Raw genomic sequence first — 56430 nt, forward strand, 5'->3', positions numbered from 1 at the left:
ATGTTACAAAGCCCGCGCGCGACAACTGAACGACAATCTGTTCCAGATATTTAGCCGATATTTCCTGCCTTTTGGAAATATCCCGCAACGGGATGTAGCCGGCAGCATCATGCTGTGCCAGATCGATCATCAGACGAAGCGCATATCTTCCCTTTGTCGAAATCTTCATATGCAATACCCCTTTGCAACATTATTCCTCAAAAAGCCGCCACTTTTCACATACGCCACATATTATCCCTGCTGCAAACGCGCAATCACGTCCGCAATGTGCTGGCTGGCCTGCTCCACTTCCCATTTCAGCTCCGTGGCGGAGATGCGCTCGGCACCGTGTCCCAGAATAATCATCTGCTCCATGCCATCCGATGTGGCAACGCGCACACGGTGCTTGCGGGAGAGGTCGTAAGATGCTTGTTCAATATACATGTCCGCCGTTTCCGCCTCCTTGGTGTAAACGATATGCAGACCATGCCGCTTTTCAACCGATCCTACTCCCCCTTTGACCTTATATGCGTCAAACACCACAATCAAATGGCATTTACGCACGCTCTGATAATTGCTCAAGGCATTTATCAACGCTTCGCGCGCTGCATTGATATCCGCAGCCGCCATGCTGCGCAATTCGTCCCATGCGAAAATAATATTGTACCCGTCAACCAACAGATAGTCATCCGCACGGATACGGGTAACATACAACTGTTCAATCGTCTCCGCCTTTCTGCGACTCTGCCGAAAGGCCTCAAAGCCACGGTCACGAACCGGGCCATAGGTACGCTCAAACAGAGCGCGCAGCTCTTTATCCTCCTCCAGACCGGATGAGGCAGCCGCGCGGCGCACCGGCTGAAACGTCGGCTCTTCTTCCTCGGGCTGCAAACAGATGCCCGCGTCCATATGCGCATGTGCTTGCACCTCATCCCACTTGACGACATAGCCCGCGCCATGCGAACAAAACACGGAATCCGGGGAATTTTCGGTATCGTGTTCCGGCTGATAGCCGCTCTGCTCAATCACGTGTGCGGCATTGTGGCAGGGGGCATAGCCATTCGGCGTGCACACCAGCCGTCCGCGTCCCTTGGTATAGGCCGCCACCTCGGTCCAGTAATTGCGCATTGCGGAAACCGGCGCCGTGCCGGTCAGCAGCGCGCCGTCCTGCTGCGGCTCGGGCGGTTCAAACGTGCCTTCCATACGCTGAATATCGTTCATCGCTCGGCCCACACATTCCTCGGGCAGCGTCAGCTCAAATGCGTAGTACGGTTCAAGCAGCACACTTTCCGCCTGCATCAGACCGTTGCGCACGGCGCGGTAGGTCGCTTCGCGGAAATCGCCGCCTTCTGTATGTTTGACATGCGCGCGTCCGGTCAGCAGCGTGATTTTGATGTCCGTAACGGGTGCGCCCGTGAGCACTCCCACATGCGTTTTCTCTGCCAGATGCGTCAATATCAGACGCTGCCAGTTGATATCCAGCGTATCAGTCGAACAGGCCGTGGCAAACTGCAAGCCGCTGCCGCGCTCGCCCGGTTCCAGCAGCAAATGCACCTCCGCATAATGGCGCAGCGGCTCAAAGTGACCGATGCCGACCGCTGGCGTGGTGATTGTTTCCTTATACACTATGCTTCCTTCGTCAAACGTGACCGGAACGCCAAAACGTTCCGCAATCACGCGGCTCAGGATTTCCAGCTGCACCTCACCCATGAGCTGCAAATGAATCTCGCTCAGGCGCTCATTCCAGACTACCCGCAGTTGCGGGTCCTCTTCCTCCAGCTGGCGCAAATTTTTCAGCATGGTATGTGCATCAAATTTATCCGGAAACTGTACCCGGTATCCCAATACCGGCTCGAGTACCGGCGGCAGCGCGCCCGCCGCACTGCCCAGTCCCATGCCGGGCTTGGTATGGGTCAGTCCGGTTACAGCACAGACCATACCGCTTTCCGCCCGCTCGACCGATTGAAATTTTTCGCCGGAATACACCCGAATCTGGTTTACCTTTTCCTGCCAGCCGCCGTCCTCTTCGCCGGAAAGCAGCGCACGCACGGCAAGTGTACCGCCGGTGAGTTTGAGATGAGACAGGCGGTTCCCCTGTCCGTCGCGTGTGATTTTGAATACCTGTGCACCAAACACGCTGTCATACTGCGGCTGCTGTGTGTAGCGCTCCAGTCCGTCTATCAGCGCCTCTACGCCTTCCAGCCGCAGCGCAGAGCCAAAATAACACGGAAACACCTTACGCGCACGAATCAGCGAGGTGATTTCCTCGGATTCTACGCAGCCCGTCTCCAGATACCGTTCGAGCAGCGCCTCATCGCACACGGCAATTTCCTCCGCCATGGTCTCTGACGCGTCAAAGGCAATACAGCCATCCCCCAGACGTTTTTTCAATTCCGCCATACGCGCGGCACGCGCGTCCGGATGGATGTCCATTTTATTGATAAAAAGAAAGGTCGGCACATGGTGCCGCTCGAGCAGCCGCCACAGCGTCTGCGTATGTGCCTGCACGCCGTCCGTTCCGCTGACCACCAGAATTGCATAGTCCAGCACCTGTAGCGTGCGCTCCATTTCCGCGGAGAAATCTACGTGTCCCGGCGTGTCCAACAGCGTCACCGCGGCCGTCGGCAGCGACAGCTCAGCCTGTTTGGAAAAAACCGTGATGCCTCGTTCCCGTTCAATTGCAAACGTATCCAAAAAGGCGTCTTGATGGTCTACCCGTCCCAGCTTTTTCACCGCGCCCGTCAGATACAGCAGCGCCTCAGACAGCGTTGTTTTCCCCGCATCTACATGCGCCAGAACACCGATGACAAATCGTTTCATAGCTTCCTTCTCTTTAATTGATTTATTAATATTATATCAAAAAAGTAGTTAAAGCACAAGACGTTCCAGCCCCTGCACGCATATAACAATTTTTCCTCTTTAACCGGCATTATTGAAATTTTTGCACATAATTTGCACAGCATTTTCCTTGAAGAACAGCAATTTCATCTCATATTGCGGTTTTTTGCGCACAAAATACTATCAGCAAAACCCCAAAAACAAAATCAAACAAAAGGAGAGAAAAAACATGACTAACACGAAGAATGGTTCTAATCAGGGTATGGTTCCGGAAGCACGCGCCGCAATGGATCGCTTTAAGATGGAGGCGGCAGCCGAGCTTGCTGTCTCTCTTCCATCTTAATTCCAAATCGCACTACATACCGGCTCACAACTCCGAAATGACCGCCTCTTACCCATATGGAGGCGGCCGTTTTCTATTCCACGCCTTTTTATGGGGGTAAGACGTTTTCTCTTCCGCACACACGCGGACAGTGTGGCTTTCACCCTTCTCAGCGAACGGCCTTGAGTGGACAGGCGCTGCAAGTGCGGCCCAGTCTTACCCAACATGCGCTCCCATTCGCACTGTTTCCATATTGTTGCAGAATTTGTTTTGCGAAATAGGGAGAAATTTGGTATAATACTGCACATCAGAATTCCTATTACCGCCTTGGCAAGGAAAGGACGGAAGCTGTTATGGCTAAATCATTATACTCTGTGATTGTCGCAGACGATGAGGACGAATTGAGGGAAGCGGTGTGTACTATGATTCCCTGGGAGGACTATGGTTTCCGTCTGGTAGGAAGTGCCAGCAACGGTTTGGACGCCCTGCAAATGGTGGAGGAGTGTGAGCCTGATCTGCTGCTCACCGATATCCGCATGCCCTTCATATCGGGCATTGAGCTTGCCCGACAGGTGCGCGAAATCCGTCCCGCCACCAACATCGCTTTTCTCAGCGGCTACGACGATTTTGAATACGCCAAACAGGCGATTCAATATAATATCATCAGCTATATGCTCAAGCCCCTGACCATGGAGGGATTGAGCAAGGAGCTGCAAAATATCCGCCAGAAGATTGACACCCAGTTTGCCATGTTCCGGCAGGCACCCTCCAGTCCCGGCGGGCTGGACTTGCAGACCGCGATGCTGATGCCTCTGGTGCTGGACGATTACGCCGAGCCGGACGGCGAGCAACGGGCAAAGGCCTATGCACGGCAATGCGGCCTGCTGCATGACATAGAGGACTGTCCTTATTACATTGTGATGGTATCCACCCTGCTGGAAGCGGACGAAGCAAACTGCACGCCCCCCTCCTTTGTTGCGTCCGTCAACCGGCTGTCGACAAAATATCTACGCGGCGCGCATTTCTTTGCTTCCGGCAAAGTGATTTCCGTGCTGCTGGGCAATCCGTCCGACTTCGATAAATACCTCCACATCCTGGCGGATGAAATCCCCCAAATGGCAGACCGCGTGCTGGGGAAACGCTGCCGCATCGGCATTAGCCGCGCGACACGGAATTTAACCGCTCTGCACGATGCCTATCGGGAAGCGATGGAAGCCCTTCGTCAGGGGGACCGCATGGAGAGCGGCGCGCAGTTTATCAGCGACCTGTCCCCTACTGTCAAAGGCGGGGAACTGCTCTGCAAGCGAGCCATGGAGGCCCTCAACCAGCACTATATGGATGCTGACCTCTCTTTGGTTTCGCTCAGCGGAATGTTGACCGTCAGCCCCAACCACCTTTCCTCCTGTATCAAAAAGTACACCGGCGAGACTTTCATCAATATTCTCATCCGCAAGCGGATGGAAGCTGCCCGCGAACTGTTGATATCCTCCCCGCTCAAAATTCAGGAGATCGCCCAACGGTGCGGCTATACCGATCAGCACTATTTCAGCTACTGCTTTAAGAAATACTGCGGCGAATCCCCCAGCACCATGCGCCGCAGGCTGGATCGGGAAAAGGCAGGTGAATGATTTTGAAAGACCGTGTCTCCCGCACAGGGCTGCGGATTACTACCATTCAGGTCTCCATGGTGCTGGGCGTGGTGGCAGTCATTCTGTGCTGTAGTATTCTTCTCTTTCTCAATCGCTACCGCAGCGCCATGGTACAGAGCGCCCTTACCAGCAGTGACCAAGCAGTCTCTCAAGTCTCCAACACGGTCGGCAACTATCTGCAAAGCATGGAGCAGGCCATGTCTCTGGTGGAATGGTCCCTGCTGGAAAGCGCCGACAACCGAAACCAGCTCTTGGAAGCCTTTCTGACCTTCCGCCCGGATGTGGTGGCGGTGACAAGCTACTCTCCTTCCGGTAAAATGCTGGACTGCTGGTGCCTTGACCGGGAGCCACGTGAGGTCATTTATCAGAATCTTTCCTTCAATCTGGATAGAGCCCGTGCCTCGGGCGACGCCTATATGACCGCTCCCCACGTAGAGAGTATCTTTGAGGGATATTACCCTTGGGTGGTGACCATGACCGTGCCGCTGGAATCCGGCAATCAGACGGCCTGGGTCTCGCTCGACCTGAGTTTTTCCAGCATCTCAACCTATATCAATAATGTCAGCATCGGCCAGCGCGGCTATTGCTTTCTCATGGACAAACAGGGCGACATCGTCTATCATCCCCAGCAGCAACTGCTGTACGCAGGTCTGAAATCCGAGGACACATCCTCTCTGGCTTCGTTGGCCGACGGTGCCTATGTCAATGACACAGTGATATATTCCGTTACCAGCGTCGCGGGCAGCGACTGGCGTATCGTCGGCGTCAGCTATGTCGATGAAGTGGTCAATCGCAACTTCCGGGAAATGATTCGTCTTTCCCTCATAGTGGGAGCGGTTCTGCTCGCGGTAGCGGTGCTGACGAGTTTTCTTCTCTCCCGACTGCTGTCCCGTCCGCTGCGCGGTTTGGCCGATGCCATGGAACGCTTTGAAACCGATGCCGACCACTTCACCTATCTGCCTGTGGGCGGCACCCGAGAGGTTCAGGAGTTGTCCGGCTCCTTCGAGCATATGGTACTGCGCATCCAGCGTCTCATGACCACGGTGCGAGAGGAGGAAATCAACCTTCGCAAAACCGAGCTGAAAGCCCTTCAGGCGCAAATCAATCCGCACTTTCTATATAACACGCTGGATTCCATCGCCTGGATGTGTGAGCAAGGCCGCACGGACGATGCGGTAAAAATGATTCACGCGCTGGCCAGACTGTTCCGCATCAGCATCAGCAAGGGACATGAGCTCATCCCCATCGCCAAGGAAATCGAGCATGCGGAAAGCTATTTGCAAATCCAGAAATACCGTTATAAAAATCAGTTTACCTATGCGTTTGATGTCGACCCTGCGTGTCTGAACTATTACTGCAACAAGATAACCCTGCAGCCCATTATCGAGAACGCCATCAACCACGGCCTTGATCTGCTGGTGGACGAGGGCCGTATTACCGTACAGGTACGGCAGGACGGAGAGGACATTGTATTCGACGTTCGCGACAACGGCGTAGGCATGAGCGATGAACTGATTCAGTCCATTTTACAGCGCGGGCCGGATGACCGCACCGGTATCGGTATCCGAAATGTCAACGACCGACTGCAAATCTACTTCGGCAAGCAGTACGGCCTGCACATCAGCAGCGAGCCGGATGTGGGGACCTGCGTGGAAATTCGCATGCCTAAGATACAGGAGGGGGACTATGAGACGAAATAGATGGGGCGCCGTATGGGCGGCTGTGCTTTGCATACTCTTGTGCAGCTGTTCCACCAGCACCGGCTACTCCCGACAGCACACGGTCGCTCTGGTAGCCAAATCCACAAAGACCGAGTTCTGGCTGTCAGTCTTTGCCGGGGCGGAGGCTGCCGCCACAGAATACAATCTCAAGCTCACCATCATCGGCCCAAATACAGAAGAGGACTACGAAGCACAGAATCAAATGGTGACCGACGCGGTAAACGAAGGGGCGGAAGCCATTGTGTTTTCCGCCATCGACTATGAGAATAACGCCGCTGCGATTGATGCCGCCGCCCAAAACGGCGTTAAAATCGTGGCCATCGACAGCAACGTGGACTCCGAGGCGGTAAGCACCTACATCGGCACCGATAACTACGCCGCCGGACAAATGGCAGCACAGGCGGCCCTCGAACGAGTAAAAACACCGCTGAAAGTCGGCATTGTCAATTATGATATCAGCAGCGCCAACGGTCAGGAGCGGGAGCAGGGGGCGGTGGATGCTTTTACTGCCAGCAACCGGGCCGAGGTTGTCAGCGTCATCAACACATTGGCGGAGGCTCGCCACGCTAAAATGGATACCATCTCCCTGCTGACAACCCACCCGGAAATCAATGTGCTGCTGGCCTTTAACGAGCCTACCAGCGTGGGTGCAGCACAGGCGATAGAGCAAATGGGGCTGTCCGAAACAGTCTTTCTATTGGGCTTTGACTCCAATGTTGACACGGTAGACGGCCTGCAAGAGGGCTCGGTCGACGCCCTTATTGTGCAAAACCCGTATGCCATGGGCTATCTGGGCGTGGAAAGCGCTTATAAACTGCTCATCGGACAGTCCAGCGGAATGGAGCGCATCGTAGACACTTCCACTCAGATCGTGGACCGGAATAATCTTTTTGATGTGGACAGCCAAAAGGCATTATTCGCATTCGACTCTCGTTAAATTGTGAAATATGCACAATTTAAAGATTTAAAAATTTCATGTTATAATAAATTTCAATGAAATTTACCCCTTTTGCGGTGATTTTTCACCTTGTTTTTCCGTATTTTTTCCTATACAATAGGAACAAGCAGGAAGGATCTTCTAAAGAATATCCCTCCAAACCAAAAGGAGAAAAGGAGAATCATTATGAAGAAAAAGGTACTTGCGCTGACTCTGGCTGCTGCAATGATGGCCAGCATGGCGGCCTGCTCCTCGGGCGGTAACGATACGGGCACTGCGCAGAACGACGGTGGCACGCAGGCGGCAGAGGTTGCCAACAAGGATAAGCCCTTAGTGTGGTTTAACCGTCAGCCCTCCAACAGCTCTACCGGCGAGTTGGACATGAACGCTCTGAGCTTCAACGACAACACTTACTACGTAGGCTTTGACGCCAACCAGGGCGCTGAGCTTCAGGGCACCATGATTCTGGACTACGTAAAGGCCAACATTGATACCATCGACCGCAACGGCGACGGCATCATCGGTTATGTACTGGCCATCGGCGATATCGGTCACAACGACTCCATCGCCCGTACCCGCGGCGTCCGCGCGGCTCTCGGCACTGCTGTTGAAGCAAACGGCGCTATCAACAGTGACCCTGTAGGCAGCAACGCTGACGGCTCGGCTACCGCTGTTAAGGACGGCTCTCTGGAAGTCAACGGCAAGACCTACATTGTCCGTGAGCTGGCTTCTCAGGAAATGAAGAACTCCGCCGGCGCAACTTGGGATGCTGCTACCGCTGGTAACGCGATTGGCACCTGGGCTTCCTCTTTTGGCGACCAGATCGATGTCATCGCTTCTAACAACGACGGCATGGGCATGTCCATGTTCAACGCTTGGTCCAAGGCCAACAACGTTCCGACCTTCGGCTATGACGCTAACGCTGACGCGGTTGCTGCTATCGCAGAAGGCTACGGCGGCACCATCAGCCAGCACGCTGACGTTCAGGCTTACCTGACCCTCCGCGTACTGCGTAACGCACTCGACGGCGTGGATATCGACACCGGTATCGGCACCGCGGATGACGCCGGCAACGTACTGAGCGACGACGTTTACTACTACGATGAGGCCGCTCGTTCCTACTACGCTCTGAACGTAGCAGTTACTGCCGACAACTACACCGAGTTCACCGACTCCACCAAGGTTTACGCACCGGTCAGCAATCAGCTGGATGCTTCCGCTCATCCGGAAAAGAGCGTATGGCTGAACATCTACAACGCTGCTGATAACTTCCTGAGCGCTACTTACCAGCCGCTGCTGCAGAACTACGATGATCTGCTCAACCTGAAGGTAGAGTACATCGGCGGCGATGGCCAGACTGAGGCCAACATCACCAACCGTCTGAGCAACCCGAGCGCGTACGACGCTTTCGCCATCAACATGGTTAAGACCGACAACGCAGCTTCCTACACTGCTCTGCTGAATCAGTAATACGGATTTGGACTCTTTTAAGTCAAACAATAGGTAACACGCCAATGTGATTGGGGAGAAGGAATTCTCCGTCTTAGGAGAAGCAATTCTCCATACGGAAGAAGACCTTCTCCCCAATCCTGTTTTTCCAAGGAAATCGGGACGGATCACTTGGGTCCGCCCAATCTGGCAAATTGCATAAACGGGAGTAACGAGAATGGCAGATGCAAAAAACGATATTGTCCTGTCAATCCGCGGCATGAGCAAATCCTTTGGCCGTAACCGAGTGCTCGATCACATCAATCTGGAGGTCAAGCGCGGCACGGTCATGGGACTGATGGGTGAAAACGGCGCCGGTAAGTCCACGATGATGAAGTGCCTATTCGGCACTTATCAGAAGGACGAAGGAAAGATCTTTTTGAATGGTAAAGAGATTAACTTCTCCGGCCCTAAGGATGCTCTGGAGAACGGAATCGCCATGGTGCATCAGGAACTTAATCAGTGTCTGGAACGCAACGTGATCGACAATCTGTTCTTAGGCAGATACCCCACCAATTCCGTGGGCATGGTAGACGAAGGCAGGATGAAAAAGAAGGCTTCGGAACTGTTCCGCAAGCTGGGTATGACGGTCAACCTGACCCAACCCATGCGGAATATGTCCGTTTCCCAACGACAGATGTGCGAAATCGCCAAAGCAATTTCCTACAATTCTCAGGTAATTGTTCTGGATGAACCCACCTCCTCCCTCACTGTCCAGGAGGTAGATAAACTCTTTGAAATGATGCGGATGCTGAAAGAGCAGGGTATTGCTCTTATCTATATCTCGCATAAAATGGATGAAATCTTTGAGATTTGTGACGAGATTTCCGTACTTCGCGACGGCAATCTGGTCATGACCAAGCCCTCGCAGGAGACAAACATGAACGAGCTGATCACCGCCATGGTAGGTCGCTCTCTGGAGAGCCGCTTCCCCCCGGTAAACAATACACCGGGAGACACGATTTTGTCAGTGCAGCATCTCTCCACCAAATACGCCCCCTATCTTCAGGATGTATCCTTTGATGTAAAGGAAGGCGAAATTTTCGGTTTGTACGGTCTGGTGGGCGCCGGTCGTACCGAGCTGCTGGAAACAATTTTCGGCGTGCGGACGCGTGCAGCAGGCCGCGTCTACTTTAAGAATCGCCTGATGAACTTCAACAGCGCCAGAGAGGCCATCGAACACGGCTTCGCCATGATCACAGAGGAACGCAAGGCCAACGGTCTGTTCCTCAAATGCGACCTCACCTTCAACACGACCATTGCGAATCTGAATCAGTACAAGAGCGGCTTTGCCTTGTCTGATGCCCAGATGATAAAGGCCACCAACAAGGAAATCAAAATCATGCACACCAAGTGCATGGGTCCCGACGATATGATTTCCAGCTTGTCAGGCGGCAACCAGCAGAAGGTCATCTTCGGCAAGTGGCTGGAACGGGAACCTCAAGTCTTTATGATGGACGAACCCACGCGTGGCATCGACGTAGGCGCAAAATACGAGATTTACGAACTGATCATCAATATGGCCAAGCGCGGCAAGACCATTATCGTCGTCTCTTCCGAAATGCCCGAGATCCTCGGCATCACCAACCGTATTGGTGTTATGTCCAACGGACATCTCTCCGGCATCGTCAACACCAAAGAGACCGATCAGGAAGAGCTTTTGCGGCTTAGCGCAAAATACCTGTAGTAGGAGAAATCGCTTATGGCATCAACAAGTACAAAAATTCTTACGGCTGAGCAGGAAGCAAAGCTCCGCCAGCCTATCGACGAATACGTCGGCAAAATTCAGGATCAGATCAATGACCTGCGCGAGGATGGCACCGACAAGGTGATCGAAATTCAAAGCGCGATCGACAGCCTGAAGCGGGATAAAATCTACACCGCTCAGGAGAAAGAAACCCGTATTCGGGAACTTCAGTCGGAGTTAGAGAAGGCCAAGGCGGTCGAGAACCGAAATAAAGATGCGATCGCCAAGCTGATTAGCGACGCAGAAAACTACTTAAAGGCCCATTTCAATACGGACTATTATCAGGCGGTCATCGCAAGCTGCAAGGACGAAAAGGTGCTTGCAGAGGAGAAATACCGCACAACGGTCGCCCAACTCAATCAGGAGCATCAGAGTACGATGTCCAAGCTCACCGATGCTCATGAAATCAAGGATGAAAAGTACGTACACAAAAACCGGCTCTTTGACGCCAAAATGCAGCGCGCAAAGAATCTGCAGCAGGTAAAAGACCGGCAGCACGCCGCTTTTGAACACAAGTTCCATCTTATCGACCTGTTGCGCATGTCCAAATTCTCGTTTGGTGAGTCCATGTCGCAGCGGTGGGAGAACTACAAGTACACGTTTAACCGTCGTGACTTCCTGCTGAAAAACGGTCTGTACATCGCTATCATCATCATCTTCATCGCCCTGTGTATCATCACCCCGCTGGTGAAAAACGTACAGCTGCTGACAGTGAACAACGTGCTGAACATTCTCCAGCAGGCTTCGCCCAGAATGTTCTTGGCGCTCGGCGTAGCAGGCCTGATTCTGTTGGCCGGCACCGACCTGTCCATCGGCCGTATGGTTGGTATGGGCATGACGGCAGCTACCATCGTTATGCACCAGGGCATCAACACCGGCTCTGTGTTCGGTCATATCTTTGACTTCACCAGCCTGCCGGCTATCGCCCGTGTTCTTCTGGCACTGATTGTGTGCATCGTGCTTTGCACCGTGTTCACCACAATTGCCGGCTTCTTCACGGCAAAATTCAAAATGCATCCTTTCATTTCCACCATGGCTAACATGTTGGTTATCTTCGGTCTGGTCACCTACTCCACCAAGGGCGTGTCCTTCGGTGCAATCGACCCGAATATCCCCAGCATGATCATCCCCCGCATCAACAACTTCCCCACCATCATTCTGTGGGCGGTTGCCGCGGTAGTCATCGTGTGGTTCATCTGGAACAAGACCACTTTCGGCAAGAACCTTTACGCTGTCGGCGGCAACCCTGAATCCGCCGCTGTATCCGGTATCTCCGTATTCTGGGTCACTGTAGGCGCGTTCGTTATGGCCGGTATCCTGTATGGCTTCGGCGCTTGGCTGGAATGTATCCGCATGGTGGGTTCCGGCTCTGCGGCTTACGGCCAAGGCTGGGAAATGGACGCCATCGCGGCCTGCGTAGTAGGCGGTATCTCGTTCACCGGCGGTATCGGCAAGATCTCCGGTGTTGTCGTGGGCGTATTCATCTTCACCGCCCTGACCTACTCGCTTACCACGCTGGGTATTGACACCAACCTGCAATTCGTATTCTCCGGCATCATCATTCTGGTAGCCGTTATGCTGGACTGCCTGAAGTATGTGCAGAAGAAATAAGCAATCCATCTGTTAAAAGCGAAAAGCCGCTGCAAGGCAACTATAAAGGTCCCGCCTGCTTGCAGCGGCTTTCTGTTACGCTAACCCCCAAAAACGTATACTGTGTTTAAAAACATCGTTCCGGTCTACCGAGACGAGAAGGAGTGGATATACCATGCAAAAATTAAGCGATGTACGCCGCGCACTGGACGCCGGAGAGCTGAACGCTCCTCTGTCTGAGTTGCTCTATGATGATCTGACTGCCGCTCGGCAGCGCATAGCGAAATTACTCGATGCCTTTCAACAATGCTTTAGTGCCCAAGATGATACCCCTGTCGCTCTGTGCTCCGCCCCCGGCCGCACGGAGATTGGCGGCAACCATACCGACCATCAACACGGCCGCGTTCTGGCCGGCGCGGTCGATTTGGACTTTTTGGCCTGTGCCAGCCCAAATGGCACCAATACCATCCGTTTCCAGTCCGAGGGCTGGCCGATGGTAGAAGTGAATCTGGATACGCTGGATCCCAAGGAGGAGGAAAAGGAAAGCACTGCCGCTTTGGTTCGCGGTATGGCAGCTCAGGCGGCACAGAAAGGCTACCCTGTAGCCGGCTTTGATGTGTATGCTACATCCAGCGTACTGCCCGGCTCCGGCCTGTCCTCTTCTGCGGCATGCGAAGTACTTCTTGGTGTCATTGAGAACCATCTGTTCTGCCGGGATGAGCTCGACCCGGTAACGATTGCACAAATGGGTCAGAAAGCGGAAAACGTGTATTTCGGCAAGCCCTGTGGCCTGATGGACCAGACTGCATCCTCAGTTGGAGGCGCTGTCACCATCGACTTTAACGATCCCTCTGCTCCGATTGTCCGGGCACTGAAGGTAGATCTGGACAGCCTTGGCTATGCTCTGTGCATCATCGACTGCGGTGCAGACCATGCCGACCTGACGGACGAATACGCCGCGGTTCCCAGAGAGATGAAAACAGTGGCCGCTTTCTTCGGCAAAGAGGTGCTGCGTGAGGTGGATGAAGCCGATGTACTCGGCAATCTGCCCGCACTTCGTAAAGCGGTAGGCGATCGCGCCGTACTTCGCGCACTGCATTTCCTGGCCGATAACCAGCGAGTAGCGGAGCAGGCCGACGCGCTGGCCAACGGCGATATGGATACCTTCCTCGCACTGGTGAACCAATCCGGCCACTCCTCTTGGGAACTGCTGCAAAATATCACTCCTGCCGGTGCCGTGCAGGAACAGTCCATGGCGGTTGCGCTGACGGTCGCGCAGCGCGCGCTGAACGGCCGCGGTGCCTGCCGCGTACACGGCGGTGGCTTTGCCGGAACCATTCAGGCTTTTGTCCCGCTCGACCTGCTGGCAGCATTCCGCAGTGAGATAGAGGGCGCACTGGGTGCCGGATGCTGCCATGTGTTGCGGATTCGCCCTGTGGGCGGCACAGTCCTCTGGTCCTGAACAATACAACTGCTTTGATGTGAAAGGAGCGCACTTGTAACATGGCAATTTTAGTGCTGGGCGGGGCCGGCTATATCGGCTCCCATACCGTATATGAGTTGATTGACGCAGGCCGCGAGGTCGTGGTAGCCGACAATCTGCAAACCGGTTTCCGTGCCGCAGTTCATCCGAAGGCAAAGTTCTATGAGCTGGATATTCGAGACCAAAAAGCGCTGGACACCCTGTTTGAGACCGAGCAAATTGACGGCGTTATCCATTTCGCTGCCTCCTCTCAGGTCGGGGAATCCATGTCCAATCCGCTCAAGTATTATGACAACAACCTCCACGGCACTATGGTGCTTCTCCAGTCCATGGTGGCGCACGGCATCGATAAAATCGTTTTCTCCTCTACCGCCGCAACCTACGGTGAGCCGGAGCGCGTGCCGATTCTGGAGGACGACAACACCTGCCCCACCAACTGCTATGGTCAGACCAAACTGGATATGGAGCATATGATGGGCTGGGTATCCCGGGCGCATGGCCTGAAATATGTAGCGCTGCGGTATTTCAATGCCTGCGGTGCGCACGTCTCGGGCCAGATTGGCGAAGCCCATAATCCGGAAACCCACTTGATTCCGCTTATCCTTCAAGTGCCCTTGGGTCAGCGAGAGATGATCAACGTGTTTGGTGACGATTACCCCACCAAGGACGGCACCTGCATCCGCGACTACATTCACGTTACCGATTTGGCGCAGGCGCACATTCTGGCGCTGGATTACCTGATGAACGGCGGTGAAAACAACGTATTTAATTTGGGTAATGGCGTAGGCTTCACCGTCAAGGAGGTCATCGACGTGGCCCGTGAAGTCACCGGCCATCCGATTCCCGCTAAAATGGCTCCCCGCCGCGCCGGCGACCCGGCACAGCTCATCGCCTCTTCGGAGAAAGCGGTTCAGGTGCTGGGTTGGAAGCCCGAATACAATAACCTGTCCACCATCGTGGCCTCCGCATGGACCTGGCACAAGGGCCATCCCCACGGCTATACGGAGGGTTGAGCATGGAACGTGACACAGCCATTGCCATGCTGGTGACCTATGCGCTGCGCAAAGGTCTTATCCAGCCCTGTGAGGAGATCTGGGCGACAAACGCTTTACTGGGCGTGCTCAAGCTGGACAGCTATACTCCTCCGGAGACGGAACTGCCGGAAGATATTGATTTGACCTCTGTTTTGGACGCCCTCATGGATGACGCCCATGCACGAGGCGTCTTGGAGGAAAACTCCATTGTCTACCGCGATCTGTTTGATACCGCGCTGATGGGCGCGCTCACCCCCCGCCCCGCGCAGGTCATCGACACCTTCCAATCCCTGCGGCAGGAAAGCCCTGAGAAAGCCACCGATTGGTATTACCGCTTCAGTCAGGATACCAACTATATCCGCCGCGACCGCATCGCAAAGGATGTACAGTGGAAGGCGCCCACCGAATACGGTGAGCTGGACATCACCATCAACCTGTCTAAGCCGGAGAAAGACCCCAAGGCCATCGCTGCGGCTCGCAACATGCCGGCTTCTGCCTATCCCCGCTGCCTGCTGTGCGCGGAAAACGAAGGATACGCTGGTCGGGTCAATCATCCTGCCAGACAGAACCACCGCATCGTTCCCATCACCATCAACGACTCGCCGTGGTTCCTCCAGTACTCCCCCTATGTGTACTATAACGAGCACTGCATCTGCTTTAACGCGGTCCACACCCCGATGAAGATCGACCGGGCGTGCTTTGCCAAGCTGCTGGACTTCGTGGGACAGTTCCCGCATTACTTCGTCGGTTCCAATGCCGACCTGCCTATTGTTGGCGGCTCTATTCTGGCGCATGATCATTTCCAGGGTGGACGGTATACATTCGCTATGGAGAAAGCGCCGATAGAGACTCCCTTCTCCTTCCCCGGTTATGAGGATGTGCAGGCAGGTATCGTTAAATGGCCCATGTCGGTCATTCGTATCACCGCCGCAGATCCCCAGCGTCTGATTGAGTTGGCCGACCGTATCCTGACGCTGTGGCGCGGCTATACGGACGAGACCGCGGTCATCTATGCGGAAACAGATGGCGAGCCGCATAACACCATCACCCCCATTGCCCGCCGTCGCGGCAGCGACTACGAATTGGATCTGGTGTTGCGCAACAATCTCACCACCCCGGAGCATCCCTTGGGACTGTATCATCCGCACGCAGAACTCCACCACATCAAGAAGGAGAACATTGGCCTCATCGAAGTAATGGGGCTGGCTGTCCTCCCTGCCCGTCTCAAGACTGAGCTGGCTGCTGTGGCGCAAAAGCTGGTCTCCGGTGATGACTTAGAGGCTGATCCCCTCACCGCTTCCCATGCAAGCTGGGCTATGGGCTTCCGCGATAAGTATGATCTGACCGCAGACAATGCGCTGGACGCGGTATATAAAGAGACTGGTTTGGTCTTTGCCAAGGTACTGGAGCATGCTGGTGTGTATGCCCGTACGACTGAAGGCAAGGAAGCCTTCCTCCGTTTCTTAAGGCAGGTGTAAAATATGACAGAATTCATGCGGCAACCCTTTGGTGTAACTGCTGACGGCCAAGCGGTAGATCAATGGACCATGCGCGCAGGCCAGTATGTGGCTCAGGTGCTTACCTACGGCGGCGTTCTGCGCTCCTTTACTGTCCCCGCCCCCGGCGGCGACCGGGATATTGTGCTGGGATATGACAGTCTGGCAGAATATGAGGCGCAGGACAAATATTTGGGCGCATTGGTCGGACGTGTAGCGAACCGCATCGGCGGCGCAGCCTTCGACCTCAACGGCGTCCACTATCCCTTGGCTGTCAACAACGGCCCCAACTGTCTCCATGGCGGCTTGCGCGGCTTTGACCGGGCAGTGTGGGAAGCGAAGCTCGATAATGATACTTTGGTTCTCACTCATGTCAGCCCGGCCGGTGAAGAAGGCTTCCCGGGCACACTGGAAGTAACGGTAACCTACGCTCTCACCGTTGATGGTGTACTCTCGCTGGATTATCAGGCAAAAAGTGATGCCGATACTCTGTGCAATCTGACCAATCACAGCTATTTCAACCTGCTGGGACACGCCTATGGCTCTCTGGAGGGCCAGCAGGTTGAAATCCGGGCGGATGCCATTACCGAAACCGATGCCGACAGCACGCCCACCGGCGTTCTGCTGCCGGTAGAAGGCACCCCTTTCGATTTACGTTCTCCACGGGACTTTTTGCAAGGGTTGGCGATGGAACATCCTCAGCTGACGCTGGGCAACGGATACGACCACAATTTTGTACTGCGTACCGCACCCGTCTCCCCTCTGGAACCGGTTGCACGAGTTACCGGCGGCGGCCTATGTCTGGAGTGTTGTACCACCCAGCCCGGTCTGCAGCTCTACACGGCAAACTATCTGGACGGCAGCCCCGGCAAGGAAGGCGCCAGCTATGGCCCGCGGTCGGCATTCTGTCTGGAAACGCAGGCTTGGCCAGACGCCATTCACCATACGAATTTCCCCTCTGTTGTACTTCCGGCAGGAGAAACCTATCACCATACCACCACCTACCGTGTAACGATGACCTGATTCCACAAGGAACCATCATACAAGAACAGCAAACCGGGACACTGCAACACGCTTTGCAGTGTCCCGGTTTTTTTGTGCCGCTTTAGAACTCCTACTGAAAAGCGAATAAAAACACACTTTATGGCACAAATTACCTCAAAAAGGAGGTACTTCTATGAACACAATGACACATGCAGCCCATGAGACGCTCTCACCAACAGCGCAGGGAACGCAGACCTGCATCGGTGCTGGCACATTTATCGTCAGACGACAGTATGTTGGCAACGCTCCCGCCCTCGACCTGCTCCGACAGCGCGTACAGCGGGCTGCGCACACAACATCATCCATTGACGAGCGAGTCGGCCCTGCGGTATAATCGACTGGTGAGCCGGTTCTGAAAGGAGCATATCACATGAGAACCGGTAATCTGAAACTTGTTTTTGCCTATCTTCGCCTCTCCAATGAGGAAGCGCGGAGCGGCGAATCCTCCAGTATTGCAAACCAACGGCAGATGATTCAGGACTATTGCCATCGCCACAGTATCACACTTGTGCAAGAGTTTGTAGATGACGGCTATTCCGGCGGCAATTTTGACCGTCCTGCGTTTCAGGCTATGCTGCGTCAGCTGCATGACGGCAAGGCCAATATGGTCATCACTAAGGACTTATCCCGCCTCGGGCGCGACATGCGCGAATCCAGCTACTATGCCGAGCAGTTTTTTCCGGAGCATGGCATCCGCTATCTGACCATCGCAGACAACTTCGACACCGCCCATGAAAACGTCATGGCACCGTTTCAATTTGCCATGAATGAAGTCTATCTGCGGGATGGCTCACGCAAGGTTAAGGATGTCTTGCGAAGCAAACGGGAAAACGGGCAGTACTGTGCTTGCCCGCCCTACGGCTACCGCAAAGACCCTGCGGATAAAAACCGTCTTGCCCCCGACGAACAGACTGCCCCCGTCGTGCGGCGCATTTTCGAGCGAGCGGCTGCCGGAGATTCCTCGCGTAAAATCGCGCTCGACCTGAATACAGATGGCATTATCCCGCCGCTCAAATACCGTGTACTGTTCCGTGATGATTTCAGCCCGGAAGGCGCCGCGCGCGCCTCTGACCTGTGGAACTACACTACGGTCAAGCGTATTCTGAAAAATCCGGTCTATCTTGGGCACACCATGCTTGGCAAAAGCCGCAAGGTCAGTGTCAAATCAAAAAAGAAGGTCGCAGTGCCACAAAGCGAGTGGTCGGTCACACATGACACACACCTTCCCTTAATTGATTCATTGCTCTACGAGAAGGCGCAACGCAATTTAGGTCATGGACGGCGCAGTACTTTGTCCCATGATGCCATCCGTAAAAGCATTTTTTCCGGCATTGTTCGCTGTGCGCGATGCGGTCATTCCCTGTGTTCCTGCGGTACGGTGTACAAGGGGGAGCGGGAGAAATATTGGTATCTGTCCTGCACCCATCAGCGCGGCGATATCGCCAAGCGCTGCGACGGCGTGCGCATCAAGTATGCCGACCTCATGGAAGTTGTGCGGCAGGATTTGAATACCTTGCTCGCGCTGACCGATGCGCAAGCCGAGGCTCTTGCCCGTATTGCAGTGGAAAAAGAGCAGGGGGCCAGCGGACACGCAGCACGCAAAGCTCGCTTACACCAAGCGCAGACACGCCTGTTAACGATAGACAAGATCATTGCCAAGCTGTATACGGACAACGCCGAAGGTCGGCTGGATGACGACCGACTGGCCCGCATGGTCGAAGCGCTTGAACAGGAATCCGCCTCCCATCAGGCCGTCCTCACAGAGCTATCGCAAACACTTCCGAATCGTGAGGACACCGAAGCACGATTTCACCGTTTCTTTATGCTGGCCAAGCAGTGCAGTCACATCGACGTACTCGACCGCGAAACACTGCTTACCTTTATCGATCGCATCGAAGTAGGACCAAAGCAATTTGAAGGTGGACTGCGCAAAGCGACCCATCGCAATACCCCTTATCGCCAGGATATCCGCATCTTCTATCGTTTTATTGGTGAAATTCATGCCGAAAACGAACCGTTGTTGAAACAGTCCTGCGACCTATGACACGTTTCGTTTATACAAACCCTTTAAGATGACACAGGTACACCAAGGGAGGTTGGCGTCAACCTGAAGCAGGGCTATAACGGCGATCTGACTTCCCGTCAGGCCGGCTCGATCGGTGGTCAGATGGTCAAGAAGATGATCGAATCCTACGAGCAGAACCTGGCAAACCAGGGCTGATCTGAGGCAATAGAGAGCGCGCGGCTTCCGTAATAGCGGAAACCGCGCGCTTCTCTTTTTACTGACATGGTTTTATCCGATGACACATGTTGCCTGATGCAAAAAGCCCGTTCACCATACGGTGAGCGAGCTTTTTTTGCTTTATGCTACAATACAGCGCATCACGCTTTACCAGTTTTACAACCTAACTTGTCTTAGCCGCGCCACTGCGCAAAAATCTGCTCCGCATCGGTTGCGCTTGGCGCTGCCACCAGCTTATCCGCCAACTCCTTGCACTCTGCATAAGAATATGCCGCCAGATCGGCCTTCGCCGCCAGCATTGCGGAAGCGGACATGGACAGATTGGTTACACCCAGACCGCAGAGCACCGGTGCCATGCCCGGCGTACCGGCCATTTCGCCGCATACACCGACCTCGATACCATTCTCATTGGCTGCCTTGGCCGTCATTGCAATCAGGCGCAACACGCCCGGATGCAGCGGACGATACAGATAGGAAATCTTCTCATTGATGCGGTCAACCGCACAGGAGTACTGAATCAGGTCATTCGTACCAATCGAGAAGAAGTCAACCTCCTTGGCCAGCATATCCGCGCAGACAGCCGCCACGGGAATCTCCACCATGATGCCGACCTTGACATCCGGATTATGCTCCACACCCTCAGCTGCCAGCAAGTCCTTCGCCTGACGGAGAATCTGCTTGGCATTGCGGATTTCCTCAATCGAGGAGATCATCGGGAACATGATGCGTAAATCGCCATACTTTGCCGCACGAAGCAACGCGCGCAGCTGTGTCAGGAACAGATCGGTTTTGTTCAGGCAGATACGGATTGCACGATAACCAAGGAAAGGATTCTGCTCCTTCTCCAGCTCGAGCGCGGGCACTTCCTTATCGCCGCCGATATCCAGCGTACGGATAATGACCGGCTTGCCCGCCATGGTTTCACACGCCTTCTTGTAGGCCTCGAACTGCTCTTCCTCGCTCGGAAGATCGTCGCGATCCATAAATAGAAATTCGGAACGGAACAGACCGACGCCTTCACCGCCGAGCTCCGCCACGCGGACTGCATCGTCCGGCGTACCGATGTTGCCCTCAATCACAATACGACGGCCGTCGCTTGTAGCGCCCTGACAATCCTTAAACTTGGCCAGCATCGCGCGGCGCTCGTCCTCCGCCTTTTTCTTCTCCGCAAACTGCGCCAGTGTTTCCGCATCCGGGTCAACCACGACTTCGCCTGCCACGCCGTCAAGCAGCAGATCCGCTCCATCCTCAATACCGTCCACCTTTTCGCCTGCGCCTGCGATAGCCGGAATACCCATCGAGCGCGCCATGATCGCGGAATGGCTGGTACGGCCACCGATACGGGTGATAAAGCCAACAACCGGCTTTGAGCCGATCTTCGCCGTGTCAGACGGCGTCAGGTCGTTGGCAATGATAATGCACGGTTCGGTAATCGAATCAATCGCATTATCCGCAATGCCCTTGAGGTTTTTAAGCACGCGCTTGGAAATATCCCCGATATCCGCTGCGCGCGCCTGCATGTACTCATCATCCATCGCACGGAACATTGCCTGAAAATTTTCGCAGTTGACAAAGCAGGCATACTCCGCGCACACCTTATCCTCTTCCACCAGATTGGTCATACCCTCGATAAAATCCGGGTCATCCAGCATGAGCAGGTGCGCGTCAAAGATTTCCGCTTCCGCCGCACCGATATTTTTTTCCGCTTCATCGCGCAATGCCTCAATCTGTTTTTTCGCATTGGCCACAGCGTCAGTCACGCGTTTCTGCTCGGCCGCAACATCCGTGATGCTGTCTTTGACGACCGTCAAATCCTCCTCCTTGATGACCAAGGCCCTGGCATGTGCAAGCCCCTCCGAAACGCCAATCGCTTTAAACTTGACCATAGCCGTATCCTCCTGTTTTCTTGTATTTCTTATACAAAAACCATATGTTTCTCTTAAATTACATTGTATAATATTTACGCTCTTTCGTCAAGTACACAGAACATTTTTCCGAAAACTTGCAAGAATTAAAAATTTTTTGTACCCAATAGCCTATTTTCTGCTATACTTATACCATTGCACATACCAACTACTACAGGAGGAATGACAACCATGGCAAACCGCTGCACCCATATTCCCGAAATTATGCTGCCCCGTGCGGGTACGGATCTTTCCAAATGGGCAGTCATCGCTTGCGACCAATATACTTCCCAGCCAGAATACTGGGCCGAGACCGACCGCACGGTTGGCGATGCGCCTTCCACGCTGCGTCTGACGCTGCCCGAAGTCTATCTGGAGCAGGATGATGTTGCCGAGCGCACCGAGAAAATCCATCACACGATGCGTCGTTATATCGAGGACGGCACGCTGCGTACGCTGCCCGCAGGCGTCATCCTGACAGAGCGTTGGTCTGGCGGCAGTTGCCCGCGCCGCGGCATTGTGCTGGCGGTCGATCTGGAGGCCTATGAATACACGCCCGGTTCCGCTTCGCTCATCCGTCCGACCGAAAAAACCGTGGTCGAGCGCATCCCGCCGCGTCTCAAGGTCCGTCAGGGCGCGTGCATGGAACTTCCGCATATCATGATTCTGATTGATGACCCGGAGCGCAAAATCATCGAGCCGCTATTCGACCAGACCGAGCAACTGGAAAAGGTGTACGACACCGACCTGATGCAGAACGGCGGCCACATCACCGGCTGGTTCCTCCCCAAAGGCGCACAAACCGATACCATTGAAGCGGGACTGGAAGCGCTGTGCGACCGCGAGACATTTAACCGCAAATACGGCTGCACCGACGCACAGGCCCTACTGCCCTATGCCGTAGGCGACGGCAACCACTCGATGGCAACCGCCAAGGCCTACTGGGAAGAGGTCAAAGCCGGACTGTCTGCCGAAGAGCAGGCGACTCACCCCGCGCGTTTTGTTTTGGTTGAGGTAGTCAACATTCATGACGAGAGCCTGATCATTGAGCCGATTCACCGTATTCTGTTCGGTGTCGATACCGATGAACTGCTGAGCGGTCTGACCGCCTTCTACCAAGCACAAGGCTGCAAAGCTTATATCGCGGACGAAGCTCCCGCCGATACCACTGCCCATATTTTCCCGTTCAGCGCCGCAGACAAGACCGGTGTGCTTGTAGTGGAAAACCCCAAGTGGTCCATCCCGGTCGCCACCATGCAGACCGCGCTCGACGCTTATCTGGAAAACCACCCGTCCGCGCGCATCGACTATATTCATGGCGCGGATGTGGTCTGCAATCTGGCCGAAAAGCCCGGCAATCTTGGCTTTATCCTGCCGGATATCGCCAAAAACGACCTGTTCCGCGGCGTTGTTTTTGACGGCGTACTGCCGCGCAAGACCTTCTCCATGGGCGAGGCGCACGAAAAGCGCTACTATATGGAAGCGAAAACCATTGTCAAGTAACATTCTGTTCGCTATCGGACGCAGCCACACTGGCTGCGTCCTTTTTTGTCCAGTCAAGCACTGCCTCGTCCCCTTCTACCCGACAAAGCACGAACGCAGGCGCAAGCCCAAACGGACGGTTCGGCGCAAACAGGCAATGCAGGCGAAGTCCCTCCTGTATGCGTTCCGCTTGCACCGCACCGCTGTCCAGCAGTGCGTCCAGTACCGCATCGCCTGTCCGCAGCGGCGGCTTTCCATGGTCCGAAATCTTGGGTGCTGTGTCTTGTGGAGGATGCTCCGCCTGTGGCACCGCATTCTCTTTTTGCTGTGGACGCTCGGCCAGATAGAACGCTGTAGGCGGTCCTTGTGTACATCCCGCTACCTTGAGTGTCTCTTTGGACAGATGCCGCCGCAGCCGTAGTCTGCCATTTTCCGGCGCGGGCAGGCCAACCAGCAGCGGCGCGCCACCGATTTCCCCATAGCAGCGCAGCAGCGGCGCACCGGACGGTATTTCGCAATCCACCTCAATCTGTACACCGTATCCATCCGGCTCCCACAAAAGCCAGCCCACCGGTTTTCCTGCATATTCTACTGCCGCCCGCATTGCTGTACCTCCTCAAAAAAAACGCGTACCCTGCTTACAGGATACGCGTTTTGCTTTACCGATATGCCCTCAGCCCTGCACAGAGCCAAGACCAAAGCTGACCGCCAGCGCCTCGTCCACATGACGCATCGCTTTCTCATCCAGCGACCCCATTTTTTCCCGCAGCCGACGCTTATCCAGTGTACGGATTTGCTCGGTCAGGATAATGGAGTCCTTGGTCAGGCCGTAATTGGGCGCGCCGAGCGTAATATGCGTCGGCATTTTGGCCTTATTGATCTGCGATGTAATGGCGGCGGCGATCACGGTCGGGCTATAACGATTGCCCACATTGTTCTGCACGATCAGCACCGGGCGGATACCGCCCTGCTCACTGCCGACCACCGGGCTGAGATCGGCATAGTAAATATCTCCCCGTTTGATGCTGGTATCCACGTTGGTTCACACTCCGATGAAATAGATTTGCGGTTTGTCCGCAAACCTATTTTCCCCGCGCTGCGAAAAAATATAACAGTTGTCTGTCAATTCGCACAGATGCGGGTGGGAATTTCTTCCCGTTTCATCCTATGCAGCGCGCTGACCAATCGTCAACCGATATAAAACCGCGGCACGCGGCTGCTGGCCGCACAGATGACCTCATAGGAGATCGTACCTGCGGCCTCAGCGGTGTCTTCCGCCGTCCAAACTTCCGCCCCGAACACAGTCACCTCATCACCACGGCGCACTTCCACGCCGTCCGGCACGCGCACCATGCACATATCCATACAGATACGGCCGAGTACAGGCGCCTTTTGTCCGCCCAGCACCACATGCGCTTTGCCCGATCCTGCACGCAGAAAACCATCGGCATAGCCGATGGAGACCACTGCCACGCGGGTCGGCTCGTCCGTTTCATAGGTGCGGCCATAGCTGACTGTGGTGTGCGCGGGAATATCGCGCACCTGTACCACACGCGCCTTGACCGTCATCGCAGGCCGCAAATCCAGCACCGCCGGCACGGACACATCCGGGCGATATCCATATAGAATAATACCCGCGCGCGTCATGGTGCAGTGCATCCGCTCATAGTTCTGAATAGCGCCACTGTTAGCACAGTGCCGCAACGGCAGCTCCAGACCGCGCGCCTGCAAGTCATTGCACACATCCGCAAAGCGCTGATACTGCAATTCGGTGTACACTTGACCTTCCGGTACATCAGAAACTGCAAAATGCGTAAAAATACCCTCGGATACCAGCCCCGGAAGCGCGGCGCAGGACGCAATCCGCTCAACGGTCTGTTCACGCTCCCATGCGGGAAAGCCAAGGCGGGTCATGCCGGTGTCCAACTTGTAATGGACAGTGAGTTTTTCGCCTGTACGCACCGCAGCGTCGCTCAACAACCGCGCAGTTTCCTCGTCGTACACGGGCGCGGTGATATGCTGTCGGGCAATGGTGTCCATATCCGCTTCATCGACATAGCCCAAAATCAGGATAGGCTTTGTAATGCCGTTTTCGCGCAGCTCGACTGCCTCCGGCACGGTCGCGGCAGCAAAATATGGTGCGTCCATCGCTTGCAGGCGCTGCGCGACCGGTACGGCACCGTGTCCATATGCGTCCGCCTTGACCACACACAGTACAGGCGCTTTCGCCTGCTGACAAATCACATGATAATTGTGTTCAATCGCACCCAAGTCTACTTCAGCCCAAGTACGGTGTTTGCTCGGCTTCATATTGTTATTCATCCCCAGATTTATGTTTCCCGGTAGGACATCACCTGAATTTGCAGTACCCGTTCGCCGTCTGCATATAGTTCGGCGCAGACCGGCTGATATCCCTGCTTAGTGAGCCATACCTGCTTTTCAACCTTTCCATCATCGCTGTCCTGCGCAAAGCGCAGTACCAGCAGCTCCACGCCGCTCGTTTTTTCCGTCCAAACCTGTGCCGGCTCTGCGCGGCGCAGATCGTCCAGCAGGCAGAACAACGCATCGGCAGGCGTCAAGCCTACGCGCTGCGGCATTGCGTCATCCAACACGAGACCGTCATACTGCAAAACAAAAGAGGCGCTGTCCGTACCCGCAATCGTGCCGCCGATACCGGCAAGGCTGTCAGGCGCAGTGATAGTAAAAGCGTCGTTATCCTCCTTATTATAAACATATTTCAAAACCGCCTATTTGCTGGGCGAAAAGCCCTTTTGTCGTATTGCAAGTATATTGTAATTTAACTTTTGCATATCGGCTTTTTGGTTTCTGGAATATGTTCTGTACTATCATACACCGTTTGCCGAGCAGATGCAACCATGAAAAAGCCGCCCGATAGGACGGCTTTTCCTCAAAATCCTTGAAAAGCTTTGAACGGATCAAAGCCCTTCATGCTTATACTACTTTTCGCTCTGTTATTGCTTCCGCTTTTTCCGCTCGATTCCTGCTTTCTGCTCGAAACAACGCCCGCGCTCACAGTTCCATCATACACATATCCGCTCGCATTTCCATACTCCGGTATAATTGTCAGCGGATCAACAATTTTACCATCCTTCCATGCCTGCAAATCCAAATGCGGGCCGGTTGATATGCCAGTGCTTCCGACGGCACCGATCTGCTGTCCCTGTTCGACTGTATCTCCCGGCTGCAAACCGCTCTGTCCTTGCATGTGGTGGTATTCGGTCTCTGTTCCGTCTCCGTGGTCAATGTGTACCGTCCATCCGTATCCATTGACCCATCCCGAGCTTGTCACCTTTCCGCTTTTCACCGCCTGCACAGGCGTTCCCTCTGGCGCGGCAATATCAACCGCCTTATGCCAGCTTGACGCACCAGCCGTTGGAGATGTGCGCGGTCCGAATGAGCTGGAAAGCATGCCGCCTGCCACTGGATTGATTGCCTGTTGCGTGTCCGCGTTATACTTTGTCACCGTCGCACTCCCGAACGGGTTTGACTTCCATGATGTGTTTGTGCTCTGGTACAAATACGCCTTTTGCTGCTGCGTCAGTCCCGGCAGTAAATTCACAGCGGTTTCGGCCTCGCTCTGCTTGGCGCTTTCCTTTCCATCCTCATTAGTCGCAGCAAGCGCCACGCGGTACAGGATATAGGTTTCCGGCGCAATTCCCGCCTCCTTCGCCATGTATGCTTTACCCTGCCAGTCGTTCAGTTCCTTTCCTTCTTCTACCGCCTGCTCGTACTCGTTGGCAAGCGAACGCAGCTCGGCCTTTCCCGCATCGTTCAAGTCACTGTAAAAGCTATTGCCGGATAGATTCTTTTCGTACACCGATACATGGAACGGGTTTTTGCTCATGTTATCGCTATATGTCTGATACAAAACATCGCGTTGCTCGTCCGTCAAGCCCTGATACCCGCGTAGGATAGTGGCAACATTTCCCGCATTATCCGCTCCGGTCTTTGAAAATTCCTCTTCGTATGCTGCCACATCATCCTTAAACCGCACAAAATCGCTTGCATTGACCTTTCCCTTTGCAATACTCCATTTTTCCTGCTGTGTGTCACTCATCGAAGAAATCAGCACATAGTCCGCAATGGCTTGCTTTTCGCTGTCGGAAAGCGCGCTGTCCTTCATGACCTCATCCAGCACGATACCGCGTGCCTCATCAGCGCTATATTGATTTTTGTCAAACCTATCCTTTGTTCCCTTTACTTCGCTCAGACGATCGTCCCATTGCACGAACTGATCAACCGTCAAGCCGGACTCAAGCGCAGCGCGCGCAGCATCCTGCCTATTTTCGTTTATATACTGTCCCAGTACAAAGCTGTTGCGGTCTGTATAATCTGCCGGCATCTCATCCTCTCCGCTGACAATCAACGCACTGTCGATTGCCGCTTTCTGCTCCGGTGTCAGCTTTTCATTGTCAAACAACGCCATGCGCTGCTGTTCTTTCACCGTCTGCACCGTGTTTCCCTCAGCATCCTTTACGCTTTCAAACCCTCGAATGCTCAAAATCGCTTCCATCGCGTCGCGCGGGTTTACACCCATATTATCGCGCAGATTGTCGTATGCGCTTGTCTCATCCGCACTAAGTCCCTTAAAACCACTATCAATATACTGCTGCGCCTCGTCGCTCGACCACTTGCCAAACAGCATTGTTTTTGCGTAATCCATTGGACTTTGACCATAGGCAGGGAATTGCAGTTGCAAATTTCCTTGATTGTCATAAGCATAGCTTCCGCCCGCTTTCACGGTTGCAAACCCTTCAATCGCCTTCTTTGCTGCGCCTCCACCGAACGGCGGCAGAAGATAAGTCGCCGGTTTTGCCAGCTCCTTTGCAGCGGTTTGCAATCTTTTTTCACCGCTCCATTCCACGCCAAACAAGCCGGGTATTGCCGCTTTCCCAAGGTTTGCAAAGTTTGGGATTGCCGAGCTAATCGGCACACGGCCTCCATCAAACAGAATGCCTCCGATAAATGGAATTTGCCCTCCGATGTCCTCGACCAATCCGGTCACACGTTCGGCTGCCGTTTTTTCTTCGTCCTCATCGTCTCCCAGTCCGAGCGCATCCGCAATCATGCCAATAGGATCTAACGCAGAATCACGCCCGGTCAACTGACTGTACAGAAGATTGTAAAAATACGCACCCGCGAACACCTTTGTATATGCCCACGCCACTGCGGCAACTCCTTTTTGTCTCTGTGCCTTTGGCATATCCTTGAACAAATAGGAAAGCTGATTATTTACCTCTGTTTGGAACATGGTAAACACTTTTCGCACCGGGTTTGTCGCGTTAAATACGGTCGGCACTGCTCCCTTAGAGCGATCTGCCATCAGCGAAGCAGTAAAAGCATCAGCGTCATCAATTGCATCCGACACACTCATTCCTTTTGCAATATTCTGATTGTATCTTCCTCGGTGAATGGTGTTTGCCGTGAAATGGTCGATCAGTTCCATCGGCGCACCGGAAATATCGCTTACCTTGCGCGTGAGTGTCCTGTCAAGCTGCTGCGATCCATAACGATTGGTTAAAAACGTAGAAGCGTCTACATATCCATCATCCTGAATGCCTGATTTGACGGTCTGATACATACCCCTCAACAGATTCGGCACAGACACCTCGCCGCTTGCCTGCGTGATCGGGATGAAGTTTGTCAGCCACGAACCGGGATTGAGCGAAATCATATTTGCCGCGACGCGGCCCTCCAAGTTTTTCGCCAGAGTATATACTTGACGGTTTGCAAAATCCTCCCATCCGCGATCCTCTCTGCTTTTCTTTCCTGCAAGATTATCTGTATACCGGCGCAGCTCCGTTACAAACCGACCCATTCCCATTCGCTTCTGATTCTGTATATCAGCAATCAGCTTTTGCACGGTCGTTCGATTGTCATCATATACCTTTTCGATTTGTTCCCGCTGTGACAGCGCATCCAAATTTGCATCTGCTTTTATTTTGTCGATCTGTGCTTTAACGCCTTCATCCGAAAGCGTATATCGCACCTGATCCTCAAGCGCGCGCAGCTTCTGGATGCTGTCTGTCAATGTAATAACATCGGCAGCAGTCTCAACATAGCGGTCAAAACCCGCTACCGCGTCATAATCCGTGATTTCTCCTTCTCGTTGCAGAAGATTGCCGAACCACTTTTTGCCCGGTCGGAACGTGTCAGTTAAACCGGCTATATCGGTCGGAATATTGACCGACGAATCTTTTCCCAACCCCAGCGCAAAGCGTACCTTGCCAAGCAACGTATCAGGCGTATCCTTCACAAAATGCGGCGCATAGTTCTGTCTGAATGGTGCAGGCTCTTGTCCAGTCAGCAGCAGCGTTCGATTGATTGCATTATACAATTCATTGTAAATAGAACGAAACTCCTCTACCGCGCGGCTGATTTTCGCATCCATTTCCGGTGTCAAATTGATTTTGTTGTTTTGGATGTACTCCGCCGCTGCTGCGTCCTCCTTTTCCAGCCGCATCTGCGTCAGCGCGCTCTCATGCTTGTTTAATTTCAGTGCTTTCACACGGTCACGCAGTTTGTTTTTCAGTCTGTTCCCCTGCGCAACCGCCTTATGCACCGGCGTGATATACTCCCTGATGATGCTTTCCGCCTCTGCCTGATGCTCTTTTCCAAATATATCTCGGATATTGCGCTCCATGGTTTCGCGCTGATACAGCCCACCAAAGCGTTTGTCCTTAGCATATGTTGCGATAGCATCGGCCGCTTTCTGCGCATCGGTCTGCATCTCATCCGCCCTTTCAGCAAAATACTGCCGAATGGGCTTGTCAGCTTCACGCACCTGCCGCAATACACTACCATATAATCGCGCATTCTCCGGATTATCTGCCTCTGCCCATTCTTGACTGTTTACGCCAGTCCGAGCAGCATTTTGTGCCATATCAATATCATGCTGTGTCAGCGTCAAACCGGAAAGTGTTTGTTCTGCTTGCTTCTCGGCGGCGCGCTTATCTGTCCAAGCCTGCATCAACTCAGAAACAGTATCCGCGCGCTCCTGTTCTGCTTGCTCCTGCACCGCCTGATTTCTCGCCCGCTCCTGTGCTTCCAGCATGGCCGCCTCTGGACTGAGGCCATATTGGAACGCTGCGTCTGCCGGCACTTGCACATTTGGCGCAGTCTGCTCGGTTGTCCCGGCCTGTGCTGCCGGCGCGGTGGTCTTTGCTGCGGCTTCCTGCTGCACGCGCTGCATTGCTTCCTCTGCCTGCTGAATTGCCCGGTCGCGGATCGGCCCGGGCAGAAGGGTTTCTGCCTGCCGCTTCTCCGCGTCCAGTTCGGCCAGCCTGCGCCCAAGCGCTTGGGAATTTGCCGCCTGCTGGTCTGCGCTGTCGATTGCTTCGGACAAGCGCGACATGTCCTCCAGCATGGCCTGCTGTGTTTCCGCATCCGCGCCCCAGTATCGTGTCTGAAGCTGCCCCAAACGGTTTTGCAGCATTTTCACCGGTATACCCATGTATGGATTTGATTCTATTCCGCGCGGGCTGCTGCCCTCCTGAATAATTTCTGTCCTCGGCAGTAATGTTTCACCCTGCGCCGTCTGCATGGCCTCCTGCGCCATCCTCGCGCCCGCATCGGCCTCTTGCACGTTCATGCTCTCCGGTATGCCGACGGTTGGCCCTTGTTGTGTCCGCGTCCCGCCGATCACCGTGCCAGCCGTGCCGAACACGCCGCCGCTTACCATGCCGCCGAGCGCGCTTTGTGCCAGCTCCGCAAAAGAAAACTCCGCGTTCGGGTCGTTTGCCGCCAGATCGGCGGCATAGTTCATCAGGTAGCTGGCGCTTTCCTCGCCCGCTTCAATGCCCATCTGCCGCAGGATATTGCGCACCGCGCTCGTTCCGCCACCCTTGAGCAGCTTTGCCATCTCGTCCAGCGGCAGCTTCTCGGTCACGGCCTCGATGATGCCGGATGTAAGGCCGCGCCCCAGTGCCTCATCCGGGCTTACTCCTTGCGCATTGAGTTCTGCCGCTCGTTGTCCGGCTGCACTTGCCCCCATCAATGCCATGCCCGCAACCGGTCCTGCTCCGGGAATAGCCGAAAGCGCCATCGTCGGCGCATTTCCCGCAATACTGATGCCGGTATTGGCCAGAAAACGCGGCACATCCGCAAGGCCCGCCGTCGCGTTCGCCTGCGCCTCTGCCGCCTCGCGCAGCATCGTCTGTCCCCACTTATTCTGGTCTACCGGGGTTTTCACTGCCAAAGCATCCTTTTGCTTGATTACCTCTTGCAGCTCATTATAGACTTTCATGTACTCCACAACAGAGGACACGTCTTGCCCCTTCTTTTGCATTTCCTGCAACTGAGCATTTAACCTCTGCTGCTCCTGCTCCAGCTTCACATATTCCGGGTTTTCCCTGCTTTTCTCAAGGTTTTCCCTTCGTTGATCCGATGTCTCGACCAATGCCGGAAACGCCGCAACAGCCCTTTTCCATACCGCTTCAACCCCCTGCCCCAGCCGGTCTGCCGCCTCTCGCATTTGGATATTCTCGGCAACATAGGCAAGCGTTGTCTCATCCGCACCTGCCGCGCGCAGCTTTTCTATCGCGTCATTGTCGCTTACCGTAAAGCGTGCATTCGGCCCGGTTGACCGCGCGCTGTACTGCAAACCATATTGCCGCATAATATTCTGCATCTCATCAGCCAGCGCCTGACGTGCATTATCCCTTTTGCTGGTGTCATTGTCACTCCATGTCTCTGCCGATCGGCTGTACAGGTCTGCCATTGTCTTATGTGCGTCAATACCGCGCTGCGTTTCGCTCTTCTGTCCCAAAACCGTGCTGCTTGTGGCAAATTTTCCAGCTGTGCTTGCCCGCTGCCCGGCCGAAGTTCCGTAAAGCATCTGCGTCGGCAACGAATAGTTTTTCCCGGTTTTGCTGTCAAACGTCACGCCGGTGCTCGGGTCAAAGGACAGTCCCAACCGCTGCCGGATCGCGTCATTCTGCTGTTGCAAACTTTCCCTCTTGGCTGTGTCCGTTGTCCCGTGCCACATAATTGAATTGCGCTGCAAATTGCGCATGTCGTTTGCGTTTTGCACCACTTTTTGCCCGACCGACTGCACCGTTTTTGCCACGTTCCCCAGCTTTTGAAAAGAGGAAAGCCCGGTTTGCTGTTTGGGCGCGCTCTGCGTGACGGTGTTCGTCTTTGTCCCGCCGCCGGATGATTTTGCGGCGTTCTTTGTTGTCGTGTTGGTTTTCGGCTTAGCCGACTGCGCCGCATTATTCAGCTTTTGCGCCGTCTGCTGAAAATTACTTTGCTTAAAAGCCTGTTCCAGTGCTTTTTTCTTTTTGCGGTTCTCTTCCAGCTTGTCCCTGCTGTATCCCATCGTTCTGCTCCTTTCCATCAAAAAGGGCGGCGGTTATCCCCGCCGCCCTTTCGGTGTGTTATGAAATTCCTAACTGACCAAGTTGATACTTTTTGTATTTATTGGTGAGCTGAATTTCTTCGATCTGTGCATTGAGATATTCCAGCTGTTTCTCCGCTGTCTGCCGGTCGATCTTTCCATTGGCAAGATCCTCTTGTATCTGCTGCCTTTGCATCTCAAGCTGCTTCTGCTGAGTGTTATAATTCTGGCTGTTCTCAATGCTCCACTGCCGCAGCGATGCAATATCCTTGGCGCTGGCGTATCCGGTTTCCGCAATCTGCGCCATCACCTGTTGAATCGCCTGCAATCGCTCCAGATCGTTGGTGTATTCCGCTTGCGCCGCCATTCGCTCCAACTCTGCAATGAGTTCGGTTTGCGTGGTCGAGTTGTTGTTCAGCGCGTTCTGATAGGTGTTTCCCGCCTGAATCTGGCTGGTTTCGGTCAGGCCGGATGACAGCAAACCATTTGCGGCCAGATTCTCCGCAAGGCTTCCGTTTGGCTTAATGGCCGTCATATATGCCTTTTCCGCAGCTGCATTATTCAGCGCCGTCTGCTTGGCCGCATCCTCTTTCTGCGCGTCAATGTTGGCTTGCATCTGCCCCAGCGCCGCCTGATACTGTGCGTTGATATTATCCAGTTGCTGTTGCTGCTGTTGTTGATTTTGTGCCGCTGCGTTCTGCAAATCGGCTATAATTTGATCGCTTTCGGCCTTTTGGTTTGCCATGTCTGCAATGGTATAGCCCATTCCTGTCGGAATGAATTGCGACCCATCAACGCCACCTGAATAGCCGTACTGCGCACGGATGGATTCTGCTGCATCATGCTTTTGATTGAACAAATCCGTGTCTCCAAGCCTTTTTGCTTCGCTTGCCTGATTTTTCAGCTGCTGCAGCTGGTCATAGACCTGCGGATAATATTTCTGCAAGTCCGCATCATTGTAAACGCCCAGCGGCTTATAGGTCCCGCCGGATGAGCTTGTGCCGGATGAACTGCTCCCCGACGAGGAATTCCCTGGCAGATATTGCGAATAGAGATTCGTCGTCTTGTTATCCCCGCCATACCCGGCATTGATTTTATTATTACGCTGCTGCTCCAGCTGCGCAGCCAACGTATAGTTACCTTTTGAAACCGCGTCATTGATCTGCGCTTGATAGTCCGTGTTTTTGTCAAACCCGGTCGAACTCGAACTGCTGGAACTGCTCGAACCGGAACTGCTTCCGCTGCTCGGCCGGCTGGAACTGCTCGAACTGGAACTGCTCGAACTGCTCCCCGAACTCGTGCTGCTGCTCGGTTTCTTGTTGCTGGACATTGCGCTGTTCACCGCGCTCGCCGCGGCACCCGCCATACCTGCAATTAACGATGCCAAACCCATACTTTTTAACCTCCTGTTTTTAATTCTTACAAAACATCGCCTTGCTTTAAGATTCACTATACACGCACAAAACGCACAGCCCGTAGGCCGCTATCCTCCTTCCCGCGCCGTGCGCGGTTTCAATGAGCGAAACGCACTGTGCGTCCCTTTTGTCTGAGTATACACGCACAAAACGCACAAAACGCACAAACTCTCTTTCCCGCAAAAAAATAAAGGCGGTTTCCCGCCTTTACTTCTAATCCGTTATTTCTCTCGTAATTCTCGCAATTTCGTCCATGGCAAGCCGCAACTGCTCATTTTCATGCTGCACTGCTGCGGGCAGCTTGGGCAGCTCTGCCGCCGCGGGCAGCGCCGTATCCGGCGTTCCCTCGCCCAGCAGCTCCCACCGCAGTTTTGCCATGCCGCTTTCATAGATGATGCAAATACCCTTGCCGACGCTGTTCACACGGTTATAAAACTTAAATTCGCCCAGCTCATGGTTTCTCAGCGTCTCCCAGTCTATCCCGTTCATATAAACCGTAGGACGCCCCCGGAACAGCTCTTTGATTTTTTCCTTTTTCACGCCCAACAGCCGCGCCGCCTCGTCGATTCGGATGCACCCGCGCCCCATCCACTGGTGCGGCAGGTCTGCCGCAGGCCGCGCACGATAGCCGCCTGTCCTTCGGATTTCGGGCAGCACCTCGTCAAACAGCCATTTTTCAAACTGTTGGGCTTTTGGCAGGCGAGAGCGGATGATCAGCCGCCACACGTCACCCTCTGGAATAAAGTTCACCTGTGCTGTCTTATTGGGATTTTGCGGATGTGGTACCTCCCGTTTTGAGAGGGACTTACAATGCTTCTGTATCGCTCCATATGGATTAGTATATCCAAGCAGCTTTGCGCACTCCGTTGCCGGAAACCACTCTTTCCCGTCTTCCAACAGAATATCCAGCTTGCCGAAATCGCTGTTGGAAACCGTCAGCATACTTCCGTTCACACCGTCGCCCCCTTCCGGGAGTAAACGTACATTCCTTGCAATCCTTGCAGCAGATCAAAAATCACATCGCCTTTGTATCCCGTCAGCGCCATACCTCGCTCGATTTCGTCGCAGGCTTTCACAAACTGCTGTTCTCGTTCTCGGTATTTTGCTTCTCGTTGTGTCTTCTCTGGCATAGATACAATTTTCAATGCTGTATTTTCCATAATATCCTCCTGTTCGTCGTTGACCAACAGGCAGGCACAGTGCTATAATATTTATGCCCTCCTGTTGGAGTGGTTTTTGGGGACACTCGTGTATCTCTGTGGTGGGGAGAACGAGTGTCCTTTTCATTCTTCTTTATCGCTATTCTGTCTAATAATATCATTCACAAAATCCAAAATACTTTGTGCTTGCGCCACCTGTTCAGAAGTAATTGAACTATTTCCGGGCGCTGCTTTCCATTTGATTGGATCGGATTCATCTAAGTCTTTTTGAATTAGACCGACTATATAATCTTTTAATGTTATGTCGATTTCAGCGATCCTAATTTTAACTCTCTTATACAGTGCTTCATCTACACGAATAGCGATAGATCGTTCTGGCATTATTCCACCTCCTTTGTTTGCATTATATCATGCATGCATCCGTCAATACAAAATATAAAAAAAGGGCAGGATTTCTGCCGAAAATACACGCATAATATGCGTGTATTTTTTTGTTGACAAACGCGCATATCATGCGTATAATATTAGTGTAAGGAGGGCATAATATGAAAACAAAGGATTTAATTGCCCTGCTGGAACGCAATGGATGGCGTTTCAAGCGGCATGGTGCCAACCATGATGTTTATGTAAAAGGAAAGGAGCGTGAAAGTATCGTCCGCCATCGGGAAACTGATGAAGAACTTGCAAAAGCAATCATTCGGCGGCGCGGGCTGAAATAGCCCGCCTCCCGCCTATACATAAATTATAATTATATTTTATAATTGTATTAGAGGAGGTCACTTTATGAAAAAGGCTTATCCCGTTATTCTCACACAGGGAAAAGAACATATTATCGTCTATATCCCTGATTTTGAAATCAATACGCAAGGAAAGGATATCCCTGATGCAATCGAAATGGCACGCGATGCAATCGGCATTGTCGGTATTGATATGGAAGATGAACGCGAAACACTCCCAACGCCCTCCCCGCTTTCCTCTATCTCCCCTTCCTCTCCTTCTGATATCGTTACCCTTGTCGATGTTGACTTTGCCGAATACCGCCGCAAGAACGATTTACGTGCTGTCCGCAAAAACTGCACCATTCCCTCTTGGCTCAGTTATGAAGCCGAAAAAGCCGGAATCAATTTTTCTGCCGTCCTTACCGCAGCTCTCAAACAGGAACTTCACATCCCTGCCACCTCTTAAGCAAAAAGCCACCCTCTCGGGTGGCTTTTGCTTATATATTAAGCTGTTTCCTCTTTTCAGGCATTGCCCTGCACCGCCTTCGCCAGCTTCTTTACCAGCTCGTCGCCGTACTTATACTTGCGCAGATACTCCATTGTGCTTTCTTCCAAACCGCACGCGGCCTGCAATGCCTTGACGGCCACCTGCACCTCGCTGTCCTCATTCGGTACATCTGCGCGCGTCTGCGGCGCGACGATGCCAGGCACCTTTGCCTTGGTGTCATAGGTCACGCCGTACCCCGCCTGCGCCAAATCGGCCAGCTGGACATAGTTATAGCCCGCCTTCTCGATCACGTCGCAGGTGTAGTTCTTGCCGTCAATGCAGACAGTTTTCTTTTCAACCACTTCGTCGTCCTCCTTCTGAACCGTTTTGCCGAAGCCCTCCGCCACGCCGTCCGCAATTGCATGCGCGATGTCGTAAAACTTCGTCTTGTACAGCTTCATGTCGTCCGCGTCGTCGATGAAGCATATCTCTACCAGCGCGTGGCTGATGCCCGCCCGATGCACGGTGTTCATTACCTGCAAATTGTCACGCCGCTTGACTCCGCGGTTTTTGAAACCCAGCGCCGAGATGCGGCGGCAAATCGCTTGCTCTACCGATACGCCGCTTTCCGCTGTATGTACCAACACCTCTGTTCCCGTCGTCGCGCCGTTGCCGTCCTTATCGCTCACGCCAGCATTGAGATGGATTTCCAGCACATATCCAATGCCAAAGAGGGGCAGACTGCCGCCGCTGCGCAGCACCTTGTATGCGTCGTTGCTCTGGTCATACATAGTGACATTGAATCCGTATTTGCGCAGCATCGGCGCGACTGCCGTTGCCAGTCTGCGTGTCTCGACGGCCTCTGTGTAGCCGCATCCGCAAGCGCCCGGGTCATAAGGTGTACCTCCGTGTCCTGCAATCAAAAGAATGTTCATACCCGCACCTCACTTTTCCAGCGGCTTGTCGTAGCTTTTCGCGCGGTCGCTGTCCGTCAGGCCGCTGGTCGTCGGGTCGTTCAGCGCGTTCCAAATGTTGGATGCCATCAAGAACAGGCAATACGGATTGCTGGCCGTCTGCACGATCAGCTCCCACACGCTGCCCCATGTCCGCATGTCTTGCGGAGTCAGCCCCCAGTATGCCAGCACCGTCAGCACCGCTCCCGCAATGATCTGCACCCAAAATACCGGATTCTTAAATCTAACCTTCCAATTCATTATTTTTGCTCCTCTCGTCAATGATCTTCACATAAATTCCAACGCGTTCCATCAGCTTTTTGATTGTCCCGTTGCCGCCCAGCGCGACATACTGGTCATATAAAAGAGTCAGGTTGTCCATCTCGTCCGCCGTGATCTCCCCCGCCTCCAAATATTGCAGGCAGAGGAACAGCAACCGATCATGCAGCGTAGCAAGCAGCGCTTTTTGCACTGTTCTTTCCCATTCCGCGCGGTGCTTTCGTCTCTTGATCGCTGCTTTGACCACCCACACCGCGGCAGCGAGCGCGGCGGAAAGCTGCGCCCAATAGTCTTTTATCGTCTCCATCTGGCTGTCCCCTCACCTCCCACGCCGGTCGCAAGCCACTCTGCCAGTCGGTGCAAGGCGTTCTCCAGCTTTATAGCCGCCGCGCTGAGGAAAAACCACGCGACCGAAAACTGCGGGCAAACCTGCCCCATGAGGTTTCCCGGTATATCCGAATAATCCCAGACATTCCAGCCAAGCCACACATTAACGATCAGACCGGTGAGAAACTCAAGCCAGGTCACCATCGCCGCGCCTTGCACCATTTGAATCCATAGCGGCGGGTGATCCTGCCACTCGTCCAGCAAGCCGATGAGGGCAAAGCACACCCCGCCCAGCACGCCCATACTCCAATGGGTGTACCCGCGCCACAGGGTTTCAATGCCCATGTACACCAGCCCGCCAATGACGGCGAGCACAAGATGTAACAGCAGTTTTCTCATGTTACAGCCCCCGTTTCCGCTACCGTGGCCGCCTGCGTCAGGATCTCTTGCATGTGCGCCGCCAAATCGTCCGGCAGCTCTGTGCCGTAGGTGATGCCCGCCAGCTCTGCCGCGTCCGCGCGCCTGATCCAGTCAAACAGGTGATTGCAGTAGGTTGTGTGGTAAATGATATGCGCGATACTGGCCTGCGAAATCGCATTGATTTCCGTCGCCGTAAAAATCCGGCACATCTCGCCGTCCGCGTGATACGGATAGACCGCCGCTCCCTTGTCAACCGCATTTCTCGCCGTGGTCAGGTTGATCTGGTCTTTCTCCGTCAGCGAGAAATGCTCTGTGCCCTGCGTGGTCTCCACGTCCATACCCGCATAAATTGCGGCTTCGCTTGCCGCGGAGATCTCCGCATGCTTGGCTGTGCGCAGGCTCGGAAGCCTGTCCGCTTCGATCTCATCCTCGCTGCGCAGCACCGGCGCGCCGTCGACCAGTTTGTAGCGCGGAACTGACGGCGTTGTTTTGGTGCACAGGCCACCGTCAAAATAGTGAGACTGACACAAGTAAAACTTGTCCCCTACCCCCTCGTCGATCTGTATCCAACCATTCAAATCGTCTGGCTCGGTGTATCCTCCTTCACAGCCAATAATACGATTTTGCTCATCCACTTTTATATATACTTTTGATTCGGTCATATGGCACCTCACAATTCGGACGAAAGCTCAAATATATCTGCAAGTGGAGTATTCATAAGCAATACACTCCCAAGTTGTGGAACTTCCCCAGTAAATTCAACATTACATATAATTTCAATGCCATTTCCTAATCCAGTTACATATGTAGACGAGATACTAATTGGATATCCAACGTCTCCACCAATCATGGTAATGTTTTGTTGAAGTACATTACAAACTGGGACAACTCTCATGGGGACATCAAACGGAATATTGAAGATTAAAATGCTGTTTTTTACCATAGCCGTCAATCCATACCCATATCTACGATAATATGAACGACAACGCATGTTCTGCGTCGCATAATCGCTATCCGACTGCGGGAGCAGGTGAACTCCATCCACATCTTCATATGCAAGTGTTTGTCCTTCTCCTCGCTCAATTTTCACCGCTTGAATTTTGATATAATCATCTACTCCACTGGATGCCTTGAAAAAATAAAAATCCCTACCTGGTAAAACAGCATTTTCTTTTGGAATAATTGCTTCATTTATTCCAACTGTAACCGGAACAATGGAATCAAATGAAGTACACGCGAAAAACCAACTTCCTTTCATTTCCTTTATAATACATGACATCGTAAAAAAATCATTGTATAACGCATTATGAAGGGATTGCTGTAACGCAATTTTATTCCCTGTTATTTCCTTACTATCACGAATTATAATTCCATCCTCAACGAGTTCAACGCTTGCTTGATTGTCTACGAGTTTCCATCTGTCAAAGACATTTTGATTTTCTGAAACAGAATAACTTGTTTTCCCACGCTGGTTGACCGGAAACACACCCCATCCCGTGCCACCGCCGACGAAACAGGCATTATCCAGCTCGTTTGGACGAACTCCTGCGCCAAGCCTTGCAAGTGCTTTCTGCATGGTATTGGCTTCTGTTCCTCCCTTTTTTATTGGTATTGGTCCATCAATCATATCCGGTTTAATCGACCCACCCGGAATGATGCCGGAAACGCTGTCATCAATCGCTTTTCGCAGCTCCTCTAAGGCTTTCTGCACATTCTGTGCCTGCATGCCGCTAATTGCGCTCACACCAACGGCCGCAGCACCGTTTGCGCTCATGAGCTTCTGGATATTACTGTCTAGAGCAATCTGAATAGCTCGCAACCCCTCCAGTGCGTTCTGCACGTTTCCGGCGGAAATCCCGCTGATTGTGGACACGCCCACCTCGGCCGCGCCGGTCGTGGCCTTGAGCTTGTTGATATACGCCGTCAAATTCTTCTGGATCGCCGCCAGCGCCTGCTGCACGTTCTGCGCCGTAACGCCCTCGATCGGTCCAACCGGTATTTCTCCGGCTCCACCTTCTGCTGTAAGTAGCTCAAGCAGTTGATTAAACCGCTGCTTGATCAACGCTGGATAGGCGTCAAACACGGCTTTGTTTTGTTGCGCGGTTCCCGTCAGCCGATCCGGCTGGCTTTGCACATAAATTCCTTGTACCGTCTGATCGGTGATCGTTAAATCTTTTATACTCACTTTTTCGCCTCCCCCGCATCTTCCCACTTTACTTCCATTTCATAGATGCCAAAACCCTCGTTTACTGCATCCGAAACAAAAGCAAATTGGATCGCCTTCCATTTTTTCAGCTTAATCATCAGCGGCAAAATCGCATTCTCACTAGAAACAAAGCTGATGCGTTTGAAATCAATATCATCGAACGTGAATTGATCGGCATACATGGTTTTGTAAAACCGCGCCGCGCTGTTTTCCGTTCTGATATAAACGTCAAACGCGCTCTTCGCATAGCTCTTCATGTGTACCGAGCTGCCGCGCTTTGGCATCGTCTTGAGCTGGCTCAGTGTTCCCATCGTGTCCAGCTTGGTTGTCCACTCTGCGTGAATCGCTGCGCCGTCATCGTTATACGCCTGCCGTATCGTTTGGTTTGCTTCATTGACCATATCGTCGTTAAACTTGCAGATGCGGCCATCCTTGGTGCCAAAATACAGCGTCTGTTTGTCCGCCTGCATGACATGCGCCGGGATGTTGGTCCAGTAATACCATTCGTATCCCTGATCCTCGCGATTTTGTGTTCCGTCCGCGATGTACGCCACACCATTCAGCGCCAGCACATACCACCCGCGCCACACGGCGCAAATCGCGTCCTCAAGCCCCGTTTCCTTGGTCAGCTTCGGGTTTACGCGTCGGCTGCGGCAATAAAGCTGCCGCACAACAATATTGTTGTTGTAGGTCGTTGTCGGGGCATACACGCCGCGCGGACTTAAATACAGCGGGTCGTCGTTCAGGTTAGCCGCAGAATATCGCGCGATCGCACCATACCCCGGCACGCCCTCTTTCAGCGGAAAAGCTGCCGTCTCACTCACGATAGTGCTTGCGTGATGCCATATTGTGCCCTCCTGCCGGTTGTCCTGCTTGATGATCAGCAGCTCACCCTGCGCCTTGACGTAGCACATAATCGGGAAATCGCTCGACCCCACCACCGAATAATTGTTATCCGGGAAATAGGTCGGATCGTTCAGTCCCGAAAACCACTCTGTCGCAGCAAATTTGCTGTTTCCCGATACAAAAACGCGGTTACTGCTCCCGTCCGCGCCAAACAGCGCGAATATTGTGCAACCGAGAATTTTCTTTCGGTCCTCGGTTGTTTTTGCGAACTTGATTTCCACGTTGCTTGTTCCCGCGTTCTCCGGCGCGGTCGGCGCCGTCGCAAACGTGACCGTCCCCTTTGCCGCGTCAAAGCTCTCCACTGCAATTTTGTCACCCGTGATGTAATAGCTTGCCTCCGGCTTAAAATCCGCGTCAATCCCGCTCACATCCAGCTGATAGGTCTTTGTGCTACCGTCTCCAACAAACCGATTCTTGCGATATTTGCACAGCATGTTAATACTTTCGTAGCTCTCTCCTCCGCCCGTCGGCTTGCGCTGGTAGCTGGTCAGCGGCACATACGCCGTATCATCCGAAACGCGCTTTGCGTCCTTTCCGTCAAAAACGATGTATTCCGCGCCTGTCAGGATGAATAGCTTTCCGTTCATGTAAAATCCCTGACTGCGCCCGCCGTTCTTCAAGCCGGACAAAAGCTCCTTTTTGCTTCCCATCCCGCTCTCAGGCATCGCCACCAGATACAGCTTGTCTCCCGCATGCACCACGAAATACCGCGTTTCCGTATCGCTCTGCGCTTCTATCTCTCCCTCGAACGGAAAAATGCCGGAAACCGTCACAGATTCACCAAAGTTGAATACAGTGCGCCAACCCCAGCGCCGTTCAGGGAAACCGCCTTCATCGGCTATCACGTTGATGGCGCGCGGTGATCGGCTGTCGTCGATCTGCGTTTCATCCGTGGAGTAGTCCACGCCGCGAAATCTCCGGTAGTTTTTTCTTCCGGTCGCCACGCTGGAAAAGCTCGGCACGCTGATCTGTTTAGGCATCGTCGTCCTCGCTTTCTCCATAGTAAGGAATTGCGGGCGCAGCTTCCTCCAGCGCCTGCAAAAACTTGTTGTACTCGATTACAGCCTCGGCCTTTTTGTTGTTGTCGTCTCCCATGAACTTGCTTGCCAGACCATGCGGCAGCGCACCGCGCGTGATACGGTCGTCCCAGTCGATTTCTGTCTGGTCGTCGATCGCAGTCACCTCCGGCGCGGTCTCCAGCCTCTCCCTGCCTTGATATTCGCGGATTTGATTTTCATAGGGAAGCGCCTCCATGAGCAGCTGCTCCAGAAACAGCGGCGCGTAGTTGTCAAAGTCCGTGTCTCCGCCCTTGGTTTCAAACAGGATCGCCGCCGCAAGGTTGAATATTTTTTGCGTCGTTGCCACTGTCACACCTCCTTTCTGTCAAAAAAGAAAGGGCGGGGCTTTCCCCGCCCTTCGGGCTTAGTCCGTGTCCTTTGCCTCGGCAACGTCAGAGGTATATTTCCCGTTTGCACCGAATGCCACTGCGCGGATCGTCTGGCCGTTTACGGTCGTAATTTCTCCCGTCACAACCTGCGCGCTGTCCGAATAGCGCGGATCGCTGCCGTCCAGCGTATACAGGATTCTTTCAGCGCTTGCCGAAGTTGGCGTCACCTTATGGCTGCTGATGGACACCGTCGGCGCGGCCTGCTTTTCGCTTGCCAGCACCAGCGCCACAACGCCCATCGCCTTTGCACCGATGACAAACGCGTCATAGTAGTGACGACCTTCAATCAGATTGCCGGAAATGCCGGGGGGATCCTCATGAATCTTGGTGTCCTGAATCTTGTACGGCATGATAACACTCTGCTTATACGTTGCCAGCATGAAACAATTGTCCGGCAGATAACCAGCAGGCACCTTCACAATGCGGAAATTGTCAATATCGCCGCACTCGCCGCGGCTGATCGACTTTTCGCCCAGCTTGTCGATGCCAATGAACTCATCCGACGTACAAACCAGCTTGTACATTTCTGCTGTCATGTACAGATAGCGGTTATCCTCCGGCACAAGCGCATCATCCATCGCCTGACCCATGTCAAAAATCGTGGAAACGATGTTGGACTTGGTCGGCTTGCTGTTAACCGTCATAATCTTTCCTGCATACATGGCAAATTTTTTAAATGCATACTTATCCGCCGCCGGGGTGGACTGCTCACGCAGTTGCAGCTGAAGCATCTTTCCAGCACCCTTGATATTCATCTGATCGACGTTGTTGCCCTTGTCGATGGTCAGCTTAAACGCTCTGTCCTGCGTCATGGTCATTTCCTGTACGGTATCCTGCATCTCAGTGCCTTCTCCATACCGGTTATCACCAGATCGCTTGTAATCTACCTCTGGCACGGTAATCGGCGTGTAGATTTTCAGCGTCTTAACGCCCGTCAGATCATACGCATTTGAGACCTTGCCCCGGATAAAGGATGCTTTTGTGAACACTTCCGCGATCTTATCGCTATATTTCGTGGCCAGATTGACCATAATTTATCTCTCCTTTCAGTTTCCGTACAGCCCAGCAAGAAAAGCGTCCTCTTCCACGGCCGCGCCCGCAAGGCTGCCGGTCGTGGCCTGCCGGTTTCTCTCCTGCTGCTGGTGGATGTTGGTTTGTTTTTTAAGCTCGGCCTTTGCCTGCTCGCTCTGATACTGCCAGTGCGCCTCCATCGGCGTCTTGCCCTGATTCACCAATTCCCAAACGCGCGGCGGGATTTTGTCCGGCGTATGGATACCGGTCTCCTTTTCGTAGGCCGTCCACTGCGCATCCTCCCGCTGTTTCTGCATTTCTTGCACGCTCTGGTCTACCCGGCTGCGCAGCTGCTGCATCTGTGCCTCGCGGGCGTGTGCCTGCTGCATCTGAGCATTCCGGCGGACGGCAACGCGGCCCTTGGCAATCTCAAGCAGCGCGCCCTCCTCGGTCGCGGGAAACTCATTTTTGAGCTTCTTAACCTCTTCCTCCAACTCCTGCGCCTGCTTCCGCTGCTCCAGCTGCTGGATGAACTGCGGCACGGTCATATTAGCCGCCGCCGCGTACTGGTTCAGCACGGCAAGCTCCCGCTCGTTTTTGTGCTCGTAGTTCATGCCCTTTTGCAGCAGTTCGATTGCGTCCATTCCCAGCGCGCGCCCGATCTCCTGCACAGCATCCTGCGGCAGCATAATCTGCTGCCCGTTGTAGACCAGCGGAACCAGCTGCGGCGGCTCTTGCGCCGGCGGCTGTTCCTCTGCGGGCGGCTGCTCGCCGCCCTCCTGCTCTTGCTGCTCCGGCTCTCCCTGCTGGCCGTCGGGCTGCTGGTTTTCCAGTCCGCCGTCCGCGCCTTCGCCCGTGTCCTGTTCCGTGGTCTGCTGGTTTTCCAGATCTCCGTCAAACAGTCCGGCTTCAAAGTCGCTGCCGAAATCGCCGTCCATGTCCGCGCCAGCTGCTCCGCCGTCCTCGCCTTCTGCGAAGAACTGCAAGCCGATCTGGCTGCGAAGCTCGTTTCCGCTCTCGCAAATGCTGGTTTTCCATTCGCTCATAGCTGTGTACTCCTTTCAAAATAGAGCGCCTGCGCTCCGGCGGACGCGCCGGGAAACCCTCCTTCTGCGTAGGAACGTAGAGCTCAAGCAGATTTCCCAGCGTATCCCCGTATCCTTGCTCAGGTATATGGGAGTTCGGGCGGGAATGGCTTAAAACCGCCCGCCGCAGCGTAGGCGCGCATTATTTATGTGTTCCAGCGCTGAGACGGACGCGCCCTCGTTCCGCAAAGGACGCACCCGCCAACAAAGAAAAGGGATATATTCCGGGCAGGTAGGCTCTTCCCGCCCGTCTCAGCGCTGGAAAGCTAACAATCAAAAAGTGAACTTTTTGAGTTTATCCGGTTTGTTGAACGCCGCTCTCGCATTGTCCAGTGCCTGCTGCACTGCGCCGAACATTGCGTCCACCTGCTCCTCGGTGTACTCGTAGTTGCTACCGGCCAAATTGCCGAGCAAACTCACCGCCTTGCATGCCCGTGTCACGCGCGGCTCTGCAATGCGCACGAATTTCTGCGCTTTAGTCTCTTCCATTTACATCACACCTCCCTGCTGCATCAGCTGCGCTTGTTCGGCCTGCTGCTGCACCCGCTCAATCGCTTCGATCAGCCCAGCCTTGTCCCGCACTGTGTTATCCGGCAACCGCTTGAGGTATTCCACCGCATTCGGTATTACCTGTGCATTCATCAGATTGCCAAGCGTCGCAATCTGAAGCGTCTCTGCCCAGTAGCTTGCCGCGCCGATATTGATATTGAGATCCAGCGCATCCACCGGCAGCTGTGAGAAATCATATTCTTTTATTGCGGTCTGCTCGCTTGTCTCCCCAGTCGCAGGATTTGTCACCGTCTCAGTCGTTTTCACGTTCCGAATACCGTAGTGAGCATGAAACATATCGATCAGAATCCGCGTATAATCCTCGACAAACTGGTAATAGCTCAGCCGCGTCAAGCTCAACGGCGCGGCGGTCGCCTGCTGCACCGCTACGATTGCGGACGTGTTGTCCGGGTTTTTGATATTGCCCAGCGCCGCGTCATTCGCACCCGCAACATTCTTCGCCGTGTCCAGCAAATTCTGCGTGATGCCAAAGGCATCCGTCGGAATCGGCATGCTGCCCGCAACGCCGGTCAACGCTTCCTTTGGGTCGCCACGTATTCCGATTGTCTGCGCTTCCGCATCCCAACCGTCTGGGAATTTGTTTTTATCGTATACCAGCTTCGGTATCGCGTTGTTAATCACTTGTGTCCCCAGCGCCGTGAATTGCTTGTTGACCGCGATCTGCGTATTAATGAGCGGTTCAATCTCGCGCACACCGTGCATGCTGTTCTTGCGCGGCTTCCAACTCATGTAAGCGAGCGGATAGCGCGTCATGCCTGTTTCTGTCTCACCTTTCACAATCACCTTGCCAACGACCTGCATGAACCGAACAATTCCGTTCTCGCCCTTCCAGAACCGCGTCAGCTTGGTACATACCTTGTCGGTCTCGGAAAGTTCGTCCTCTCCCTTGTATTCGCTCTCGCTGTCGCCTGTGATACTTTCCCAGTCCTGCACGCCAGCCTTTTTGGCCTTTTCCTGTTCCTCTTCCACCGGCACGCGCTGCACAATGATGATATAAGGCTGCCGCTGCACCCGCGCGCTCTGCGGATTGCCGAAAATAATGTTGGTATTCATGATGCTTTCAGCAACGATATCGCCTTGTACGCCGTCCATGCCGGTTTTGGCAGACGGATCAAACCAGAAATATAGCGCCGCATCTCCGTCCACGAACGCATCCCGCAGAATCTCGCGGTGCTTCGCCTTGATTTTCTGCCGCTCGACCACGCGGTCAATGGACTGTTCAATAATTTTCGCCGCCCGCTCGGCCTCTTCGTCCGGAAGAAACGGCTCAATCTCCTGTCCCACGTCATCCGAAACGATCTGTGCAACCTTGTAATAACAAATGGGGTCCAAAAAGTTCATCGTGATCGGGCGCAGCTGCCGGACTCTCAACCCTGCCCACTGGTCGCCCTCTACCATGCGCTCGCAGATTTTGACGCTCTCATACAGGTTTAGTCCGTTTTTGTAGTCCTTTCCGCGCTCATATTCGCGCTGTACCCGCTCGGCGGTGATTTGTTTATCATTCATCCATCAAATCCTCCTGCGACTGCGCTGTGCCGTCATAGCGGAAAAGGTTCAGCATCTCTCGATGCAACTGTTTTTCCCCACTCGACTGCTCCCGAATTGTCTCCTGCGCTTTTTTCAGCTTCTGCTTCAGCTCGCACCGCTCGTCCTCGCTCATCCGCAGCGCTTCAGCCAGCCGATCCGCCCGGCCGCGCTCGGCGGCAAGATGTTCTTCCATGGTCTTTGCAGCCTGTTCAAAAGCGCGTGTCTGGTCCCTTGCATCTTTTTCTTTTGACATGTATTGGCAAGCTGTGTTCTTCCACTCTTCTCCATAATGTTCTGCATCTTTCGCTTGCAGTTGCCAATATCTCGAATCATCTTCGCACCACCGCAGCTTCCAAATCAGCCAGAACACCAGAATTACCATTGCAACCAACGCCAAACTAATAGCCAAATACATCCCGCATTTCCTCCTCATATCCTTTTTCATCTTCCTCCCGCTCGACCGGCAGGCTTGCCGGCAGCGGTCGCCCGTCGCAGAAATATCGCAGCGCGTCCGGGGCATGGGTTATGTCGTGCGGCTCGATTGCGCAGTCGTTGACGTGCTTCTCGTCGTGCTGCAATGCCGGCAGACAGCGGATCAGCTCCGTGCAGGTGTCGAATATTTGCAGTTTTGGCCGCTCTCCGCCAAACGCATCCGGCGCAGGCGTCATCCGGCGCTTTACCTCCAGCCAGCCCATTTCACGCGGGTTGGAAACCTTGGAAAGATATATCCCGCAATCCGCAAACCGATCTGCAACCGAAACGCCCGTCTCCTGCCGCCGATTCCACAAGTCGCGCGGTGCAAACCATTCTGTGATGCTGTCCCGCTCTTTCGCGCTCATCGCATCCAAAATGCGCGCCGCCGCGTGGTCTATAATCAGATTCGGCTCGCATACCTCGCGGTACACGACCGCATAATCTTCCACATCCACCGCAATCCATAGACACGCCAGCATGTCCAAACCGTAGTCGATTGCAACATAGTGTCGCCAGCCTGGGCCGGAAACGTCGAACGGCCGCACCACATGGCGCTCCCGCCGGAACTCCTTGAAATACTGTCCGGAAAACACGTCCCAGTCGCCGTCCAGCAACGCGCGCTGCGTGTCCTCGTCCAGATTCTTCAGACGTCGGATATAGTCCGGGTCCTTGTCCAGCAGAAAAATATTGTCTGAAACTTTTGCCGGTATGAAAATACGGCTTCCGCTCTCAAACTCGTATTTCTTCATCGACGCACCCAAATCTACGAACCGCTCCTTGAAAAAAGCGTGTCCCTGATTGCCCGGGTTAGTGCTTGCCTTCACCCGCTTGGGAAAATTGTTCGCGCCACGGATACGCGACAGCATGTAAGTATATTGATAATCGGAAAAGTGCGTTGCCTCGTCAAACCGAATCACGTCATACTCTGCCGACATGTAATTACTAACGTCCTTGTCGTTTGCAATGTAGCCGAACTCCAAACGCGACCCGTTTTTGAACTCCCATAGGTGCGCGCTCTGGTTATATGTCCCGATCTCCCTCGGATATTGCTCAAGCGATGTCAAAATAAGTGAGCGCCGCAGCTCCGGGAAAGAGTTTCGCAGCGCAAGCTGCTTGCTGCCCGGATATTTCAGCGCATAGACAAGCGCATCCACGATCTGCACAAAGCTCTTGCCGCCGCCCGCCGCACCGCCGTACAGCGTTTCAAACGCATCCGACTGGATGAAAGCAAGCTGCTTTGGATAAAGCTGAAACCGAAGTTTCATGACGTACCCACCTTATCCACAATCTCAAGTTGCAACTCAATCTGGTGTGCCTGCGGGCTTGCCTCGGCAAGCGTCGCTTCCAGCCGCTCCTGCTTCTCGTCCACAGCCTTGATCGTCGCGGCAAGGTCTCGCAGACCGACGCCGGTATAGTTGTCTATAATTTCACGCAGCTGCTTGATGTCCTCGGCAGTCAGCGCAACCATGCCATCCTTTTCGGCCTTTGCTAACACTTTGAGGCCAGCAGAAATCCTTTTCCCGTCCGCGGCCGCCGCCGTGACCTGCTTATCGATCGCGCCTAGTGACCCGCGAGCGATCTTGAAACAACGCTTTACCATGCGGCGCACTTCCAGCTCCCGCTCGGCGGCATAATCGTCGCTTTCTTCGATCAATCGCTGCGCCCACGCACATGCGGTTGACTTCGGGATGCCCAGCTCTTTACCGGCTGCGCTTGCGCTTAGCCCGCTCGCCAGCAGCGCTGCGAATTGCTGCCGCTGCTCGTCCGTGTATTTGCTTCCGATCATGCTGTGCATCACCTCCTTGCTCCGCACGTCTTTTGCTTGAGCATTACTATACACGCACAAAACGCACAAAACGCACAACTTTACTTTTCCGCAAAATTTTTTCGTTTTCCGTTTCTCAGGCTGCCCATGCGGCACGCGCGCCCAAGCGTTTGGGATTTTGCCCAAAAGAAAAGAGCGCGGCTTACACCGCGCCCTCGCTTTTTTGTGCTGCAATCGTTTTCTTCTCATATTCTTTCAGGAGCTTGTCAAGCGTCGGCCTGCTGATTCCGTTCTCCCTTGCCAGTTGTGCCTTACTCTTATGCCTTGTGACCCAGTCGCGGTACACCGCTGCAATATCCGCAACCTCAAGGCGCTTTCTCCCCTTGTATTTTCCGGCTCTCTTTGCAATCGCAATACCCTCCCGCTGACGTTCCAAAAGGTTCATCCGCTCAAATTCGTTAATCGCTCCAAGCACTGTCAGCATCAGACGCCCGCTCGGTGTCGATGTATCGAACCCCTCGTGATGACTCACCAAATGAATCCCGCGCTCGCTAAGTTCATCGACCAGCGCAAGAAGGTCTTTTGTGCTGCGGCTGATACGGCTCCAATCATGGATGTAAATCGTGTCTCCTTCTCTGGCGTAGGCCAACATCTCACGCAGCTGCGGCCGGTCCAGATTTTTACCACTTACTTTTTCGGTATACCATCGATCAATGCCGTACTGACTCAGTGCCTCGACCTGCCGCCCCTCATTCTGCTCAACCGTCGAAACGCGGACATACGCTAATTTTGCCCCAGCTCCCATGTTATCCACTCCCTGTGCATAATTTGTAAAAGTAAATTCTTGACCTTGTTTTACAATTGTAAATAAAACAAGAAACCCATTTTATTTTTACTGTTTTTCCTATTCCTCGCCCCCTGCTGTATTGGGTATACTCTATTTTTACATTTGCATGTGCGCAAACACGGCCGCCCAACCCGATTGAGCAACCGTTTACTCGCTCTCCCCCGCCAGATGCCGGGCGCACAGCATCCGCGGCCCGCTGTCATTGGCGTACCCCATGCGCCGCGCGATGATGCCCCACGGCAACCCGTCCAGATACCGCAGCTTAAACGCCCGCCGGACCGTCGCGTCCTTGATCTGCTCGACCCAAAGCCGCACCGCCTCGGCCTCGTCCATGCGCCGCGCGGTCAGCTCCTTCACCCTGGCGCGCGTCGCCTCCAACTGCTCTTGACCAAAAAGACAGCCGACCCCGAACTCGTATTCCATCCGCTCAATGTGCCGGCGCTCCCGGGCAAGCCGCTCCTCTTCCTCCCGCTGCTCGTCGATCAGGCTGTCCAGCTGCCGAAGCCTTTCCTTTGTCATGCCGTTCCGTCCTCCTTAGTCCAGCGTCCACCCACTGACGCGCTTTTCTGATGGTTTTCCGCTCTCGGCATCCGATCCGACAGAAGAAACGGGTTGTTTTTTGGTCAAATCCCGTTTCCCTCCCTAACCGCTGCAAAAATCAAGCGTCTTTTTCGGTTCTCCCTCTGTCAACCTCCGGCCGCAAGCTGTGTTTACGTCCGTTTTCCCGCCCCATCGTCCAACGCTGTCCGAACCTGACGAAAAACAGGTGTCGGAATTGTTAGACGGGTTACAAGCCAGAAAAGCGGGCCCTGCCGTAGTCTTTTTGCAACCATTTCCTATGTATGAATCGCCATCGGCGGACGCTGCTTCTCGCGCCGTTTTCGCCTCCTCAGCCGCTCCCACGGGTCAGGCGCGGCGCGCTTGCGCTGTTTTTCCCAATATGCGTCAAACAGCTTGTGGTCGTAGATGCGGGCAACCATATAGCGATAATATCCAAACTCGTTGTAAACTGGTTCGTCGTTGATCAAAACCACGCCCGGCGGCGGCTCAATCTCTTTTGCAGCGGCCTCTGGTAGCCGTAGCCGAATCGGCTCGTTCGGCGGCCGCAAATTGCGGCTGCATGAGTATTTTCGCGCACCCTCTTCCGTTGGCTGGTCAAGGAAGTATTTCGCCGTGTCCTCAAAAAACTCCTCATTCTGCCTCAGCGGCCGTACATCTACCTTTCCACGCCCCCAGCAGCGGTCTATCTCATCCCGCAACCTGTTGTACATACCCGGCCCCAACGCCCCGCGCATAATCAAGTGATGATGCACACGCACCTGCGTATCCGCATCTGGCATATCGTGCGCGGTCGTGACCGCAATATAGGCATGTTCTATGCCCATTTTTGCCAGCGCACGCTTAATTTTTCGGTGAAACGCTTCCAGACAGCGCCCCTCGTTCTCCGGCGCTTCCGCGTAGGTCAGACAAACGAACAAATCTCTCATCTCGATAAAATTTGCGCAAATAATCTGCATAAGCCGCCAAAGCCGCGCCCGCGCATTAAGCCGCTTTTTGTATTCCTCTGTTTTGCGCTCTCGCGCTGCCCGCTGCCGTGGCGATTGTCCCGGCAAATATCCGCTTGAAAATAACGACAACTGATAAAGATTGCCGTTTGCCTCTTCTTTTTGTATCAGCATAAATACCTCCGTCACCGGCCCGGCTCCTGCACCCGCGGCCCGTGATACGCATGCAGCCGCCCCATCACGGGGCGGCCTTTTCCTTTTTCATTTCCCGCCATGTCCGGCGGGCTTCTCTCTGTATGTGCGGCCAGTAGTCGCGCTCCGGTCTCCATAGCCGCATACGCTGACCGCATAATCTATCGCAGCCCATAGCGTGTCAAACGTCAAACCGTTTGCAATGGCATTTCTGAAAAACAATTGTTTTTCTTCGTCCGGCACATATCCTATCATTCTCCCGTAATAGCTCACTACGAATGCAGCGCATCCTCATTTGTCAGAGCCGACCGTCTCTCCATCTTTTTCATCCTCCTCCCGCTTTATATTCACGCGAATCAAACTGACACAGCATCCAAATGCAGCGCCCAAAACGGAAAGCGCATACAACGCAATGATGAACGTCATCCACGGATGCGCCATGCACCATTCATGCATCACCATTCCCCGCTTTCGCTACCATATCAAACAGATTGTCCGTATCTCGTGAATACATCGCGGGCAGGCCATCCGCACCGATCACCAGCACAAAGTCCTGATCAGTTTTCCCACTTTGCTTGTCCTTCTGTGTAAGCTGGCTGCTAACTTCATGATTAAACACCGGCACAAAGATTTCTCTCTCATTCCCATGTTCATCAACTGGGAACTGTTTCCAAAGCTCAATGTTAATCTTGAGAGATATGCTTCCCTCATTGATATTCTGCTTTCGCATCCTCTTCAGCAGCACCAGCATCTGCCGGTCAAACGCTTCCACAGCGGGCGTGAACGTCTCCGACGCAAGGCTTAATCCGTATCGCATTTCTGCTCCTCCTCTATTCGCTTGATGGTCTTATCAACTCCCGCCTGTCTCGCAACCTTGAAATCAAGTTCCAGCCCAAATAAATAAACCACCTGCTCTGCAACATTCTGAACGTCTGCCAGCTCTGCTGCCAGATGCTCCAGCCGCTCCTGCAAGTCCGTTCCCTTTCCGCCGTCCTCCCGAAATGTCATCCGCATCAACACGTCACTGGCAGCGCTCACCGCCTCACCCAATTCCTCGATTAGCTTGCATACCTGCTTTTCCTCACCGTAGTACCGCGCAATGCGCATCAGCTTCGCCGCTCTTTTTGCATTCATAAATTCCAACCTCCCAAAACCTGCTTAATCGCCGCTTTCATCTTCCCCGCGGCCTCCTCGTCCGACTGCTCCAGTTCATTCAACGCCGCCTTCAATCGTCTCCAATACTCACACAGCTCTCCAAACAGGAAATTGACCTTATGCGCGGCCGGGTTCTTGACCTTCTCCAGCTTTGCCAGCGCCTCAGCGGCGCGGGCTTCCGCCTCCTGCAAAGCCTTACCCTGCTCGGCGGCGACCTCTGCGCGTAGCGCGTCACGCTCCTCGGCGGTGAGCTCTCGCGGCTGGTTGGCCTGCGCGGCCAGTTCATCCAGCCGACGCTGCAATTCCGCAGCAGTCTCCGCATTTGCCTTAGCTGCCTCTGCCTGCTCCTGTGCTTTCTGCTTTTCCGCTTTCAGCTTATCCTTGGCATTCGCCAGCGCATCCCGCGCGCTGCGTGCCTCCTGCCCCTGCTTGTCCGCCTGCTCCTGCGCCGCAGCGGCGGCCGCCTTTGCCTCGTCCCGCTCCTTGACCAGCACCTGTATCTCCCGGCTGCTCATGCCGGCAAGGTCGTGTTCCTCGGCCAGCTGCTCGCGCTCCTCCTCCGGCAGGCCGAGCAGCGGAAGCAGCTGCGAATAGCCTAGATTCCCGAAAAAGTCGCTCGCCGTCTTGCCGGAAAGCCCCACCTGCCCGTCGCCAAACTCGCGCGCAATGCGCATGTAGTTCTGCGCCGTGCTGGGCTTGTACCCCAGCTTTGTATCCAGATAATTCAGCCACTCTCCCTGCGGTACAAGCTGCTTTGCCTCCTCCAGCCGCCGCCCAATCTGGATGACACCATCCATAAACACCCGCGCCACATTGTCGCGGATGGTGTAAATCTCCGCGGTCACGATCTCGATGGACCGCACCGCTACAACACTTTCACTCATTTATGCCGCTCTCCTTTCCTTTTTCCGGTTGCGCAGTCGTACCCGCCGCAAATGCTCCAAATATGCCTCCATGAATGCAGCCGCCTCCGGCGTTCGCTGCGTGTTTCGTGCCGCATAGCACTGTCGGCATGTCAAACTTTCCGGATCAATCTCCACCGTGTGCCAGCTTTTACATGGCTCGCTGCATCTTCGCAGCAGCAGGATAATCGTTTTCCCCTCCGCGTGCCGCTTGGCGTATCCTGCCACGCAGTTTTGCTGCTGTTCGCCCTCACGGGTCAGCTCGTCCGCCGAATCCACCGGACGGATGAACATCCCGTTATGCTTCCAGCACATCCAGCGCAATAGATGCCGCCGAATGCGAAACGGCATATTAAGTTTCCTGCTCTTGATCCTGCGCTCGCGCTCACTCAGCCGCGCATGCGCCTCGTGCAAATTGTGCGGCATACGGTCACCACCGTTCACGCCCAGCCGGTCAAGCTGGTCGAGATAATCGCGCAGCTCCTGCAAAACATTGCCCAACCGAACATTGCGCCGTCCCGCCTGCTTGTCACAGTAGCGCAGCAGCCCGCGTGCATCCGTTCCGCATCGCTCCGGCAGTCTCCAAAAGTCATCGCTCCAACCGGCAAGCTGCGCCGCCCATTCGGCCAGTTTATTCCGGTTGGTTGACGCGCCCGCCTGTTTCAGCTTTATGTATTCCTCGATTGCACGCAAGTGTAAGTCGCGGCGCTCGCGCAGCAGTTGCAAATCCGCCTTGTCCAGCCGAGGGAACAGCTTGTCCGGCCGCTTCGCGCGTAGGTTCACGACACGGTTAAACTCCGCACCGCCGCCGCATTCCCGATCATGGAACAGCCGCGCAAATCCCATTTTCCAAACATACTCGACCGCTGGATACTTGCAGAACAGCGCATAAAACGCGATCGGGTCATCCAATAGCTGCACCGCCTCTCCGGGCGCATATTGCAGACAGCTCCCCTGTACGGTTTCCTCTGTCACGCCGTCCCAGGAATCATCCCTTGTAACGCCATAAGAACCATGCCACCGCTTAAAGCATACTGTTTTCACTGGCTGCCACGGTTTCACGCCTTCAAACCAGTTACGGCTGCGTGTCCACTTGAGCGCACCGCCCTCACGGAAACACACGCGGCAATACTCGAAAATGTCATATTTGTCCGCGTTCTCAAAATCTCGGTTCATGCTCACCTGAAACGACCGGAACCAGATTTCTGTCCCCTCACCGCGCGTCCATGTGTGGAATGCAAACTGGATTGCCTCCATCCTTGCCCGGTCTCTCCAGCGACTCGCCGTGACTTTCGCAAAACACTTTGGACAATGTGAATAATGCTTTGCTGTATGCTTGCGATCTCGCTTCTCCCAAAACCGCTGGCCGCACGCTGTGCAGAACATTTCATATCCATCATCTGGCGCGCCCAACACCCAATCAAGATCATCCGTTTGCGCCACCCGATAAAACAAAAACTCCTCATGCCCCACGATCGCGCTGATCCGCTCGCTCACATCCGCCGCGCTGAGCGCCGGCGCGTCCTCCGCGCGCCTCATAGCAGATCGATCAGGTCAATTCCGCCCGCTCCCTCCGTCTCATTCGCACCCAAGCGCTTGGGATTTTGCTTCTCAAACGCCTCTTTCGGCACCTTGTAAAAATCACATACAACTTGAATCACAGGATTTTTCGCGTCAAAGCTGTTGCACATGCAGCCCCAAAAGCCGCCGCTCTGATGCTTTCTCGCGTAATCGCGCAGCGCTTCAAAGCACTTTGCAATGCTCATACTTTCGTTGTCAAGGTCTGCGGCGATGATTTCCGCAGCCTGCTCACTGGCAGCCGCGATCAGCAGCACGACCTCGCCGATCTGTCGCGCGCCGCTCTCCGGCTTCTCGGCCTGCACCTTCTGGCGAATCTTTTCCATATTGTTCATTTGACGAACCTCCCAAAACCTGCTATACTTTCAGTACCTTAATATTTCTGAACCGGCTGTCGAGCTCCTACCCTCGGCAGCCGGTTTTATAATGCCTGTCTTTTCCGCCCTTTTGCGGCGATCTTTCGCAGTCCCCTCTGGTCGAGCACCCGGCGCACCATAACCTCCCCGCGCCCGATGTACCCTGCAATCTCCGCAACGGAAACATCATCCTGAAACAGTGTGCAGATGGTCTCTTTTTCTTCCTCGCTCAGCGGCGTTCTATTGACCGTTTTCTGATTCTGGTCATACTTGTCCGCATCGGTCAGCAGCCCGCGCGCATCCCGCTCCGGCGTCAGCACCGCCTCGCGGATGCTGTATGTACCGCCGAATGCATTCCTTCCCGTGGTCTCAATCACCTCAAACCGCCCTTGCGGATGGCGGTATATCACGCTTGCTTGCTCGCTCCGATTCTTCGCGCCTCGCCTGCTCAATTTGTTTTTCCATCCTTTCTTTTTGCTCCCACGCGGCGGCAAAATTATTCACCGGCCGCGCCATCGGCCATTCTTCGCCCGTCCGGCCCATGCGACCCATCAAGGCATATTCGACCGCTCCGAATACCGTCTTATACGCGATCACCCGCAACCGGTCAATGCGCACGCGGGGCATGTCCGCCGTCTGGCAATAGGGCCGGACCTCCAGCCCGCTAAATTCCCGCACGGCGCGCCTCCAGTCGTTCCAGCAGCAGTTTTTCCAGCTGCGCCCGCTTCGCCGCCGCTTCCTGCTTTTTTCGCCTCGCGTCCTGCTCGCAGCCGACAAGAAACAATTCCTGTTTGCGCTTCTGCTCATACCGCGTAATTCTGTTGTTTGTG

57 protein-coding genes and 1 pseudogene (2 of these 58 running past the window's edge) are annotated in these 56430 nt (G+C 54.1%); 18 read left to right on the forward strand and 40 right to left on the reverse strand.

Going from position 1 to position 56430, the window contains the following annotated elements:
• A protein-coding gene (locus ACTQ3V_RS01280) for an RrF2 family transcriptional regulator (protein WP_441465913.1) crosses the window boundary here: on the reverse strand, positions 1-169 show its beginning. The gene continues 260 nt to the left of window position 1, outside the view; only the first 169 of its 429 coding nucleotides appear in the window; it begins with the start codon at positions 167-169; the stop codon falls past the left edge of the window.
• Positions 170-231: 62 nt separating this feature from the next.
• Positions 232-2799, reverse strand: a complete 2568-nt coding sequence (locus ACTQ3V_RS01285) for an NYN domain-containing protein (RefSeq protein ID WP_441465914.1) — start codon at positions 2797-2799, stop codon at positions 232-234.
• Between the two features lie 247 nt (positions 2800-3046).
• On the opposite strand from ACTQ3V_RS01285, the gene ACTQ3V_RS01290 reads away from it, so the two are divergent.
• From ACTQ3V_RS01290 to ACTQ3V_RS01355, 14 genes and pseudogenes are all read left to right on the forward strand, one after another.
• Positions 3047-3160, forward strand: a complete 114-nt coding sequence (locus ACTQ3V_RS01290; protein WP_441465915.1) for a small, acid-soluble spore protein, alpha/beta type — start codon at positions 3047-3049, stop codon at positions 3158-3160.
• A gap of 332 nt (positions 3161-3492) precedes the next feature.
• The gene (locus tag ACTQ3V_RS01295; protein WP_441465916.1) at positions 3493-4767 is read left to right on the forward strand and encodes a response regulator; all 1275 of its coding nucleotides are present in this window, start codon (positions 3493-3495) and stop codon (positions 4765-4767) included.
• Entirely contained in the window at positions 4764-6488 is a 1725-nt protein-coding gene (locus ACTQ3V_RS01300; protein WP_441465917.1) for a sensor histidine kinase, read from the forward strand. The genes ACTQ3V_RS01295 and ACTQ3V_RS01300 overlap by 4 nt, the downstream gene beginning before the upstream one ends.
• Entirely contained in the window at positions 6475-7446 is a 972-nt protein-coding gene (locus ACTQ3V_RS01305) for a substrate-binding domain-containing protein (RefSeq protein WP_441465918.1), read from the forward strand. Before ACTQ3V_RS01300 ends, ACTQ3V_RS01305 begins: the two co-directional genes overlap by 14 nt.
• Positions 7447-7632: 186 nt before the next feature.
• A complete protein-coding gene (locus ACTQ3V_RS01310) occupies positions 7633-8916 on the forward strand; it encodes a substrate-binding domain-containing protein (protein WP_441465919.1) in 1284 nt (427 codons plus the stop codon).
• Positions 8917-9112: 196 nt separating this feature from the next.
• Positions 9113-10621, forward strand: coding sequence for a sugar ABC transporter ATP-binding protein (locus ACTQ3V_RS01315; RefSeq protein ID WP_441465920.1), 1509 nt, complete (start codon positions 9113-9115; stop codon positions 10619-10621).
• A gap of 15 nt (positions 10622-10636) precedes the next feature.
• A complete protein-coding gene (locus ACTQ3V_RS01320; RefSeq protein WP_441465921.1) occupies positions 10637-12292 on the forward strand; it encodes an ABC transporter permease subunit in 1656 nt (551 codons plus the stop codon).
• A 154-nt stretch (positions 12293-12446) separates the two neighbouring features.
• Positions 12447-13733 (forward strand): galactokinase, encoded by a 1287-nt coding sequence (locus ACTQ3V_RS01325; protein WP_441465922.1) that lies wholly within the window; start codon positions 12447-12449, stop codon positions 13731-13733.
• 41 nt (positions 13734-13774) lie between these two features.
• Entirely contained in the window at positions 13775-14767 is a 993-nt protein-coding gene (gene galE / locus ACTQ3V_RS01330) for a UDP-glucose 4-epimerase GalE (RefSeq protein WP_441465923.1), read from the forward strand.
• Positions 14768-14769: 2 nt separating this feature from the next.
• Positions 14770-16266 (forward strand): UDP-glucose--hexose-1-phosphate uridylyltransferase, encoded by a 1497-nt coding sequence (gene galT / locus ACTQ3V_RS01335; protein WP_441465924.1) that lies wholly within the window; start codon positions 14770-14772, stop codon positions 16264-16266.
• Between the two features lie 3 nt (positions 16267-16269).
• Positions 16270-17307 (forward strand): aldose epimerase family protein, encoded by a 1038-nt coding sequence (locus ACTQ3V_RS01340; protein ID WP_441465925.1) that lies wholly within the window; start codon positions 16270-16272, stop codon positions 17305-17307.
• A 154-nt stretch (positions 17308-17461) separates the two neighbouring features.
• A complete protein-coding gene (locus ACTQ3V_RS01345; protein ID WP_441465926.1) occupies positions 17462-17662 on the forward strand; it encodes a hypothetical protein in 201 nt (66 codons plus the stop codon).
• A 36-nt stretch (positions 17663-17698) separates the two neighbouring features.
• Positions 17699-19372 carry a recombinase family protein gene (locus tag ACTQ3V_RS01350; RefSeq protein ID WP_441465927.1) on the forward strand — a complete coding sequence of 558 codons (1674 nt, stop codon included), beginning with the start codon at positions 17699-17701 and terminating at the stop codon, positions 19370-19372.
• A gap of 45 nt (positions 19373-19417) precedes the next feature.
• Positions 19418-19549 (forward strand): annotated as a pseudogene (locus ACTQ3V_RS01355) (alpha/beta-type small acid-soluble spore protein); the annotation flags it as partial.
• 194 nt (positions 19550-19743) lie between these two features.
• Here ACTQ3V_RS01355 and ptsP read toward each other — a convergent pair.
• On the reverse strand, positions 19744-21456 hold the full coding sequence (gene ptsP / locus ACTQ3V_RS01360) for a phosphoenolpyruvate--protein phosphotransferase (RefSeq protein WP_441465928.1): 1713 nt from the start codon (positions 21454-21456) through the stop codon (positions 19744-19746).
• Between the two features lie 201 nt (positions 21457-21657).
• On the opposite strand from ptsP, the gene ACTQ3V_RS01365 reads away from it, so the two are divergent.
• Positions 21658-22977, forward strand: a complete 1320-nt coding sequence (locus ACTQ3V_RS01365; protein WP_441465929.1) for a DUF1015 domain-containing protein — start codon at positions 21658-21660, stop codon at positions 22975-22977.
• Here ACTQ3V_RS01365 and ACTQ3V_RS01370 read toward each other — a convergent pair.
• The 6 genes from ACTQ3V_RS01370 to ACTQ3V_RS01395 form a co-directional block, all read right to left on the reverse strand.
• Positions 22970-23560: a hypothetical protein gene (locus tag ACTQ3V_RS01370; protein WP_441465930.1), complete on the reverse strand. Its 591-nt coding sequence runs from the start codon at positions 23558-23560 to the stop codon at positions 22970-22972. The genes ACTQ3V_RS01365 and ACTQ3V_RS01370 overlap by 8 nt on opposite strands.
• A gap of 69 nt (positions 23561-23629) precedes the next feature.
• On the reverse strand, positions 23630-23992 hold the full coding sequence (locus ACTQ3V_RS01375) for a type II toxin-antitoxin system PemK/MazF family toxin (RefSeq protein WP_125114755.1): 363 nt from the start codon (positions 23990-23992) through the stop codon (positions 23630-23632).
• Between the two features lie 152 nt (positions 23993-24144).
• Positions 24145-25266 carry an alanine racemase gene (gene alr, locus ACTQ3V_RS01380; RefSeq protein WP_441465931.1) on the reverse strand — a complete coding sequence of 374 codons (1122 nt, stop codon included), beginning with the start codon at positions 25264-25266 and terminating at the stop codon, positions 24145-24147.
• A gap of 20 nt (positions 25267-25286) precedes the next feature.
• On the reverse strand, positions 25287-25697 hold the full coding sequence (locus ACTQ3V_RS01385) for a hypothetical protein (protein ID WP_441465932.1): 411 nt from the start codon (positions 25695-25697) through the stop codon (positions 25287-25289).
• Positions 25698-25864: 167 nt separating this feature from the next.
• Positions 25865-32296 (reverse strand): M23 family metallopeptidase, encoded by a 6432-nt coding sequence (locus tag ACTQ3V_RS01390; RefSeq protein WP_441465933.1) that lies wholly within the window; start codon positions 32294-32296, stop codon positions 25865-25867.
• Positions 32297-32354: 58 nt separating this feature from the next.
• Positions 32355-33443, reverse strand: coding sequence for a hypothetical protein (locus ACTQ3V_RS01395; protein WP_441465934.1), 1089 nt, complete (start codon positions 33441-33443; stop codon positions 32355-32357).
• Positions 33444-33498: 55 nt separating this feature from the next.
• Here ACTQ3V_RS01395 and ACTQ3V_RS01400 point away from each other — a divergent pair, with 55 nt between their 5' ends.
• Entirely contained in the window at positions 33499-33864 is a 366-nt protein-coding gene (locus ACTQ3V_RS01400) for a hypothetical protein (RefSeq protein ID WP_441465935.1), read from the forward strand.
• 78 nt (positions 33865-33942) lie between these two features.
• On the opposite strand, the gene ACTQ3V_RS01405 is transcribed toward ACTQ3V_RS01400, so the two are convergent.
• The 3 genes from ACTQ3V_RS01405 to ACTQ3V_RS01415 all read right to left on the reverse strand — a co-directional run bounded on the left by ACTQ3V_RS01405 (position 33943) and on the right by ACTQ3V_RS01415 (position 35270).
• Entirely contained in the window at positions 33943-34683 is a 741-nt protein-coding gene (locus ACTQ3V_RS01405) for a BRO-N domain-containing protein (protein WP_441465937.1), read from the reverse strand.
• A complete protein-coding gene (locus ACTQ3V_RS01410; RefSeq protein ID WP_441465938.1) occupies positions 34680-34889 on the reverse strand; it encodes a hypothetical protein in 210 nt (69 codons plus the stop codon). Before ACTQ3V_RS01410 ends, ACTQ3V_RS01405 begins: the two co-directional genes overlap by 4 nt.
• Positions 34890-35012: 123 nt before the next feature.
• Positions 35013-35270: a hypothetical protein gene (locus ACTQ3V_RS01415; RefSeq protein WP_441465939.1), complete on the reverse strand. Its 258-nt coding sequence runs from the start codon at positions 35268-35270 to the stop codon at positions 35013-35015.
• Between the two features lie 164 nt (positions 35271-35434).
• Here ACTQ3V_RS01415 and ACTQ3V_RS01420 point away from each other — a divergent pair, with 164 nt between their 5' ends.
• Positions 35435-35608, forward strand: a complete 174-nt coding sequence (locus tag ACTQ3V_RS01420) for a type II toxin-antitoxin system HicA family toxin (protein WP_441465940.1) — start codon at positions 35435-35437, stop codon at positions 35606-35608.
• Between the two features lie 64 nt (positions 35609-35672).
• Positions 35673-36074 (forward strand): type II toxin-antitoxin system HicB family antitoxin, encoded by a 402-nt coding sequence (locus ACTQ3V_RS01425; protein ID WP_441465941.1) that lies wholly within the window; start codon positions 35673-35675, stop codon positions 36072-36074.
• Positions 36075-36130: 56 nt separating this feature from the next.
• On the opposite strand, the gene ACTQ3V_RS01430 is transcribed toward ACTQ3V_RS01425, so the two are convergent.
• The 28 genes from ACTQ3V_RS01430 to ACTQ3V_RS01565 form a co-directional block, all read right to left on the reverse strand.
• Entirely contained in the window at positions 36131-37030 is a 900-nt protein-coding gene (locus ACTQ3V_RS01430; RefSeq protein WP_441465942.1) for an N-acetylmuramoyl-L-alanine amidase, read from the reverse strand.
• 9 nt (positions 37031-37039) lie between these two features.
• Complete coding sequence (locus tag ACTQ3V_RS01435) at positions 37040-37309, reverse strand: phage holin (RefSeq protein ID WP_441465943.1); 270 nt, start codon at positions 37307-37309, stop codon at positions 37040-37042.
• Positions 37293-37634, reverse strand: coding sequence for a hypothetical protein (locus ACTQ3V_RS01440; RefSeq protein WP_441465944.1), 342 nt, complete (start codon positions 37632-37634; stop codon positions 37293-37295). Before ACTQ3V_RS01440 ends, ACTQ3V_RS01435 begins: the two co-directional genes overlap by 17 nt.
• Entirely contained in the window at positions 37622-38053 is a 432-nt protein-coding gene (locus tag ACTQ3V_RS01445; RefSeq protein WP_441465945.1) for a putative ABC transporter permease, read from the reverse strand. Before ACTQ3V_RS01445 ends, ACTQ3V_RS01440 begins: the two co-directional genes overlap by 13 nt.
• The gene (locus tag ACTQ3V_RS01450) at positions 38050-38736 is read right to left on the reverse strand and encodes a DUF4376 domain-containing protein (protein WP_441465946.1); all 687 of its coding nucleotides are present in this window, start codon (positions 38734-38736) and stop codon (positions 38050-38052) included. The genes ACTQ3V_RS01445 and ACTQ3V_RS01450 overlap by 4 nt, the downstream gene beginning before the upstream one ends.
• Positions 38737-38744: 8 nt before the next feature.
• Complete coding sequence (locus ACTQ3V_RS01455) at positions 38745-40259, reverse strand: hypothetical protein (protein ID WP_441465947.1); 1515 nt, start codon at positions 40257-40259, stop codon at positions 38745-38747.
• Positions 40256-42166, reverse strand: a complete 1911-nt coding sequence (locus ACTQ3V_RS01460; RefSeq protein WP_441465948.1) for a hypothetical protein — start codon at positions 42164-42166, stop codon at positions 40256-40258. The genes ACTQ3V_RS01455 and ACTQ3V_RS01460 overlap by 4 nt, the downstream gene beginning before the upstream one ends.
• Positions 42159-42551, reverse strand: coding sequence for a hypothetical protein (locus tag ACTQ3V_RS01465; protein WP_441465949.1), 393 nt, complete (start codon positions 42549-42551; stop codon positions 42159-42161). The genes ACTQ3V_RS01460 and ACTQ3V_RS01465 overlap by 8 nt, the downstream gene beginning before the upstream one ends.
• A 57-nt stretch (positions 42552-42608) precedes the next feature.
• On the reverse strand, positions 42609-43664 hold the full coding sequence (locus tag ACTQ3V_RS01470; protein ID WP_441465950.1) for a chitobiase/beta-hexosaminidase C-terminal domain-containing protein: 1056 nt from the start codon (positions 43662-43664) through the stop codon (positions 42609-42611).
• A gap of 15 nt (positions 43665-43679) precedes the next feature.
• Positions 43680-44690, reverse strand: coding sequence for a hypothetical protein (locus ACTQ3V_RS01475; protein WP_441465951.1), 1011 nt, complete (start codon positions 44688-44690; stop codon positions 43680-43682).
• A 312-nt stretch (positions 44691-45002) separates the two neighbouring features.
• Positions 45003-45218, reverse strand: a complete 216-nt coding sequence (locus ACTQ3V_RS01480) for a hypothetical protein (protein WP_441465952.1) — start codon at positions 45216-45218, stop codon at positions 45003-45005.
• Complete coding sequence (locus tag ACTQ3V_RS01485; protein ID WP_441465953.1) at positions 45219-46805, reverse strand: hypothetical protein; 1587 nt, start codon at positions 46803-46805, stop codon at positions 45219-45221.
• Complete coding sequence (locus ACTQ3V_RS01490; RefSeq protein WP_441465954.1) at positions 46798-47241, reverse strand: hypothetical protein; 444 nt, start codon at positions 47239-47241, stop codon at positions 46798-46800. Before ACTQ3V_RS01490 ends, ACTQ3V_RS01485 begins: the two co-directional genes overlap by 8 nt.
• Positions 47225-48565, reverse strand: a complete 1341-nt coding sequence (locus tag ACTQ3V_RS01495) for a phage terminase large subunit (RefSeq protein WP_441465955.1) — start codon at positions 48563-48565, stop codon at positions 47225-47227. Before ACTQ3V_RS01495 ends, ACTQ3V_RS01490 begins: the two co-directional genes overlap by 17 nt.
• Positions 48562-49086 carry a helix-turn-helix domain-containing protein gene (locus ACTQ3V_RS01500; RefSeq protein ID WP_441465956.1) on the reverse strand — a complete coding sequence of 175 codons (525 nt, stop codon included), beginning with the start codon at positions 49084-49086 and terminating at the stop codon, positions 48562-48564. The genes ACTQ3V_RS01495 and ACTQ3V_RS01500 overlap by 4 nt, the downstream gene beginning before the upstream one ends.
• Before the next feature lie 181 nt (positions 49087-49267).
• Entirely contained in the window at positions 49268-49870 is a 603-nt protein-coding gene (locus ACTQ3V_RS01505; protein ID WP_441465957.1) for a recombinase family protein, read from the reverse strand.
• A 189-nt stretch (positions 49871-50059) separates the two neighbouring features.
• On the reverse strand, positions 50060-50431 hold the full coding sequence (locus ACTQ3V_RS01510; protein ID WP_441465958.1) for a hypothetical protein: 372 nt from the start codon (positions 50429-50431) through the stop codon (positions 50060-50062).
• A 317-nt stretch (positions 50432-50748) separates the two neighbouring features.
• Positions 50749-51591: a rolling circle replication-associated protein gene (locus ACTQ3V_RS01515; protein WP_441465959.1), complete on the reverse strand. Its 843-nt coding sequence runs from the start codon at positions 51589-51591 to the stop codon at positions 50749-50751.
• Positions 51592-51678: 87 nt separating this feature from the next.
• Positions 51679-51882, reverse strand: a complete 204-nt coding sequence (locus tag ACTQ3V_RS01520; protein ID WP_441465960.1) for a hypothetical protein — start codon at positions 51880-51882, stop codon at positions 51679-51681.
• 18 nt (positions 51883-51900) lie between these two features.
• The gene (locus ACTQ3V_RS01525; RefSeq protein ID WP_441465961.1) at positions 51901-52035 is read right to left on the reverse strand and encodes a hypothetical protein; all 135 of its coding nucleotides are present in this window, start codon (positions 52033-52035) and stop codon (positions 51901-51903) included.
• A 22-nt stretch (positions 52036-52057) separates the two neighbouring features.
• Positions 52058-52426 carry a hypothetical protein gene (locus ACTQ3V_RS01530; RefSeq protein ID WP_441465962.1) on the reverse strand — a complete coding sequence of 123 codons (369 nt, stop codon included), beginning with the start codon at positions 52424-52426 and terminating at the stop codon, positions 52058-52060.
• A complete protein-coding gene (locus tag ACTQ3V_RS01535) occupies positions 52411-52743 on the reverse strand; it encodes a nucleoside triphosphate pyrophosphohydrolase family protein (RefSeq protein ID WP_441465963.1) in 333 nt (110 codons plus the stop codon). The genes ACTQ3V_RS01530 and ACTQ3V_RS01535 overlap by 16 nt, the downstream gene beginning before the upstream one ends.
• Positions 52740-53648 (reverse strand): DUF3102 domain-containing protein, encoded by a 909-nt coding sequence (locus ACTQ3V_RS01540; protein ID WP_441465964.1) that lies wholly within the window; start codon positions 53646-53648, stop codon positions 52740-52742. The genes ACTQ3V_RS01535 and ACTQ3V_RS01540 overlap by 4 nt, the downstream gene beginning before the upstream one ends.
• On the reverse strand, positions 53649-55205 hold the full coding sequence (locus ACTQ3V_RS01545) for a PcfJ domain-containing protein (protein WP_441465965.1): 1557 nt from the start codon (positions 55203-55205) through the stop codon (positions 53649-53651). It lies immediately after the preceding gene.
• Positions 55202-55579 carry a hypothetical protein gene (locus ACTQ3V_RS01550; protein WP_441465966.1) on the reverse strand — a complete coding sequence of 126 codons (378 nt, stop codon included), beginning with the start codon at positions 55577-55579 and terminating at the stop codon, positions 55202-55204. The genes ACTQ3V_RS01545 and ACTQ3V_RS01550 overlap by 4 nt, the downstream gene beginning before the upstream one ends.
• An 86-nt stretch (positions 55580-55665) precedes the next feature.
• The gene (locus ACTQ3V_RS01555) at positions 55666-55977 is read right to left on the reverse strand and encodes a hypothetical protein (RefSeq protein ID WP_441465967.1); all 312 of its coding nucleotides are present in this window, start codon (positions 55975-55977) and stop codon (positions 55666-55668) included.
• 1 nt (position 55978) lies between these two features.
• Positions 55979-56278, reverse strand: coding sequence for a hypothetical protein (locus ACTQ3V_RS01560; protein WP_441465968.1), 300 nt, complete (start codon positions 56276-56278; stop codon positions 55979-55981).
• Positions 56265-56430, reverse strand: partial view of a hypothetical protein gene (locus ACTQ3V_RS01565; protein WP_441465969.1) — the 3' portion only. The gene runs 8 nt beyond the window's last position; 166 of the gene's 174 nt are visible here — the last part of the coding sequence; the start codon falls outside the window, past its right edge; it ends in the stop codon at positions 56265-56267. The genes ACTQ3V_RS01560 and ACTQ3V_RS01565 overlap by 14 nt, the downstream gene beginning before the upstream one ends.

It is taken from the genome of Candidatus Agathobaculum pullicola, assembly GCF_052117205.1.
Lineage (GTDB): Bacteria > Bacillota > Clostridia > Oscillospirales > Butyricicoccaceae > Agathobaculum > Agathobaculum pullicola.

Coding starts and splice junctions, on each gene's coding strand:
- ACTQ3V_RS01515 (WP_441465959.1), bottom strand. CDS start 51,591: ATGCTGATACAAAAAGAAGAGGCAAACGGCAATCTTTATCAGTTGTCG.
- galT (WP_441465924.1), top strand. CDS start 14,770: ATGGAACGTGACACAGCCATTGCCATGCTGGTGACCTATGCGCTGCGC.
- ACTQ3V_RS01300 (WP_441465917.1), top strand. CDS start 4,764: ATGATTTTGAAAGACCGTGTCTCCCGCACAGGGCTGCGGATTACTACC.
- ACTQ3V_RS01475 (WP_441465951.1), bottom strand. CDS start 44,690: ATGAGCGAATGGAAAACCAGCATTTGCGAGAGCGGAAACGAGCTTCGC.
- ACTQ3V_RS01470 (WP_441465950.1), bottom strand. CDS start 43,664: ATGGTCAATCTGGCCACGAAATATAGCGATAAGATCGCGGAAGTGTTC.
- ACTQ3V_RS01325 (WP_441465922.1), top strand. CDS start 12,447: ATGCAAAAATTAAGCGATGTACGCCGCGCACTGGACGCCGGAGAGCTG.
- ACTQ3V_RS01415 (WP_441465939.1), bottom strand. CDS start 35,270: ATGCCAGAACGATCTATCGCTATTCGTGTAGATGAAGCACTGTATAAG.
- ACTQ3V_RS01370 (WP_441465930.1), bottom strand. CDS start 23,560: ATGCGGGCGGCAGTAGAATATGCAGGAAAACCGGTGGGCTGGCTTTTG.
- ACTQ3V_RS01365 (WP_441465929.1), top strand. CDS start 21,658: ATGACAACCATGGCAAACCGCTGCACCCATATTCCCGAAATTATGCTG.
- ACTQ3V_RS01450 (WP_441465946.1), bottom strand. CDS start 38,736: ATGACCGAATCAAAAGTATATATAAAAGTGGATGAGCAAAATCGTATT.
- ACTQ3V_RS01345 (WP_441465926.1), top strand. CDS start 17,462: ATGAACACAATGACACATGCAGCCCATGAGACGCTCTCACCAACAGCG.
- ACTQ3V_RS01535 (WP_441465963.1), bottom strand. CDS start 52,743: ATGAATGCAAAAAGAGCGGCGAAGCTGATGCGCATTGCGCGGTACTAC.
- ACTQ3V_RS01540 (WP_441465964.1), bottom strand. CDS start 53,648: ATGAGTGAAAGTGTTGTAGCGGTGCGGTCCATCGAGATCGTGACCGCG.
- ACTQ3V_RS01445 (WP_441465945.1), bottom strand. CDS start 38,053: ATGAGAAAACTGCTGTTACATCTTGTGCTCGCCGTCATTGGCGGGCTG.
- ACTQ3V_RS01290 (WP_441465915.1), top strand. CDS start 3,047: ATGACTAACACGAAGAATGGTTCTAATCAGGGTATGGTTCCGGAAGCA.
- ACTQ3V_RS01500 (WP_441465956.1), bottom strand. CDS start 49,086: ATGATCGGAAGCAAATACACGGACGAGCAGCGGCAGCAATTCGCAGCG.
- ACTQ3V_RS01420 (WP_441465940.1), top strand. CDS start 35,435: ATGAAAACAAAGGATTTAATTGCCCTGCTGGAACGCAATGGATGGCGT.
- ACTQ3V_RS01510 (WP_441465958.1), bottom strand. CDS start 50,431: ATGACAAAGGAAAGGCTTCGGCAGCTGGACAGCCTGATCGACGAGCAG.
- ACTQ3V_RS01545 (WP_441465965.1), bottom strand. CDS start 55,205: ATGAGGCGCGCGGAGGACGCGCCGGCGCTCAGCGCGGCGGATGTGAGC.
- ACTQ3V_RS01430 (WP_441465942.1), bottom strand. CDS start 37,030: ATGAACATTCTTTTGATTGCAGGACACGGAGGTACACCTTATGACCCG.
- ACTQ3V_RS01350 (WP_441465927.1), top strand. CDS start 17,699: ATGAGAACCGGTAATCTGAAACTTGTTTTTGCCTATCTTCGCCTCTCC.
- ACTQ3V_RS01435 (WP_441465943.1), bottom strand. CDS start 37,309: ATGAATTGGAAGGTTAGATTTAAGAATCCGGTATTTTGGGTGCAGATC.
- ptsP (WP_441465928.1), bottom strand. CDS start 21,456: ATGGTCAAGTTTAAAGCGATTGGCGTTTCGGAGGGGCTTGCACATGCC.
- ACTQ3V_RS01505 (WP_441465957.1), bottom strand. CDS start 49,870: ATGGGAGCTGGGGCAAAATTAGCGTATGTCCGCGTTTCGACGGTTGAG.
- ACTQ3V_RS01525 (WP_441465961.1), bottom strand. CDS start 52,035: ATGACGTTCATCATTGCGTTGTATGCGCTTTCCGTTTTGGGCGCTGCA.
- ACTQ3V_RS01320 (WP_441465921.1), top strand. CDS start 10,637: ATGGCATCAACAAGTACAAAAATTCTTACGGCTGAGCAGGAAGCAAAG.
- ACTQ3V_RS01490 (WP_441465954.1), bottom strand. CDS start 47,241: ATGTATTTGGCTATTAGTTTGGCGTTGGTTGCAATGGTAATTCTGGTG.
- galE (WP_441465923.1), top strand. CDS start 13,775: ATGGCAATTTTAGTGCTGGGCGGGGCCGGCTATATCGGCTCCCATACC.
- ACTQ3V_RS01285 (WP_441465914.1), bottom strand. CDS start 2,799: ATGAAACGATTTGTCATCGGTGTTCTGGCGCATGTAGATGCGGGGAAA.
- ACTQ3V_RS01410 (WP_441465938.1), bottom strand. CDS start 34,889: ATGGAAAATACAGCATTGAAAATTGTATCTATGCCAGAGAAGACACAA.
- ACTQ3V_RS01485 (WP_441465953.1), bottom strand. CDS start 46,805: ATGAATGATAAACAAATCACCGCCGAGCGGGTACAGCGCGAATATGAG.
- ACTQ3V_RS01390 (WP_441465933.1), bottom strand. CDS start 32,296: ATGGGATACAGCAGGGACAAGCTGGAAGAGAACCGCAAAAAGAAAAAA.
- ACTQ3V_RS01550 (WP_441465966.1), bottom strand. CDS start 55,579: ATGAACAATATGGAAAAGATTCGCCAGAAGGTGCAGGCCGAGAAGCCG.
- ACTQ3V_RS01340 (WP_441465925.1), top strand. CDS start 16,270: ATGACAGAATTCATGCGGCAACCCTTTGGTGTAACTGCTGACGGCCAA.
- ACTQ3V_RS01530 (WP_441465962.1), bottom strand. CDS start 52,426: ATGCGATACGGATTAAGCCTTGCGTCGGAGACGTTCACGCCCGCTGTG.
- ACTQ3V_RS01440 (WP_441465944.1), bottom strand. CDS start 37,634: ATGGAGACGATAAAAGACTATTGGGCGCAGCTTTCCGCCGCGCTCGCT.
- ACTQ3V_RS01425 (WP_441465941.1), top strand. CDS start 35,673: ATGAAAAAGGCTTATCCCGTTATTCTCACACAGGGAAAAGAACATATT.
- ACTQ3V_RS01305 (WP_441465918.1), top strand. CDS start 6,475: ATGAGACGAAATAGATGGGGCGCCGTATGGGCGGCTGTGCTTTGCATA.
- ACTQ3V_RS01480 (WP_441465952.1), bottom strand. CDS start 45,218: ATGGAAGAGACTAAAGCGCAGAAATTCGTGCGCATTGCAGAGCCGCGC.
- ACTQ3V_RS01460 (WP_441465948.1), bottom strand. CDS start 42,166: ATGCCTAAACAGATCAGCGTGCCGAGCTTTTCCAGCGTGGCGACCGGA.
- ACTQ3V_RS01310 (WP_441465919.1), top strand. CDS start 7,633: ATGAAGAAAAAGGTACTTGCGCTGACTCTGGCTGCTGCAATGATGGCC.
- ACTQ3V_RS01495 (WP_441465955.1), bottom strand. CDS start 48,565: ATGAAACTTCGGTTTCAGCTTTATCCAAAGCAGCTTGCTTTCATCCAG.
- alr (WP_441465931.1), bottom strand. CDS start 25,266: ATGAAGCCGAGCAAACACCGTACTTGGGCTGAAGTAGACTTGGGTGCG.
- ACTQ3V_RS01295 (WP_441465916.1), top strand. CDS start 3,493: ATGGCTAAATCATTATACTCTGTGATTGTCGCAGACGATGAGGACGAA.
- ACTQ3V_RS01315 (WP_441465920.1), top strand. CDS start 9,113: ATGGCAGATGCAAAAAACGATATTGTCCTGTCAATCCGCGGCATGAGC.